51 protein-coding genes and 2 tRNA genes (2 of these 53 only partly in view) are annotated in these 57671 nt (G+C 32.5%); 20 read left to right on the top strand and 33 right to left on the bottom strand.

From position 1 onward, the window contains the following. A protein-coding gene (locus tag AA088_RS02985) for a T9SS type A sorting domain-containing protein (RefSeq protein ID WP_046743457.1) crosses the window boundary here: on the top strand, positions 1-1222 show its 3' portion. The gene continues 716 nt to the left of window position 1, outside the view; 1222 of the gene's 1938 nt are visible here — the last part of the coding sequence; the start codon falls outside the window, past its left edge; its stop codon occupies positions 1220-1222. A gap of 105 nt (positions 1223-1327) precedes the next feature. Then, positions 1328-2839 carry a glutamate--tRNA ligase gene (gene gltX / locus AA088_RS02980; protein WP_046743456.1) on the top strand — a complete coding sequence of 504 codons (1512 nt, stop codon included), beginning with the start codon at positions 1328-1330 and terminating at the stop codon, positions 2837-2839. 70 nt (positions 2840-2909) lie between these two features. On the opposite strand, the gene AA088_RS02975 is transcribed toward gltX, so the two are convergent. Beyond that, a complete protein-coding gene (locus AA088_RS02975; protein WP_046743455.1) occupies positions 2910-3560 on the bottom strand; it encodes an outer membrane beta-barrel protein in 651 nt (216 codons plus the stop codon). A gap of 92 nt (positions 3561-3652) precedes the next feature. Between AA088_RS02975 and AA088_RS02970 the strand changes: the two genes are divergently transcribed. After that, on the top strand, positions 3653-4597 hold the full coding sequence (locus AA088_RS02970) for an SPFH domain-containing protein (protein ID WP_046743454.1): 945 nt from the start codon (positions 3653-3655) through the stop codon (positions 4595-4597). Positions 4598-4664: 67 nt separating this feature from the next. Beyond that, positions 4665-5192 carry a hypothetical protein gene (locus AA088_RS02965; RefSeq protein WP_046743453.1) on the top strand — a complete coding sequence of 176 codons (528 nt, stop codon included), beginning with the start codon at positions 4665-4667 and terminating at the stop codon, positions 5190-5192. Between the two features lie 481 nt (positions 5193-5673). On the opposite strand, the gene AA088_RS02960 is transcribed toward AA088_RS02965, so the two are convergent. Further along, on the bottom strand, positions 5674-9285 hold the full coding sequence (locus AA088_RS02960) for a S8 family serine peptidase (RefSeq protein WP_046743452.1): 3612 nt from the start codon (positions 9283-9285) through the stop codon (positions 5674-5676). A gap of 291 nt (positions 9286-9576) precedes the next feature. Beyond that, on the bottom strand, positions 9577-11607 hold the full coding sequence (locus AA088_RS02955; RefSeq protein ID WP_046743451.1) for a glutamine--tRNA ligase/YqeY domain fusion protein: 2031 nt from the start codon (positions 11605-11607) through the stop codon (positions 9577-9579). 331 nt (positions 11608-11938) lie between these two features. Between AA088_RS02955 and folB the strand changes: the two genes are divergently transcribed. Both folB and AA088_RS02945 read left to right on the top strand, forming a co-directional pair. Further along, a complete protein-coding gene (gene folB / locus AA088_RS02950; protein WP_046743450.1) occupies positions 11939-12298 on the top strand; it encodes a dihydroneopterin aldolase in 360 nt (119 codons plus the stop codon). A 66-nt stretch (positions 12299-12364) separates the two neighbouring features. Then, positions 12365-12435: transfer RNA gene (locus AA088_RS02945), tRNA-Cys, on the top strand. Between the two features lie 49 nt (positions 12436-12484). Here the strand turns inward: AA088_RS02945 and AA088_RS02940 are convergent. Continuing rightward, positions 12485-13156, bottom strand: coding sequence for a LysE family translocator (locus AA088_RS02940; RefSeq protein ID WP_046743449.1), 672 nt, complete (start codon positions 13154-13156; stop codon positions 12485-12487). A 403-nt stretch (positions 13157-13559) separates the two neighbouring features. Beyond that, positions 13560-14231: a head GIN domain-containing protein gene (locus AA088_RS02935; RefSeq protein WP_046743448.1), complete on the bottom strand. Its 672-nt coding sequence runs from the start codon at positions 14229-14231 to the stop codon at positions 13560-13562. 160 nt (positions 14232-14391) lie between these two features. Between AA088_RS02935 and AA088_RS02930 the strand changes: the two genes are divergently transcribed. Next, the gene (locus tag AA088_RS02930) at positions 14392-14580 is read left to right on the top strand and encodes a hypothetical protein (protein WP_046743447.1); all 189 of its coding nucleotides are present in this window, start codon (positions 14392-14394) and stop codon (positions 14578-14580) included. Positions 14581-14636: 56 nt separating this feature from the next. Here the strand turns inward: AA088_RS02930 and AA088_RS02925 are convergent, their stop codons facing one another. Then, on the bottom strand, positions 14637-14954 hold the full coding sequence (locus AA088_RS02925) for a YbjQ family protein (protein WP_241483375.1): 318 nt from the start codon (positions 14952-14954) through the stop codon (positions 14637-14639). 118 nt (positions 14955-15072) lie between these two features. Then, a complete protein-coding gene (rnr, locus tag AA088_RS02920; protein ID WP_046743446.1) occupies positions 15073-17268 on the bottom strand; it encodes a ribonuclease R in 2196 nt (731 codons plus the stop codon). A 261-nt stretch (positions 17269-17529) separates the two neighbouring features. On the opposite strand from rnr, the gene AA088_RS02915 reads away from it, so the two are divergent. The 4 genes from AA088_RS02915 (at position 17530) to rpiB (ending at position 20165) form a co-directional block, all read left to right on the top strand. After that, positions 17530-18444, top strand: coding sequence for a diacylglycerol/lipid kinase family protein (locus tag AA088_RS02915; RefSeq protein WP_052752761.1), 915 nt, complete (start codon positions 17530-17532; stop codon positions 18442-18444). A 177-nt stretch (positions 18445-18621) separates the two neighbouring features. After that, complete coding sequence (locus AA088_RS18150; RefSeq protein ID WP_156168376.1) at positions 18622-18795, top strand: hypothetical protein; 174 nt, start codon at positions 18622-18624, stop codon at positions 18793-18795. Positions 18796-18839: 44 nt separating this feature from the next. Next, positions 18840-19082 (top strand): putative signal transducing protein, encoded by a 243-nt coding sequence (locus tag AA088_RS02910; RefSeq protein WP_046743444.1) that lies wholly within the window; start codon positions 18840-18842, stop codon positions 19080-19082. Positions 19083-19730: 648 nt separating this feature from the next. Continuing rightward, on the top strand, positions 19731-20165 hold the full coding sequence (gene rpiB / locus AA088_RS02905) for a ribose 5-phosphate isomerase B (protein WP_046743443.1): 435 nt from the start codon (positions 19731-19733) through the stop codon (positions 20163-20165). A 57-nt stretch (positions 20166-20222) separates the two neighbouring features. On the opposite strand, the gene AA088_RS02900 is transcribed toward rpiB, so the two are convergent. The 7 genes from AA088_RS02900 to AA088_RS18700 all read right to left on the bottom strand — a co-directional run bounded on the left by AA088_RS02900 (position 20223) and on the right by AA088_RS18700 (position 28220). Further along, positions 20223-20555 (bottom strand): hypothetical protein, encoded by a 333-nt coding sequence (locus tag AA088_RS02900; RefSeq protein WP_046743442.1) that lies wholly within the window; start codon positions 20553-20555, stop codon positions 20223-20225. Positions 20556-20673: 118 nt separating this feature from the next. Next, on the bottom strand, positions 20674-20958 hold the full coding sequence (locus tag AA088_RS02895; protein WP_046743441.1) for a toxin-antitoxin system YwqK family antitoxin: 285 nt from the start codon (positions 20956-20958) through the stop codon (positions 20674-20676). Positions 20959-21045: 87 nt separating this feature from the next. Further along, entirely contained in the window at positions 21046-21276 is a 231-nt protein-coding gene (locus tag AA088_RS02890) for a hypothetical protein (RefSeq protein ID WP_046743440.1), read from the bottom strand. Positions 21277-21361: 85 nt separating this feature from the next. Next, entirely contained in the window at positions 21362-21799 is a 438-nt protein-coding gene (locus AA088_RS02885; protein ID WP_046743439.1) for a hypothetical protein, read from the bottom strand. 4 nt (positions 21800-21803) lie between these two features. Next, positions 21804-22646, bottom strand: coding sequence for a hypothetical protein (locus tag AA088_RS02880; RefSeq protein WP_046743438.1), 843 nt, complete (start codon positions 22644-22646; stop codon positions 21804-21806). A 6-nt stretch (positions 22647-22652) separates the two neighbouring features. Beyond that, entirely contained in the window at positions 22653-24710 is a 2058-nt protein-coding gene (locus tag AA088_RS02875) for a hypothetical protein (RefSeq protein WP_046743437.1), read from the bottom strand. A 117-nt stretch (positions 24711-24827) separates the two neighbouring features. Then, complete coding sequence (locus tag AA088_RS18700) at positions 24828-28220, bottom strand: hypothetical protein (protein WP_241483374.1); 3393 nt, start codon at positions 28218-28220, stop codon at positions 24828-24830. Positions 28221-28511: 291 nt separating this feature from the next. On the opposite strand from AA088_RS18700, the gene AA088_RS02865 reads away from it, so the two are divergent. Next, positions 28512-28958, top strand: a complete 447-nt coding sequence (locus AA088_RS02865; protein ID WP_046743436.1) for a GNAT family N-acetyltransferase — start codon at positions 28512-28514, stop codon at positions 28956-28958. Between the two features lie 24 nt (positions 28959-28982). On the opposite strand, the gene AA088_RS02860 is transcribed toward AA088_RS02865, so the two are convergent. The 9 genes from AA088_RS02860 to AA088_RS02820 form a co-directional block, all read right to left on the bottom strand. Beyond that, positions 28983-30620, bottom strand: coding sequence for a S41 family peptidase (locus AA088_RS02860; RefSeq protein ID WP_046743435.1), 1638 nt, complete (start codon positions 30618-30620; stop codon positions 28983-28985). Positions 30621-30663: 43 nt separating this feature from the next. Then, positions 30664-31056, bottom strand: coding sequence for a ribonuclease P protein component (rnpA, locus tag AA088_RS02855; RefSeq protein WP_046743434.1), 393 nt, complete (start codon positions 31054-31056; stop codon positions 30664-30666). Positions 31057-31100: 44 nt separating this feature from the next. Then, the gene (locus tag AA088_RS02850) at positions 31101-31712 is read right to left on the bottom strand and encodes a hypothetical protein (RefSeq protein WP_046743433.1); all 612 of its coding nucleotides are present in this window, start codon (positions 31710-31712) and stop codon (positions 31101-31103) included. A 72-nt stretch (positions 31713-31784) separates the two neighbouring features. Beyond that, entirely contained in the window at positions 31785-33122 is a 1338-nt protein-coding gene (locus AA088_RS02845) for a hypothetical protein (RefSeq protein WP_046743432.1), read from the bottom strand. 5 nt (positions 33123-33127) lie between these two features. Further along, positions 33128-33553, bottom strand: coding sequence for a phage holin family protein (locus AA088_RS02840; RefSeq protein ID WP_046743431.1), 426 nt, complete (start codon positions 33551-33553; stop codon positions 33128-33130). Beyond that, positions 33540-33974, bottom strand: coding sequence for a TIGR02594 family protein (locus AA088_RS02835; protein ID WP_046743430.1), 435 nt, complete (start codon positions 33972-33974; stop codon positions 33540-33542). The genes AA088_RS02840 and AA088_RS02835 overlap by 14 nt, the downstream gene beginning before the upstream one ends. 431 nt (positions 33975-34405) lie before the next feature. Continuing rightward, a complete protein-coding gene (locus AA088_RS02830; protein ID WP_052752760.1) occupies positions 34406-35077 on the bottom strand; it encodes a phage tail protein in 672 nt (223 codons plus the stop codon). 376 nt (positions 35078-35453) lie between these two features. Then, positions 35454-36131 (bottom strand): phage tail protein, encoded by a 678-nt coding sequence (locus AA088_RS02825; RefSeq protein WP_052752759.1) that lies wholly within the window; start codon positions 36129-36131, stop codon positions 35454-35456. Positions 36132-36233: 102 nt separating this feature from the next. Further along, entirely contained in the window at positions 36234-36389 is a 156-nt protein-coding gene (locus AA088_RS02820) for a hypothetical protein (protein ID WP_156168374.1), read from the bottom strand. A gap of 244 nt (positions 36390-36633) precedes the next feature. Here AA088_RS02820 and AA088_RS02815 point away from each other — a divergent pair, with 244 nt between their 5' ends. Further along, on the top strand, positions 36634-37437 hold the full coding sequence (locus AA088_RS02815) for a S24 family peptidase (RefSeq protein ID WP_046743428.1): 804 nt from the start codon (positions 36634-36636) through the stop codon (positions 37435-37437). A gap of 58 nt (positions 37438-37495) precedes the next feature. On the opposite strand, the gene AA088_RS02810 is transcribed toward AA088_RS02815, so the two are convergent. From AA088_RS02810 to AA088_RS02800, 3 genes are read right to left on the bottom strand one after another with little or no spacing between them, the layout of a single operon-like run. Continuing rightward, on the bottom strand, positions 37496-39334 hold the full coding sequence (locus tag AA088_RS02810; RefSeq protein WP_046743427.1) for a M1 family metallopeptidase: 1839 nt from the start codon (positions 39332-39334) through the stop codon (positions 37496-37498). 35 nt (positions 39335-39369) lie between these two features. Continuing rightward, the gene (locus AA088_RS02805) at positions 39370-40992 is read right to left on the bottom strand and encodes a S8 family peptidase (protein ID WP_046743426.1); all 1623 of its coding nucleotides are present in this window, start codon (positions 40990-40992) and stop codon (positions 39370-39372) included. A 23-nt stretch (positions 40993-41015) separates the two neighbouring features. Beyond that, positions 41016-41873: an MBL fold metallo-hydrolase gene (locus tag AA088_RS02800; protein WP_046743425.1), complete on the bottom strand. Its 858-nt coding sequence runs from the start codon at positions 41871-41873 to the stop codon at positions 41016-41018. Between the two features lie 247 nt (positions 41874-42120). Between AA088_RS02800 and AA088_RS18145 the strand changes: the two genes are divergently transcribed. Together AA088_RS18145 and AA088_RS02795 are read left to right on the top strand one after the other, a co-directional pair. Beyond that, positions 42121-42315 (top strand): hypothetical protein, encoded by a 195-nt coding sequence (locus AA088_RS18145; RefSeq protein ID WP_162199667.1) that lies wholly within the window; start codon positions 42121-42123, stop codon positions 42313-42315. A 181-nt stretch (positions 42316-42496) separates the two neighbouring features. Beyond that, positions 42497-44341: a cation:proton antiporter gene (locus AA088_RS02795; protein WP_046743424.1), complete on the top strand. Its 1845-nt coding sequence runs from the start codon at positions 42497-42499 to the stop codon at positions 44339-44341. 102 nt (positions 44342-44443) lie between these two features. Here the strand turns inward: AA088_RS02795 and lepA are convergent, their stop codons facing one another. Next, positions 44444-46240 carry a translation elongation factor 4 gene (gene lepA, locus AA088_RS02790; RefSeq protein WP_046743423.1) on the bottom strand — a complete coding sequence of 599 codons (1797 nt, stop codon included), beginning with the start codon at positions 46238-46240 and terminating at the stop codon, positions 44444-44446. A 157-nt stretch (positions 46241-46397) separates the two neighbouring features. Here lepA and AA088_RS02785 point away from each other — a divergent pair, with 157 nt between their 5' ends. Next, positions 46398-48806 carry a TonB-dependent receptor domain-containing protein gene (locus tag AA088_RS02785; protein ID WP_046743530.1) on the top strand — a complete coding sequence of 803 codons (2409 nt, stop codon included), beginning with the start codon at positions 46398-46400 and terminating at the stop codon, positions 48804-48806. A 55-nt stretch (positions 48807-48861) separates the two neighbouring features. Continuing rightward, a complete protein-coding gene (gene dusB, locus AA088_RS02780) occupies positions 48862-49854 on the top strand; it encodes a tRNA dihydrouridine synthase DusB (RefSeq protein WP_046743422.1) in 993 nt (330 codons plus the stop codon). A 28-nt stretch (positions 49855-49882) separates the two neighbouring features. Here dusB and AA088_RS02775 read toward each other — a convergent pair whose 3' ends face one another. Together AA088_RS02775 and rbfA are read right to left on the bottom strand one after the other, a co-directional pair. Then, positions 49883-51094 (bottom strand): ABC transporter permease, encoded by a 1212-nt coding sequence (locus AA088_RS02775; protein ID WP_046743421.1) that lies wholly within the window; start codon positions 51092-51094, stop codon positions 49883-49885. Further along, a complete protein-coding gene (rbfA, locus tag AA088_RS02770) occupies positions 51095-51487 on the bottom strand; it encodes a 30S ribosome-binding factor RbfA (protein WP_046743529.1) in 393 nt (130 codons plus the stop codon). A gap of 106 nt (positions 51488-51593) precedes the next feature. Here rbfA and mce point away from each other — a divergent pair, with 106 nt between their 5' ends. Beyond that, positions 51594-51995 (top strand): methylmalonyl-CoA epimerase, encoded by a 402-nt coding sequence (gene mce, locus AA088_RS02765; RefSeq protein WP_046743420.1) that lies wholly within the window; start codon positions 51594-51596, stop codon positions 51993-51995. 57 nt (positions 51996-52052) lie between these two features. Next, a tRNA-Ile gene (locus AA088_RS02760) sits at positions 52053-52126 on the top strand. 56 nt (positions 52127-52182) lie between these two features. Here AA088_RS02760 and AA088_RS02755 read toward each other — a convergent pair. Together AA088_RS02755 and AA088_RS02750 are read right to left on the bottom strand one after the other, a co-directional pair. Beyond that, positions 52183-52773: a hypothetical protein gene (locus AA088_RS02755; RefSeq protein WP_046743419.1), complete on the bottom strand. Its 591-nt coding sequence runs from the start codon at positions 52771-52773 to the stop codon at positions 52183-52185. Positions 52774-52783: 10 nt separating this feature from the next. Then, positions 52784-53338, bottom strand: coding sequence for a YceI family protein (locus tag AA088_RS02750; RefSeq protein WP_052752757.1), 555 nt, complete (start codon positions 53336-53338; stop codon positions 52784-52786). A 129-nt stretch (positions 53339-53467) separates the two neighbouring features. On the opposite strand from AA088_RS02750, the gene AA088_RS02745 reads away from it, so the two are divergent. Next, positions 53468-54337 carry a winged helix-turn-helix domain-containing protein gene (locus AA088_RS02745; protein WP_046743418.1) on the top strand — a complete coding sequence of 290 codons (870 nt, stop codon included), beginning with the start codon at positions 53468-53470 and terminating at the stop codon, positions 54335-54337. A 2-nt stretch (positions 54338-54339) separates the two neighbouring features. Here AA088_RS02745 and AA088_RS02740 read toward each other — a convergent pair whose 3' ends face one another. Together AA088_RS02740 and AA088_RS02735 are read right to left on the bottom strand one after the other, a co-directional pair. Next, positions 54340-55656, bottom strand: coding sequence for a TolC family protein (locus AA088_RS02740; RefSeq protein ID WP_046743417.1), 1317 nt, complete (start codon positions 55654-55656; stop codon positions 54340-54342). Next, positions 55646-57671: the 3' portion of an efflux RND transporter permease subunit gene (locus AA088_RS02735; RefSeq protein ID WP_046743416.1), read on the bottom strand. 1271 nt of this gene lie beyond the right edge of the window; 2026 of the gene's 3297 nt are visible here — the last part of the coding sequence; its start codon lies off the right edge, out of view; the stop codon is at positions 55646-55648. The genes AA088_RS02740 and AA088_RS02735 overlap by 11 nt, the downstream gene beginning before the upstream one ends.

Raw genomic sequence — 57671 nt, 5'->3', positions numbered from 1 at the left:
AGATGCTACTTTGTATCCAGGTGCGTACTTTGTATCTGATGATTCAAGCATATTTGGAACCACTGTAACCGATCATTCTGCATGTGTAGATCCAACACAATACGCAGCCAACAAGGATTTCTTATTAGTAAATGGTCGTACGACACAACCTTCTGGAACTACTTCTGTTATTTGGGAACAAAGTGTTCAAATTGATCCAGAAAAAAACTATAAGTTCTGTGCTAACTTTAAAGACTTACCACAATGTACGTTCAACATTAAACCTGAGATTCGTTTGGAAGTAAACGGTCAAGTATACGATTGGATTACCATTAGTACTAATAGTGATGATCCGTGTGATTGGCAACAAATTTCAGAATGTTTTGATGGTGGAAATGATATATTAGATATTAAAATTCATCTAAAAGAAGATGGTTTAGGTGATGGAAATGATTTAGCAATTGATGATATATCGTTGCAAGCAAAACTAGATCAAGACTTAAGTATTAGTGTACTTCATCAAGGAAGTCCTCAACAATTAACTGGTTCAATCAATAGTATAGATCCGTCTGATGATGTTTTGCTCGTAGAAGATGTATGTGTGGAACAAAATCAAGGGTATCAGTACGCATGGTTTGTATACGAATTGGCAAACTATCCGTTAACACAACCTATAGATTTTATAAATATGGCACCAAATTCTTTTGCTTGGTCAAGTAATATTGGTGGGTTTAACAATCAACTACCAACTTCTACAAATCCTGTTTGGGGATTAACAACTACATTTCCAAACTATGTATTTGAGCCAAATAAATTATATGTAATTGGATTATATGTTGGTTCTTGTTGTGATAGTTGTTATGATGAAGCTTGGTCATATCAAATTACATTAAGTAGTGAAAGCGATGTCCCTCCTACTATGAATGTTTTTACTCAAGAAGTAAAGAATCATATCAAATCATTACTAGTTATGGGCGAAACCAACAATGGAACTTTAGGAAGAAACGACAATGAAATCATCAACTTTAGTATGTATCCAAATCCAACCTCAGGAACTTTACGATTCAATACCGATGAAACAATAATTTCTTATCAAATTACGGATATTACAGGAAAGCTGGTACAAAGTAAAGCTATTGAAGTATCAGAAATTGACGTATCTCAATTGAGTGATAATATGTACTTCTTAACTGTAACTACTGCTTCAGGAGGTAAGCATACAGAGAAATTTATTAAAAAATAGCATTTTTTCTCATACTTGCTGATAATCGAAACCCTCAAAATTAAAACTTTGAGGGTTTCACTTTTACAACTACATTTGCATTCTATAACCATATATTTAAAATCAATGACTAAAAAAGTTCGTGTTCGTTTTGCACCAAGTCCTACAGGACCTTTACATATTGGAGGTGTTAGAACTGCCTTATTCAACTATTTATTTGCTAAAAAGCATGGCGGCGATTTTGTATTGCGTATTGAAGACACCGATCAAAATCGATTTGTGGAAGGTGCAGAACAATATATTACAGAATCATTGAATTGGTGTAGAATTCCTTATGATGAAGGTGTTGAAAAAGATGGAGGGTTTGGTCCTTATAGACAAAGTGAACGTAAACATATATACAAACAATATGCAGATCAATTAATCGAAAAAGGACACGCCTATTATGCATTTGATTCTGCAGAGTCATTAGATACTCACCGTAAAGAACATGAAGCTAAAGGAAAAACCTTTATCTATAACTGGCATAATCGTTTAAAATTAAACAACTCATTGGCACTTACTGCAAAAGAGGTAAAAGCAAAACTAGATGCAGGTGAACCATATGTAGTTCGTTACAAATCACCACAAAACGAAACTTTACATTTAAAAGATATTGTGCGTGGCGATATTGAAATTGACACAAACATTTTAGACGATAAAGTTTTATACAAAAGTGACGGAATGCCAACCTATCACTTGGCAAACATTGTAGATGATCATTTAATGGAAATTACACATGTAATTCGTGGAGAAGAATGGTTGCCTTCGTTAGCATTACATTATTTATTATATCGCTCTTTTGAATGGGAAGCACCTCAGTTTGCACATTTGCCATTAATCTTAAAACCTACAGGAAAAGGAAAATTAAGCAAGCGTGATGGGGCTAAATTTGGTTTTCCAGTATTTCCATTAGAATGGGACGACACAAAATCTGGAGAATTATACAAAGGTTTTCGTGAAGAAGGTTACTTTGAGGATGCTTTAGTAAACTTCTTAGCTTTTTTAGGATGGAATCCTGGTACAGAACAAGAACTGTTTAGTTTGGAAGAATTAGTACATGCATTTGACCTAGAAAGAATCAATAAAGCAGGTGCACGTTTTGATATTGATAAAATGAAGTGGTACAATCAGCAGTATATGCAACACAAATCTGATGATGAATTGGCTACTATTTTTCAAAAACAACAATCTGAACTAGCCGAAATTGATGTCAATTATATTGCTCTTGTTGTGGGCTTAATTAAAGAAAGAGCTTCATTTGTTAGTGATTTTTGGAACTTAAGCCATTATTTCTTTATTGCTCCTGAAAGCTATGATGAAAAAGCATCTAAAAAAGCATTTAAAGAAGATACAGCCGACATTTTAAAACAATTGGTTGAACTTATTAAGCCGATAAATGATTTTACTTCTGCTAACCTCCAAAATGATATCAAAGGATGGATTACCAGCAATGAAATAGGCTTTGGAAAAGTAATGCAACCTTTACGCTTATCATTGGTAGGAGCATTACAAGGTCCTGATGTATTTGAAATTATGTTTATGATTGGAAAGCAAGAAACTATCAAACGTATTCAAAAAGTAATTGAGCAACTATAGAGCTTTTTTACTTTTTTAAATGTGCATACACATAAAAAAAGAGCGCTAATGGCGCTCTTTTTCGTGTTAATTACAAATAGAAAGTGGCTAAAACACTCAACTGTTCTATATTTCCTTTTAATTTATTAGTATCAGCTGTAAGCTTACTTAAAACGTTGGAAAATCCATATTCGTATTGCAACGAAATTTTGAATGTTTGAAATCCTGTCGAAATTCCTATAATTCCCATCAAGTTTAATCGAGATGTTTGACGTGCTTCATTGGCAGTGAAGGTGTTATATCCTTCTAAAACATAGGCATTGAATTTTTCATCAATTTCAAATTTATCTGAAAGCTGAATCGCTGGACCAAATTCTATACTTAGGTGGCGTTCACTAATCTTAAAACTACCCAATACACCTACTTTGGCTGCTAATAAAGTAAATGGAATTTCTTCCGCATTAGACAAAATTGTTTCACGTCCTAATACATTTACTTCATGCTTATTTAAATGTAAAAAGTAAATCATATCAAAATGTCTTGCTACCGTTCCTCGCGTTGACAATCCTCCATGAAAACCTATAGATTTACTAGTTTGAAGATCATTTGTACGAATATCAAACTGATGAATTCCGAAGGAAATTCCAAGTCTGTTGTAATCATTATAACGACTTTGTGAAAAAGATTTTGTAACAAAAAGAGTACATGTAGCTACTAATAACGGAAAAAGGGATTTAAGCATTTATAAATGAACTTTAGATTAAAGTTGCCAAAAATATCCTTTTTTACTTAAAAACAATTATTTTTATATACTAACATTTAATACTACAAATTATGCCTTTCAATCCCATTGTTATTGTGCTTGCAGTCATTGGTTTTTTTATACTGCTATCCTCATTTTTTATTGTAAAACAACAAACAGCCGCAGTCATTGAACGTTTTGGTCGTTTTCAAAGCATTCGTCATTCAGGACTTCAAATGAAAATTCCTTTGGTAGATAGAATTGCCGGAAAATTAAGCTTAAAAATTCAACAGTTAGATGTAATCGTAGAAACGAAAACATTAGACGATGTTTTTGTTCGCTTAAAAGTTTCTGTTCAATATAAAGTAATCAAAGACAAAGTGTATGATGCTTTTTATAAATTAGATTATCCACACGATCAGATTACTTCATATGTATTTGATGTAGTTCGTGCCGAAGTACCAAAAATGAAACTCGATGATGTATTCGTAAAAAAAGATGATATTGCTATTGCGGTAAAAACAGAGCTTAATGATGCAATGATAGAATATGGATATGATATCATTAAAACTTTAGTTACAGATATTGATCCTGACTCGCAAGTAAAATCGGCAATGAACCGAATTAACGCTGCTGAACGTGAAAAAATTGCAGCACAATATGAAGGTGATGCACAACGTATTTTAATTGTTGAAAAAGCAAAAGCAGAAGCAGAAAGTAAACGCTTACAAGGACAAGGTATAGCAGATCAAAGACGTGAAATTGCTCGTGGTTTAGAAGAATCTGTTGAAGTATTAAATAAAGTTGGAATCAACTCGCAAGAAGCTTCTGCATTAATTGTAGTAACACAACATTATGATACCTTGCAATCAATTGGAGAAGAAACCAACAGCAACTTGATTCTTTTACCAAACTCTCCACAAGCGGGAAGTGATATGCTAAACAATATGGTCGCTAGTTTTACCGCAAGTAACCAAATTGGTGAAGCAATGAAAGAAGCAAAACGTAAAAAAGGAACATCCAACAAAGATGAATAATTTCCCAAACCCGAAACATTAAGTTTCGGGTTTTTTATTACTTTCACATTTAAATTTTTTATTAAAAATGAGAAAAAAAGTAACTCTTGTTTTGTTATTGTTTTGGGGAACACTTATGTTTTCACAAGATATGGCAACGCTTAAAAAAGAAGCAATGCGTGATGCACAAGCTGCTTGCAACGCAACATTAAAAGAAGATTTTAAAACGTTATTAACCTTTACCCATCCAAATGTTTTAAATGCAGCAGGTGGTGCCGACGTAATGGAAGAATATTTGAAATCTACCTTTAAAGATATGAGCGAAAGTGGTTTTGTTTTTGAAAAGGCTGAAACCAAATCAGTTTCAGATATTGTAAAAGAACAAGGAGAATATCGATGCTATGTGGAAAATTACAATCAAATGAAGATGAATGATAAACGTATCATTTCTACTAGTTATATGATTGGTTTTTATAATGAAAAAGAGAAAAAATGGACTTTTGTAGAAGCGAAAGAGTTAAAAAATACAGGTTCTGTTATTGCTTATTTCCCCGACTTTAAAACAGCGATGGATATTCCAGAAAATACTTTTAAAATGGAAGTTATTAAAGAATAAACATTCGTCAAAAATTTACTTGCGTTTATTAAGCAAATTCTTATATGTTCGTTTTATGTTATTGTTTTGAAGTAACAAACTACTCATCATAATGAAACGAACATTTTTTAATAGGTATTATTTATTATTTTACTATTCTTTTCGGGTAAACTTTTCTTTTCTCAAGAAAAGGCAGTACATACAATTGATTTTACACAAAACTTTAAACCTATAACATTCAAAGCTTCTATTTTCTGTAAGCAGCATCAATTCTTTATTTAAAGCTGTTTTTAAAAGCTTTTATTTAAAAAACAACAATCTATATAACGTTGTTTTTTTGATTGAATAAAACGCATCTATTGAAGTTATTTTTAATAGTATTTACTAATATATTTCCAAAATAGTATCATCTTTTCTTATACTCCATTTTTGTGACAAAAAAAATCCCAAGAACAAATTGTTCTCAGGATTTTTAGGGTTTGGTTGGATTGGTGTTGCTTGTTTAGTTGACAATCAATTTTTTGGTTACTACTTGATTTCCAACTTTAATTTTTACAAAATATAAACCTGTTCCATATTGAGAAACATCTAGTCCTTGTTGTGCTCGTGCATTAAAACGAGTTTCTTCAATTGTTGTGATTGTTTGTCCAATACTATTTAAAAGCTCAATTTCGTATGTATTTCCAATAGTGGTATTGATAACTACCTCAACTTTATCGTTTGCTGGATTTGGATACATAGCAATCGCTCTTTCTAAAGCATTTTCTCCAACAGATAATGTTTTGGTTAATATAATATTATCAACAAATGTACTATTACTATAATCGTTGACATTAGTAAATTTTACTAAAATACTTTCTCCTACATATGGTGTCAAATCAATAATTTCTGTTCTCCAATTAGCAGCAGAATTCGGTACCCAAGCAGCATTCACATAAGGAACAGTAGCTAAGTCTAATCCGTCTTTAAAATATACTTGAGTATACGTTGCTCCACAATCAATAGATACTTCAACACGTAACCCATCATTGTATGTTGATGACCATTGAGCTTTAGCTAAATCAAACGTTAATTCGGCAGTTCCATTAAATACTAAGTCAAAATACTCTGTAATAAATACATCTTCCTGCCCTCTTGTAGAATAGTTTGCTCCATCTACAAAAGCAGCAATTGTTGGGTTGCCATCTGAACCAATAATATTAGTACGTTCTTGCCAAGTTCTAGCACCATCAGGATTTTCTAGTTGCCATCCATCAGGTAATACACCATTTATTTCAAAATCTTCTGTAAAATCAATCGATGTACCGCTTATTTGCGCATAAAAACTTAAACTTTGCTCATCATTATTTACAAATTCATCTCCTGATAAAGAGGTCCAAACACGTAATGTATTATCTCCATTACTTGTTAAGGTAATTGGTGTAGTAAAATTATAAGTATCTAATGCACCTGAAGCTAATGTTCCTGTATAAGTTTCTTGAACAACAGGCTCTGTTCCAACTTGATAGGATATAATAAAGTTTGATTGCGGATCAGTTCCATCATTTTGAATATCGGCAGAAACTACTATTGGAGCAGTATTACAAATAGTTTGGAAATCTCCAGCCGTGTTGTTAATAGCTGCTACTGATAAGTCTTTACTTAAAGGACAGTTAAATAATCCACTTCCAAGATAATTTATAGCATTGGTACGTAATGTTTCCCATCCATTTCCACCACGAGCACTTACTGCCACCCAAATTGGTTCAAATGGATTAGTAATAGGAATTGTTGCTGAATTAGTATTCGAAGTTCCTGCTATTTCCATGAATTTATCACCTAATAAATACACGTCATACGCTGTAGCTCCAGAAACAGCATTCCAAGTAACTATAATATCAGTAGGACAAACTTGAGTAATATTTACTCCAGCAACACGAGAAGCAATTGAAAAGTTAGCACTCTGATCTGTTAATGTTCCATTAGTAATTCTAATAATACATTCTCCCGAAGTAATCCCATTAGGAACATTCCACGTATAGTTGGTAGTAGCAGGTGGTAAAGTTGCCATGTTATTCCATGTAGCTCCATTATCTGTAGAATATTCTAATTGATGCGTGTTTATAGCATTAATTGCATCCCAGTGAATTACTTCTTGAGTTCCAGCAACAAATTTTTCTCCACCTTGAGGATATGTAAGTGTAATTCCATCCGTAATAATTTCATATACTACATAATATTTTTGTGGTCCCATAGGAACATTGAAGCCTGCTATATTAATATTATAAGTACCTGCTGCTGGATTTGTAATTAATACTTGCTCCATATTGTTTAAACGATCTGTTCCTGTCGTAGCAGGCGTATTTAAAAAGGCAGCATTTGGTGTAGTATCTAAAATCCAAGGTTGGTGTGTAGTACTTCCTGGATCTGTTACGACTAAGTCTAAATCGTTTACTAATGCTGGAGAAGCTCCTGGTGCTGCTGGAGCATCACTCCAATATACCATAAATCTAACTTCTCTAGTGTTAGCCGGTACAGAAATAGAGTGATTATTGCTTCCTCCTTGTGAAATTGTACTATTTAAATAGCGACCATCTTCAATTAATTGTACAGCTCGCAATCCGTTTACCATTCCCCATCCAAAACTAAAGTCAGGACCAGTATTTCCATAATCGTTTGCTGTGTTTAATAATGTAGCTTTAATTAAGGCAGATTCTGGAAAAGCTCCTCCATTTAAACTTGCATACGCTTCATACAATTGAGCAGAAACTCCTGCGATTCCTGGTGCTGCTCCAGAAGTTCCTCCAAAAACTAAGTACGAGTTATTTTCATCTGTAGATTCTTGATTTTGTCCATGTGCTGTAATATCTGGCTTGATACGTCCATCTGCAGCAGGTCCACGACTACTTGACCCAGCTAATGAGCCATTAAAAAATGTATTTGCCGTTGCTATTACATTCTTCCCTTGTTTATGTCCACCAGTTATATTTCCCCAACCAGATCCAGCACCATAACCACAGTTACTTGTACCTGAATTACCTGCAGAAAATACGTGTAATAAAGAAGGATTATTGTTAGTTTGTGTATCTACCGTTCTTGAAATAGTGGTATATCCATCATTACAGCCATCACCATAAGATGAATTGGTAATCTGAACAGAGCCATTATTAATTAAATCTGTAGTAGCAGTATCTAAGAAAGAAGATGCATATTGTACAACAAATACGTCTGCTCCTGCTGCCATTCCTCGCTTTGTAGGGTCTAAATTTCCAGCACCTGCCAAAATTCCAGCAACACCATCACCATGCGTTTGTCCAACAGTTGACGAAGCCGAGTTATCTATTCTTCCTTGAAAATCAATATGCGGACCTACTACTCCGTCATCTCGTACCATGACACCAACACCAGCTCCTGTATAGTTTCTACCTGTTGGTGTTTGTGTATCTAAGTTGGAAGCTCTATGTAAACTTCTTCCTCTCGTATCTTCTTTTACTGCTGGAGCAGGAATCAATTCTACCCACTTTACATATGGTTTTTCTACAACTTCATCAATTTGAGCATAAGGAACTGCTATTTCGATGATTGTACTTCCTTTGTATTGAGCTTTGATAGCCAAATTAGGAATTGTTAATAACTGATTTTTTACATATTCGGTTGTAATGAAATCATAATGCTCTAATGTTAGTAATACATTATTTCCTTGAATTGCATGCTCATCAATATTATTAAGCTTTATTTGAGCAGATTTTTTGAAGTTGTTTTCAATAGGAATGATAGAAATTACTCCTGATTGTTGTAAATAAGAAATTGATGTGTTTTCTGGAAAATAGAACAAGTATGTTTTATCTGGAAAATACTCAATCAATTTAAGACCTTGCTCTGCGAATTGATCTTGAATGTTTTGTGTTGGTGTTTGACTAAAACGTAACCAACCAAAATAACCTTCACTAAATTTTGAAGATTCTGGCATTGTATTCCAGTTGAAGGATGCAATATTGGTAGGCATCGTAATAATTTCATCTTGGAAATACACTGTGTTTTGCGCTGTTGCTACTGAGCAGTTCAAAAAAATAGCAGCAATTAGCAAAGGAACTAAAGAGGTTAGCAAACTCTTTACTCGCGTAATTTTTTTCATGACAATTTAATTTTTGTTTTATTAGGGTTTTCACACCTTTTTAACAATTACTTTTAGGTTGACTTAGTGGGTAAGTAATTGTCAAAAAAGTATTTAGCACGCTAATATAGTAATTAGTTTATAAAAAAATGTTAAGTTTTTTGTGGATACAAATGCTTTTTGTGATGATTTTTTAAAATATGAGAATATTATTGAATCATAGGAAAGAAGCTTAATTGTGCAGATTTGTACTAAAAAATAAAGCCATGCTGTTGCATGGCTTTATTTTTTTTAAGTAATGAGACTACTTTTTTATAAGTTTTTCACTTCATTTACTAGCAAATCATTTTTGTCTTCCTTAGCTTTTTCAATAAAATCTTGAATAGCTTCTGTACGTTCTTGTCCATTTTTTAATAAAACAGCTAGTGATATCGCTGTAGCTATTCGCGTCCCTGTTTTTTTAGTAGCAGTTGCAAATAAAGGTTCAAGATCTGCATAAGAAATTTTTTCTGCTAACTCTAAAATTTTCTTCTTTGCAGCTTCCTGTTTTGCTTCAGGAAGATTGGTATATTTTTTACCTAATTGTTTAATTTCTTCAATTGGTGGACGTTGATGCTGATTATTTGATTGTTTCGGTTGATTTTGTGTAGGCTTAGGTTTTTGCTTTGCCCATGTATCTCTCAAACCAACAGTTTTGTTAAAAATCAGTTTTTCATCAGTAGAATCTTCATCTACACAAAAATATCCTAAACGTTGAAATTGAAAACGATCACCAACTACTGCTTCTTTTAAATAGGGTTCAATAAAAGCATGTACAATAGTAAGCGAATTAGGATTGATGAATTCCATGAAATCTTTGTCTTTGTGACTATCTGGTGCTTCATCAGAAAATAAACGATCATACACGCGCACCTCAGCTTTCTCTGCATGCGCCACCGAAACCCAATGCAAAGTTCCTTTAACTTTACGTAAACTAGCTTCTGTTCCACTTCCACTTAAGCTATCCATGTCATAACTACAGTGAATTTCTGTGATGTTTCCTTGTTGATCTTTTACAACACTTTCACCTTTTATGATGTATGCATTTTTAAGACGTACTTCTCTTCCTAAACTCAGCCTGAAATATTTACTATTTGCTTCTTCTTTAAAATCTTCTCTTTCTATGTATAACTCTCTTGAAAAAGGAACTTTATGACTTCCAGCTGTTGCATTTTCAGGATTATTTTCAGCTTCAAGCCATTCAACTTTGTCTTCTGGATAATTCGTAATAATCAATTTAACAGGATCTAATACTGCCATCACACGATTTGCAGTTTTATTTAAATCTTCACGAATACAAAATTCAAGTAATGATACATCAATTACATTTTCACGTTTGGCTACACCAACGGTTTCTACAAACTTTCGAATAGCTGCAGGTGTATATCCACGTCTACGTAAACCAGAAATGGTAGGCATTCGAGGATCATCCCAGCCAGAAACTACTTTTTCTTCAACAAGTTGCAACAACTTACGTTTACTCATAATAGTATAACTTAAGTTTAAACGGGCAAATTCTCGTTGTTTTGGTTGTAATGGATACGCATTTTTACTGTATTGATATACATTATCTTTAAACCAATCATATAACTTTCTATGTGGTTTAAATTCTAATGAACACAGCGAGTGTGAAATTTGTTCTATGTAGTCACTTTCTCCATGTGTCCAATCATACATCGGATAGATACACCAATCATTTCCAGTTCTATGATGATGCGCATACATGATTCGATACATGATAGGATCGCGCATTAACATATTAGGATCTTCCATATCAATTTTGGCACGTAACACATGAGTTCCTGCTTCAAATTCGCCATTTTTCATCCGTTGAAATAAATCTAAGTTTTCCTCTACACTGCGATTTCTATACGGACTATTGGTTCCAACTGAAGTGGGAGTTCCTTTTTGAGTTGCCATTGCTTCAGATGATTGTGAATCAACATAGGCTTTTCCATCTTTAATCATTTGTACTGCCCAATCATACAGCTGTTGAAAATAATCTGATGAATAACATTCATTTGCCCATTTGTACCCTAACCAAGCTATATCTCGTTTAATAGCATCTACATATTCTTGTTCTTCTTTCGCAGGATTCGTATCATCAAATCGAAGATTTACTGGTGCTCCATATTTTTCACCCAAACCAAAACTAATACCAATAGCTTTGGTATGACCTATGTGCAAATATCCATTAGGCTCTGGTGGAAAACGAAAACGCAATTGTTCTTTTGGCATTCCATTGGTTAAATCTTCTTCAATAATATGCTCAATAAAATTGAGTGATTTTGTTTCTTCCGTCATGGGATAATTGTTTCAACTTTAAGAATGTAAAATTAACGAATAAAAGTGAATTTTAAGGTGTTTCTTTTTTTACTTCCATGATTCCATTATGTTTCAAATAGCTAGTAGCTACTTATAAGAAAAAAACTATACTACAGTACTTATTACTTAGTATGCACAATCTAAATATTAATCCTAAAAATAGGGAAGAAGTATGCTATAAATACTAGTTGTTATTTGATGTTAGAAGTATTGGAATGAAAGTAAATATTTTAAGTCTAATTGACCAACCTCTATACATTGATATATTGCAAAGAATACTGTAATTTAGCCTTATAAAGGAGATAAAATTATGGGAATTATCCGAGTTACCAATATCAGAGTGTATGCTTTTCACGGTTGCTTAGTAGAAGAAAGTAAAATAGGTAGTGATTATCGTGTAGATGTTGCTGTAAAAGCCAATTTACAAACATCTGCAATAAGTGATCAATTAAAAGATACTGTAGATTATGTGCACATCAATCGAATTGTGAAAGAAGAAATGAACATTCGATCAAAATTGTTAGAGCATGTAGCTAAACGTATCTTGAATCGTATCTTTGATGAAATAGCTATTGCTAATGAAGCTACCGTTGAAGTTTCAAAAATTAATCCGCCTATAGGTGGTAATGTTCAGATGGTTACTATCGAAATGACTTCACAACGTTCGTAAGAATTCTATTTAAAGTTTTTTTTTGTTGCATAGAATGTAAAATTGGTTAAATTTGCAATGCATTATGGCGTCGTGGCCGAGTGGCTAGGCAGAGGTCTGCAAAACCTTGTACAGCGGTTCGAATCCGCTCGACGCCTCTAAAAAAATAAAACCTTCTGATTGTCAGAAGGTTTTATTTTTTATATACTATAAGTAACTTTCTATTTTTTCTTTAATCTTATCTTTTCCTTTTGGGAAAACACCTTGTAAAATCATAATGGAGCCAAAAATAATGATAAGAATACTTACCCATTTTTTGGTTTTAAAGATAAATCGCGGTGTCATCTTATTTTTGAGTTTTTTAGCTAATAGAATTTTTGCAATATCTGTAACAAACATACTAACCAATACAGTTGTCAAAAATAAAATAACTCCTTGTGAAGATGATGTCAAAGCATTTGCCATAATAATGACACCTATCCAACCTGCCAATACTCCAAAATTGATAAAATTTAGCAAGAAACCTTTAATGAATAAGCCAAGAAGATTCTTCTTTGTGTCAACATTGTAATGTTCTCTTACTATTTTTCGAAACGATCGAGAAGTTCGTACATAAGAAATAACACCAAAAGCTACTAAGATCAATCCTCCAAAGATGATTAAATTCGGATCATCTTTAATTTTATCTAAAATTTGACTTGTACTATAGTATGCAAAAATAATGAAAAGAATATCTGCAAAAATAGCTCCTAAATCAAACGCAATGGCACTTCTAAAGCCTTTGGTAATACTGGTTTCTATAATTATAAAGAATACAGGGCCAATGGCAAAAGCTAAGATAAAACCGTAAAGTGCAGCGTAAGCTATTCCGTCAAACATAGTACAAAAGTAGTAAAAGTAATAGTTTTTACTCTTTAATGTATTCCATATCAGGCGTAATTTTTTTGGTTTTTTCTTTTTTCATCTTTTTCTCAATCTTTTTCAACCATTTTTGAATATTTTTTTCAATTGCTTTTCATTGGAATAATCAACAGGAAATAGTTTTCACCATCAAAATATTTAAAGTTTATAACAGATGCTACCTGATTGGTTCTAATAAAATACACAACTGCTTTTCCTTCAGAAAGTTGGTATGATTTGTTCTTGAGAAAATACAAATTGTATTAAAAGTATTGCTAATACTATGATTGTAATTTTTTTATATAATTTTTTATGTACATAAAAAACGCCTAAATGGCAGTTTAGGCGTTTAAATTATTGATTGATGAATGGTGTAATGAATTTATTTTACATTTATTTTTCCTCCAAAGATTTTATCTTTTTTAATGGTTTCAGGGTTTCCATGAATTTCAATATAACCACCTGCTCTTACTCTAGCATCCGCTAATACAGAAGCTGAAATATACGCTTCGCCACCAGCACTAACTTTTACTTTTGTTTGTTCTGTGATTAATTTTTTTCCTTCATAAATTCCGCCAGTGTTTAATACAACTTCTTGATGTTTTACTTTTCCAGAAATTTCAATAATTCCTCCTGTCACTGCTCTAGAGTCTAACTTGTCTACTTCTAAATTCGTAATAATTCTTCCTCCTTCTTGTGCTTTAAGCTCCAAATACGGTTGTTTTATGGTCTCATTTGTTACAATTACAGCGCCTTCGTTGGCGTCAATAGTAGTAAGATTGGTGTAATATACTTCTACAAAGGTTTGTGTACCATCAAAAATTCGATCGAATTTCATACGTATTTTTAGCTTTCCTTTTTTATTTATTACTTCTACATCTTCAATATCAGCACCAGTGATAACTACTTTATTCTCTGTAGATTTAATCAAATTGATTTCAATAAGGTCAAATACTTTTACTTCATCAAAATCTCCTACATTTTTTTCTAAAGGTTTTTGAGCAAAAGTAGTATAGGTAATTAAACAGCAAATCAGTGTGAATATGTATTTCATGATCTTGGTTTTAGTGTTCTTTTAGCTTAAAGAGTACTAACAAAACGTTTTGTTACAGTTTTTATTGAATTTTAATGTAGATTACTGTAAATTATGGCTTTACCTTAATTTAAATATGAGTTTATTCCCTAATTTACCTTGAAAACTTAAACTTTATATTATGAAAAAAAGAAATTTAAAATCATTGAAAATCAACAAAAAGACTATTTCTCAATTAAGTATTGATAAAGCTACTGGTGGAACGGGAAGTTATCTTTCCATTCACCCAGGATTGTATTGTGGTGCTGGAAACACTACTAGCTTTGGACAAATGGCTTGTGAAGTAGATTGTATTTGTGAAGACTATTAATCGTATTCTTATAAAATGTAGAAAGCTCGATTTAAAAAAATCGAGCTTTTGTATGTTTATTTTAGTTTTACTGCAGTTCCTGTAATACTAATCATTACTGCACCACCAGCACTAATTTCCATATCAACATTAATACCAACTACTGCATCTGCATATAACTTTTGAGCATTATCTTGAAGTTTTTGAAACGTTTTTTCTTTTACTTCTTCTATTGCTGCTTCTACATGTTCATAATATTTTTTCATACTGAACATATCTTTGAACGACATGCCTTTGTAACTATAATTAATACTATAAGTCATCCCTGAAACTAAGCCAAGATATTCTACTATTTCTCTATTTTGTAATTGGTCTGTTGTTGAAAATATCATCATTAAAAAGGTATTTTAAATTTATGCAAAATTAGTAGGTGTTTTTAAATAAATGTTACATGATTAAGACATATAATTCTTCTGTAATGCTCAGCTATTAAAAAGAACAGTCTCCTGTTTATTATGCTTCTACTTCGCTCCATTTTCCAATCAAATTAAAGTCTAAGTGACGTTTCACAAGATCAGTATTTTTAACTTTCACCACAACTTCATCTCCGAGTTGATACATATTTTTGGTAACTTCTCCTACCAAAGCATATTGCTTTTCATCAAATGTGTAATAATCATCTTTAATCTCACGAATTCGTACCATTCCTTCGCATTTATTAGCAATGATTTCTACATAAATTCCCCATTCAGTCACTCCAGAAATCACGCCTACAAATTCTTCATCTTTGTGATCTTGCATAAACTTAATCTGCATGTACTTGATAGAATCACGTTCAGCATTGGCCGCTAAGTTTTCCATATTGGAAGAATGCTCACATTTTACCTCATATTCCTCTTGGTTTGCAGATTTTCCACCATCAAGATAATGTTGTAATAATCGATGTACCATAACATCTGGATATCGACGAATTGGTGATGTAAAGTGCGAATAATATTCAAAAGCTAACCCATAATGTCCAATATTATTGGTTGTATATTTTGCTTTACTCATACTCCGAATTGCTAAGGTATCAACCATGTTTTGTTCACCTTTTCCCTTTACATCTTCTAAAAGTTTGTTCAGTGAACTGGTCGTACTTTTTCTTGATTTGAGGTTTAATGAATATCCAAATCGAGAAATGATAGTTTGTAAATTTGCTAATTTTTCAACATCTGGTTCATCATGTACACGATATACAAATGTTTTTGAAGGTTCTTGTTTTCCAATAAAAGCAGCTACTCTTTTATTAGCTAGTAACATGAATTCTTCAATTAGTTTATTAGCATCTTTTTGAGTTTTAAAATATACACCTTCAGGATTGTTATTTTCGTCTAAATTAAAGCGAACTTCAACTTTATCAAAGGAAATAGCTCCTTGATTCATACGCTTGCTTCGCATAATTTTTGCTAGTTCGTCTAATTTTAAAATAGCATCAACAATTGGTTGTTCTACTTCATAACTTGTGCCTGTTAATGAAATATCTGCTGGAATTTTATTGTCTTTAGTTTCAATAATTACTTGTGCTTCTTCATAAGCAAATCGTTTGTCAGAATATGTTACTGTGCGACCAAACCATTGATGTAATACTTCGGCTTTATTATTGATTTCAAATACTGCCGAAAATGTATATTTTTCTTCATTTGGACGCAATGAGCAAGCTCCATTGGAGAGAATTTCAGGTAACATTGGTACTACACGATCTACTAAATATACAGAAGTAGCGCGTTCATACGCTTCTTCATCGAGAATTGTTCCTGTTTTTACGTAATGTGAAACATCAGCAATGTGAATTCCGATTTCGTAATTACCATTTTCTAATTCTTGAAATGATAATGCATCATCAAAATCTTTGGCATCTTTTGGATCAATCGTAAACGTAAGAACCTCACGCATGTCTCTACGTTTTTTAATCTCTGTTTCTTGAATAGAGGTATCTAACTTGTTTGCAAAATGTTCAACTTCTGCTGGAAATTCATATGGCAAACCATATTCTGCCAAAATCGAGTGAATTTCTGTATTGTGTTCTCCAGGCTTTCCTAATACTTTGGTAATAATTCCAAAAGGCGAATCTGCGCGAGCTGGCCAATCGTCAATTTTGACCAATACTTTATCACCATTTTGAGCGCCATTTAGGTTGTCTTTAGACACAAAGATATCTGTGTACATTTTTTGATTAGAAACCACAACAAATCCAAAGTTTTTTTGCATTTCCAATACACCAACAAACTCTGTTTTAGCACGTTTAACGATAGTAGTTATTTCTCCTTCAGGGCGATTGTTTTTTCTACGTTTATACACATAAATTTCAACTTCGTCACCATCAAGGGCTTTATTAAGCTTGTTATTTGGTACAAAAATATCTTCTTCAAATTCGTCACAAATCACATATCCTTGTCCACGCGAAGTTATATCTAAAATTCCTGTATAATACTCAGTTGAGCCAATTACACGGTATTTTCCACGATCAACTTCTTCGATTTTTTGTTTGGCTTTAAGCTTTTTTAAGGTTTTTATAATTTGGTTTCTTCCGCTAGTATCATTGATATTTAATTTGGCAGCTATTTGTTTGTAGTTGTAAATTTTATTGGAAGATTTTTTAAATATTTGAAAAATCGCATCTGTTAAGTTAGGTATTTTGTGCGATTTCTTTTTTTTCTTTCTTGTCATTATATCATACTAATTTGATACGTTTTTAAACGCATCATCTGTTATTTATTTTTTTAAGTTTTCCATTGAAAAAAGTGGATTAATTTCACTTTTCACATTGTTGAAAAATACGAATTAATTATGTCAGGAATGCTGTGTTTTTGTTGAAATTAACAATTTCGTTAGAACACAACGAATAGGAGAGAAGCTGTAAAAATTCTGATGCAAAGATATAAATATTTTACAATTTGTATTTTGCAACATATTAAATTCATGTTATATATGTGTAAAGACGAGTGGTTTTTAATTGTAAACCCTACTTCAGGAAGCTTTTCTGGAAAGCGAAAATGGAAACAAATTGCAGCTGCTTTTAGTGCTAAAAATATTCCATTTACACATCAATTTACCAACAAACCTCAACATGAATACGAATTGGTTCAATATGCATTACAAAAAGGATATCGAAAGTTTGTTAGTATTGGTGGTGATGGTACTTTACATCACATTGTAAATAGTTTAATGCAACAAACAGAAGTTTCTTTAGAGAATATAAAATTAGGGGTAATTCCATTAGGTACAGGAAATGATTGGGTAAAAACATATCAAATTCCAACCCAAATTGATCAGGCAGTTCAAATCATCAAAGATGCACATGTTATTTTTCAAGATATTGGAAAGATGATTTTGACAACGACAAACACAACTATTTTTTTTACTAACGTAGCAGGTTTAGGGTTTGACGGATATGTAGTGAAACAAAACGAACGTTTAAAATTTTTAGGAGCCGCTTCATTTTTGATTTCTGCAGTTATAGGACTTATTCGTTATAAACCTACTCAATTTACAATTGAAAGTTCTACTAAAAAACTGACTTCCAAATCTTTACTTACTGTAGTTGGTATTTGCAAGTTTTCTGGTGGCGGCATGCAATTGACTAAAAATGTAGACTCAATTGACGGTTTGTTTGATATCTCAGTTGCTAAAAATTTTACATTTTGGCAGCTTGTTAAGAATCTTCCTAAATTATTTACAGGATCAATTGTAGCGCATTCGCAAGTAGAAACATTTAAAACATCTTATATTACTGTTTCAGCTCCAAAATCAACTTATATTCAAACAGATGGTGAATTGGTAGGTATTGGCGGATTTTCCGCAGAAATAGTACCAAAAAAAATGCCTTTTGTAGTACCTTCTTAACTGGTTTTTAATTTTAGTTTTTTTAACAAAACTTGAATGAGTTAATTTCTAAATTGTTTAGAGTTAATAGCTAACGGTTTTATACCTATTTTTGAAAAAGTTAAAAAAAACTTAAAAAAAGTGTAACAAAACAGAAATTATTACGTCTATATAGAAAGTGCTAATTTTTTTAAAATTATGAAACGAGTGTATAAAGTCATCTTATTATTTGTATCAATCTTTTTGATTGGTATATTCTCGTTTGGTAGTTATATCAATTCTTCCCTAAAAAAGGAAAACGATTATAGAGCTGTAGAGGTTAAAAACGATTCTATAAAAAATGCAGCTATTGACACATATTATTTAAACTAGTTTTCTTATTTTTAATACGTTACATCAGTAAATTTTAATGGTATATGATTAATTTCGTTACGGTTGCTACATTTACGTATCCATTTGAATATGCAATTTTGCGTATCATTTTGGATCAGAATGGTATCAATTATATTTTTGAGAATGAAATGATGTTAAGCGTTTTCCCATTCTATTCAAACGCACTTGGAGGTATTTCCTTAAAAGTTCACAAAAACGACGTAGCGCGTACACAACAAATTCTAGAGGATTTTGACACTAAACAATCTCATCTACGAATTGTTTAAATTCTTTTTTATTTTATCACACTACAAATTGTATTTCTATTTTCTAAAATTAGATACTATCAAAACTATTCGACAAATCTTACTGTAAAGTATCAATTCATAATTCCTCTAAAATTCATTTCATACAATTGTTATCAACACTTATTATATATAGTTTTCTTTTCTTTTTAAAATTTAAAAAAATAATGATGATTATAATAGCTTGTGAATAGCTAATAAAACTTTTATTGATTTTTGTTGTATATATCTTTTATTGAATTTGATTAACAGTTTATGAAAAATATAACTAATTAGAAATAAGGAATATTAGTTAGGTTATCAACAGTTATTAACAATGTTTATACACAGCTTTTTTTTAATAAAATAATAGTTGATATGTGTTAATAACCAAGAGAAAGACTTTTGAAAACTTTCAAAAAAAGAAGCTGTAAAAAAGTTGGTAAGCATAAAAATTTATCCATATTGTAAAATATTCTGAAGCTACCAAATTTTGTTCTTACAAAATAGCTTATAAATATCAACAATTCATGTTAGCTTATAATAGACTCAATATGAAGGAATTGTAAATTTAAATTAACATTCACTTTTTTCGGTTGTTCAAAAGTGTATTCATACCTTTGTTTTCAACAAACACAACACATTTTACTTATGAGACATATAGCGATTGGAAACGATCATGCCGGAACCAATTATAAGAACGCCATTGTGGCGCATTTGGAAGCAAAAGGTTATACAGTACAAAATTATGGAACCAACTCAGATGACAGCGTAGATTATCCAGATTTTGTACATCCTGTAGCAAATGATGTAGAAACTGGGAAAGCTCCATTTGGAATTATTATTTGTGGAAGCGGAAATGGTGCTGCGATGACGGCGAATAAGCATCAAAAAGTGCGTGCTGCTTTGTGTTGGACCAAAGAGATTGTGGCGTTGGCAAGAGAACACAACGATGCGAATATTTTGAGCATTCCTGCACGTTTTACGTCGATACCACAAGCTATTGCGATGGTGGATACTTTTTTAGAAACTGAATTTGAAGGTGGCAGACATCAACGTAGAGTAGACAAGATTGCGTGTAGCTAGATTTTTAGAATATTAGATAACCCAAACTTGTTAAGAGTTTGGGTTTATATTTGGTCTTCAAAAATTACAGGAACAGCTGTCTTTTTTAAGTATTTTTGAATTTCTTTTATAATATTCATTCCAATTAAATTCGAAGCTTATATTTTCAATAGCTTCCTTAAAAATACTATCAAAATTAGGTTCTATATTTTTATTGGTTTCATACCATTCTTTAGAAAATTCTGAATACTCATCTCCTAAAGCTTCTCCTTGACTTCGCATTTCTTGATGAATAGTTGTTAACCAATAATTTACTTTCTTTTGATAACTCATTTTTTGGTATTCTTCTTTCCAAAAGTAGTTTTCTTCTTCTTTGTATTTTAATCTATTTTCTTTGGCTTTTTTAACCATTTCCTTTTCTTCTCTTGATAAATAACTCAGAATTTTTTTATTTTACAAGTGAATTAAAATTATATCATAAATACCATTTTTATATGATACATATTATTTTGAAGTGTACATGAATTTCTCATATAGGATTTCCTTGTTCATCCCAGGCACCTCCCAAGTCAGGATCCATGATGTTGTTGTGCATGAAATATTCTTCTTCTAGTTGTCCATTTTCGTAGTATAATCGTACCCAACCTTCTTGGTATCCATTTTGGAATTCTTCTTCTAAAGACAACCATCCTGCGTCTTCATAAGTTAAACAAATTCCTGTGAATGGTTTTCCTTTATAATGTAATATTTCAGTTCCACCTCCGTCAAAACCAGCGTGTTCTAAATTTTCGTATTTTATTCTTACTGTTTTCATGATTATCTATTGTTTTTCAATAGAAAGAATTTGAAATCTTTGAGAAAGGAAATAAACTTATCAAAACTCCAAGTAATATCTGGAGTTTTACTTTCTCTTTTCCACAAGGATATAAAAATCACTACCTTCAACTTGATAGTCAAATTTTTCGTTTATTTTTAATTTCATAGAATTATGTATGATTTCTTGAACTTCTTTGGAAATCCATCCTTGCCAAGAAATATCATCTAAAGCTCTTTCTTCTTCAAGTAAAGATTCATAATTAACGCCGAAATGACCTTCCCAACCGTAACATTTATTTGTAAATTTATATTTCATTCTTATTTGTAAATCAACCTATCTTTTTCAGAAAGATAAGAAAGAGAAAAACCCACAAACATTAAAAGTTGCGGGTTTTTTACAGTTATTTATTTTTATCTTTTAGGTATTTTTCTGCCCAAGAATAATCTTTCCCAGTAATAAAATCCATGTGATAATATTGTAAGTTTTTCATGTCATTTCGCACAGAAGTGATGATATCAAGTTCTGGATCTGTATATGTGTTGTACTCTAAATCTAAATGTTCTGTTGGATTATAATCATCCAAATATTTTATAATATTTCCATATTTAGCATCTAACTCTTTTCCATTATTATAAGATCGAAAAATCAAATTTATTCCATTATCAGGAATTTCCTCTAATTCTATTTCACAGCTTTCAAACTTTATCAAAACTGCTTGAAAATCTTCTATTAGATCTATTAATTCATAGGAGACAGGCCATTCAAATTCAGCCATTACATCACGAACTATTTGAACAGTTAAATAACTTTTTGGGATATAAAATTTTTCTTCTTTCATAATTTTAATTTATTTTTCTAGCTATATGACCAATGATTTCATAGCCGTTATTTTTTAAATACTCAACTTCTTTACTAAAAATAGTAGGAACTTTTTTACCAAACTCATCTGTAGCAAATTTACTTAATTTGTCATCAAATACATATTTAGAGGTTTCTAAACTTGGATCAGAAATGAATCTAACATCATCACCTCTTGCTATAATATCATCTAACCAAGGTCTATTTACTTGATCCCAAAAATCTTGTGTTATTTTTTTCCAATATAATTTGTTATTTGTACTTTCTAAAGCTTTATATTTCAATTTAAGTTTTCCCCAAATAGGAGAAGATAACATATCTAGTCCTCCAGGATTACTACCTTGTTTCAACAAATTTTCTAAACCTAAACCTTTAATTACTTTTACATCATCTAAGATTCCTGTTATAGCGACTGTTTTCTCAGGATGTAACACAATAATACCGCCTCCATATAACTTTTTGAATCTTGGTCCAATCAATTCTAATTTAATTCCTTTTACAAATTTAGCTATTATATTTTGGCTTTTTCCTTTTCTGATTGCTGTTGCCAATTCTTCAAAATATTCATCTAGTGTTTTTCCTGCTTCTTTCGCTTTATTTTTGTATTTCTGCATTAAAGAGTCAATCTTATTCCTCTTAATATTCTCTTCTAATAAAATACCTGTTTTTTCTGCATATAAATTAAACTTATACCTCTTGGATCCAAAAACAGTAGTAAAGCAGTTCAATATAATTGAAGTGTCTCTTATTTTTACCAATAAAAAATCAACTTTTTTTATTTTTTTTAATTCCCATTTTCTTCTGAGAATTTTTAATAATGTTCTCATAGTATCTTATTTTATTGGGCAAAAGGTTATAGTATCTCCAGCAGCATTAACTTTAGTTGGCTCAAATCCAGCTTTGGTAATTTTATCTCTTGTGCTTTTGTTTGGAAATAAGTCTTCGAAAGCTTTTTGTGCCAATTTTTTTGTAGTAGAAGCAAGCTTTTGAATCCATTCTAATAACGTATCTAAAGCTTTTTTGAGATCAAACTTTTTGATTTGATCAAACATCGCAACCAATGCTTTGATAAAATCTTTTGTATTGTTTATGCTAAACTTCAGAACTCTTTTTGGCGCAGTAAGTAATTTTTTCATAGAATCTGCTGTGACTCGAAATGCCTGAAGTATGTTTCCAGTACCTAGCGTAAATAGTGCATATAAAACTTCTTCGATGATGAATCCAATAATATAACCTACTACGTAGCCAATATTATCCATGTGGGTTTTTACAAAAGAAGCTCCTTTTTGAAGTTGAGTAACCACAGTTTCTGGCTTCGAAAAAGTTGATTTTGAGAGATCGGCTGCTTTGATTGCAAAATTAACGACCGCTCCCAAATTCTCTAAAGAGAAAAGTTTTACAAATCCTTCGATTCCATTTTCTAAAAGTTCAAAAACTAAACTTACATAGGACCCTCTTTTTTCATCAGTGGCAGCTTGGTGTAAATAGTAGGGTAAGCTTAAAATCATTCCTACTAGAGAAAAAATTCCACCAATAGCATCTAGTAAACTGTTGATAACTCCAATAAATAAAGCATTCAAGTAGATAAGTGTCGAAGCTATTCCTTCCTTTATGAAATTGACGAACTTAGTGTACAACTCGGAAAGCTTGATCAGCATTTTTGGAATGAATGATAACTTTTTCTTTAAGTAATCTCGAAGTCTTTTATGCGGAATGTAATCCATGAAGTTGTTGTAACCTTCTAGTATTTTTTCCTTTGTTTCTTTGAAAGAAGCTTCTTGTTGCTCTGCTTCCTCTTTAGATATTTGTAAAGAATCAATTAGTGATTTTAAACCTGGAAAAATGGGATTGAATTTTGGATTAGGATTTCCTTCTTTATCATAATATTTCCAGCGATGATCTCCAAATTTCAAACTTGTGATACCTTCTCCAATAGCTATCAAACCATCACCAAAACTTGCTTTTATTAGCCAAGTTCCAACACTGACCACAGCATCTACTGCTTTTCCTAAAAAGTATAGAATTCCACGTTCTTTACTTTCTTCCTTTTTTTTAATATGCTCGATGGCTATGTCTTCAATTTGAGTTTCATCAGTATCAACGTTAAGCAATCTCGCCATTTTTGCAATAGCTTTTGTTGGGAATGCTCCAGCAGCTTTTATATTAGCTCCAGAAAGTACTCTGGCTACTGTTCCAAAAATATTATAGCTATCATTTTTTTCGAGAAAAAATACGATTTCATTATCTCTAATGTTGTCAATTGTAATATGTGTATTGTCGATTTTAGCCCCATCATTCGAAAAAAAGAAAATAACAGAGACTTCAGGATTATCTTTAAGCTCTCTCAGAAACACATCTGAAAGTGCAAAAATCTTTCTTTTCAATTTATTTTTTCTTGAAGGTTTTGTAACAATTGTTACTTGTTCCAGATTAGATTGCTTGTATAATTTCATAGCATTTACAGCAGTATATCCTGGATAAGCGAATTGTAAGAATTCTAAGGTAACAATTTTAGCAAAGTATCTGTTTTTATATTCATATACTTGAAAACCATTATCATTGTAATCTTGTATCGTATTATTATTGCCTAAATCTTTTAAATATCCGTTTGGAATCATATACTCTTCGGCAATACTAATATCAAGACCTATTTTTCCATCTAACAGTTTAAAATTACCTTCATATCTTTTTTCAACTTCGAAGTAGGCATATTCACTAAATGAAGGCTCATGATTTGGATTTCCTAAGATCTTTGTTTCGTCAATAATTTGCTCTTCTGGATTTTTTTCTGAATCATCTTCAATGATAATTTCATCATTAAAAATGACAAGGTTTGGTAGAGGTTGATACTTCTTATTGTAATTCTTCAACCCATAGTCGTATGCGTACATAATTATTTTTTTAAAAAGTTACACAAGAGATCTTCGTCAACTATTGACATAAGAAAAGCAGTCCCGAACCGAATTCGGGACGACTTTTTCTAGTAAGATCTAATGATTAATTGGTTTTTATTGTACAGTAGTTTCACCTACAACGTCGCTTCCAACACCTGAAGTGTCGCCGCCAATAAGCTCGTCGCTTTGTACAATTGGGTTGGTAGAAACTTGATCTCCATTTTCATCCAACACAGGATTTCCGTCGGTGTCAAATTGCAACCAGTCGTCACATTCGTCATTACATGGCAATCCTTCTACATTGAGACCAATTGCGCCTGCTTGAATTACTGTCAGCGAAGTTGGTACACGCGTTTCCCACGTTTCTTCTACTACGCTTTCTGGGTTACGTAATTCTTCTACGATTGATACAAATTCTTCATCGTCTAGAGTAGGAACTTGTCCACCATTCCAAATTTGACCAGTTGCTAAGTACCAGTTTACCATTTCTTCAAATCCAGGACGTACGGTAATAATTACACGTGCCATTCCACTTTGTAAGAATGCTTTAAATAATGGGTCGTTGTTTTGGATTTGATATAATTCTCCCCATTTTTCTTTTTTCGCCCAATAGAATGGATAGAAATTGTAGCTCATAATATCCCATTCAAATGCTTGCTCAAAGAATTTCACTTGCGCGGCATAATTGTCTAGTGCCGCATTTGAATATTTAGGAACAATTTCAGTAAGAGATAATCTATTATTGATCATATCTTTTCCTAAGTTCTCATGACCAATCAAGTAAGAGATACAGTTTTTACGTAATACGGTACGCTCAATTTCTCTGAAGAATCCAGGGTTGATAGTGATTGTTTCGTTTTGTTTTTCTTTTTGAGCGGCTAATTTTTCTTCATATTCAGTCATACGATCTTCATACGCCGTAATGATTGAATTGAACGTTTCCAACTGCCATGCTTCATAGGTTTCAGGTAATAGTTTTACTTTAATACTCACATTCAAACTACCTGAAAGATTTCCTAATGACGAGTACGATACTGGAACAGAACCTACGTGTTTAGGAATCATATATTCTGAATTTTTACTAGTCATTTTTTTGCTACCAACAATAACTTTTGTGATATATGTTGGATTGTTATCCTCATCACTTTCTTCCCAGTAAGCTTTCGCATGAGAGGTATAATATCCTTCAGGAATAGTAACTTCATCACTTTCAGCATATCGCTCGTAACGGCTATCAACAATTTCAGCTGCTTTAAATGAAAAAGCCTTACCTATATACATTGTTTCTACTGGTGGTTCTGAAACTTCGGCATTGTAGATTGCTGCCCAATATTTATATGTATTGACATTGACAGCTTTGTGATTTTTCATGCTTTCTACAGATGATTTTCTTGGATCCACAGGTTCTACCAATACATCAGTTTCTTCAGTAAGTTGAATAGCTAAGTCATGGAAGGATGCAGGTTCAGGAATCATAAATTCGTACATTAAACGCTTTCCATAATTCAATAATCTGTTTTCGTATACTTTATCAACCCAACGGTATACACCAGAAACATGTTTATCTCCTTTTCGGTTATCAAATCCGTGAGATGTATTTTCTTCAAATTCTTCGACTACCTTTAAAACACGCTCTTCACGAACTTTTTGAACAACTTTGTCTAAAGCTCTTTCTGTAAGCTCTTTGGCGTGTGTAATAGCTTGGTTGTTTGATTCTTCTGAAGAAGTATTATTTGCAAAAGATGCGCTAGCATTTCCTCCAAATTTGTTATTTCCCCAATGAATACCAGCACTAGCATTTGTTGCTTGATCTTGCGCTGAGATGGAAGCCATTTCTTGGTTCATCTCAAAGCGATCTGTAGAGGTAGTTTCTGTAAGATTTTCTCTTTCAGATTCGTTGCTTGATGTTAGCGTATCTTCAGAAGTACGTAATCTACGGGTAGATTTTTCTTTGTACTCACGCGCCATGATGTTTTCAATATGGGATACTTCACCTGGCACATAACAGCATACTTCTTGCTCTACTTTGCGATAATCGGCAATTCCTAAACGCTGAAATCCGAAAATTACCGGTGCTTCACTTGGAGTAGAAGTTACAGTAGGAGTTAATTGACCTGTGTAACATTTTAAGGTCAGACCTGTAATGCTTGTTTCGTATGTTTCTCCATTTGAGAATTCTACTGATATATCAACATCAACAGGTTGCGATAAATCTGCACCTTCGCTAGCTAGCACTAAAGATATTTTTGAACCTAAATTAAATTCCGTAAAATCGGTAAAAGTACTTGTTCCAATATCACTTATAACGTTTACCACATCATACGAACTATTTGGTATATTGATGGTTAGTAATAGATTGTATAATGAAGTTCCAATTTTTTTTCTTGGACACAAACTGTATGAAAAAGGCATAATGTTAGCAGTGTCTGAAACAGGCACAGTAACACCACCTGGAATGGCTACTTGTGGAAGTTCAAAATGTGAATTTGCAAATACCTCATCTGTATTGGTTTGAATTTCGTTTGCTAATGCGTCTTGAATTTCTTGTAATGTAGTTGCGTTATTTTGTCCTTCCAAATCTGTAACTACTTGTAAAGCTGGAAGACTAAGACGTGTGCCTAAAGTAGCTTTATCCAATTCATCAGCTGGTGTAAAATTATAGTCTGGAAGTACCAAGTTAGTATATTCTTTAACTACAGAGGTTTCTCCTGTATTAGGATCTGTAACTACTCTTTCTGTTATGGTAGCAGCGTCATACGCATCACTTACCAAACCTTCGTAAGTTAATTGGTAAGCTGCTTTTGCTTTTGCATTATCAGCGTCATAGATATTTTTTGCTTTTGCGATTTCTTCTGCAATAGCTACCAATTCTTCTTTATTTTGCTTTGCCTTTACCAAATCCATTTCTCTTTTGAAATGTTTCTCCGCTACTTTTGGTGTTCTTGGCTCAGTAGTAGCCACTTCATAATCGAATAATAGCTTGTTAATAACTACTCTAGCCTGTGCGAGTTTTTGATAGTTTTCTCTAGTGGCTTCTACAGTTCCATATTTTGACAAGAAAAAATCAGCAACAATGCATGAAAGTAACATATCTCTAATATATGAATCACCTTTGGTTAAGATATTGTAATGCAAATCATCCCAAACTTTAACCATATCTGGATAGGTACTTTGACTAGCATTAAAAGCATTGATTCTATCTGTAACTTCTTGTAACGTGAATTTTGATCTTTCAGCAGTCAAGAAAATTGCAAAAAAATAGAAATGTATATTTTCATTTTCTAAATCTTTTTTTGTAGCAAAGTGAGGCGTATAGTTTGAAATTGCCGTTTCAATTGCTGTTTTTCTTGCTTCTGGAGTTGTAGCTTGAGAAGCAGGAGTTATAAAAGCACTTGTTTCATTTTCAGGAAAATAGGCAAATCCTAACGCTTTTTCTAAACCTCTAATGAGTTGTGGAGCGCGCATTGTAACGAACCTATACAATGTGTTTTTGATGTTTTGTTTCATCTTTTTAATTTTTAATCATTTTTGTTTTGAATAAACTGTTTGGCTTTTCTAATGACAGTATTCGTTTGTACGATCAAAAATTAATTTTCATTTTCCGTAGTATTCAATCAAATGTTGGAATACTATAAAATGAAACATAAAAAATTCATTTTAAAAGCTATTATTACTTTATTTTGTAGCTTTATGAATAAACATAAGACAAATATATAACATATTACAATATAAAACAAAACATTTTACAAATTAACTTGTAAAATGTTTGATTGTTTTTATTATTAAGAAATCGGATTTATGATAACAAGAGTAAAAACCTTTAATGAATTAACAATACATGAGTTGTATGATATTTTACAACTTCGAAGTGAGGTTTTTGTTGTAGAGCAAGATTGTGTGTATCAAGATATTGATGGGAAAGATAAAAAAGCATTACATGTAATTGGATATGATGATGATACAATTGTAGCGTATACGCGATTATTTGACGCTGGCGATTATTTTGAGAATCCTAGTATTGGTAGAGTAGTAGTAAATAAGGAAGCGCGTGCATTTGGATATGGACATCATATAATGAAAGCCTCAATTGCTGCTATAAAAACGTATTATCAATCTTCCACAATTAAAATTTCAGCGCAAACCTATTTGAAAAAATTTTATGAATCTCACGGATTTTTAAAAGTTGGTAATGAATATTTAGAAGATGGAATACCTCATATCGCCATGATTAGAACAGCAAAATAAAACATAATTATAAGTAGTTTTATTTTAGTTCAAAATTGCTTCATACTTTACTTTATTGGCCAATAATTTTGTAGCTGTTTTGATTGCTTCATCATTGGTTAATTGATACTCATATAAGCCTTCACGATAAAAATAACGTTTTATTATTTCGTTTTTTAATTGTTTTTGAATTTGTTCTTTATAAGTGTTTAATGCTTCAATTTTACTCTGTTTTATGGAAGCTAATAAGTCTTTGTATTCTTTAGAGACAGAATTTCCAAAATCTTCAGCTTCTTTTGTGGTCATTATTTTTTTCAGTTCTTTTTCAGTATTTGTTTCATAATAATCAAAACCAGAAGCAGACACATTTTGTTTAAATGCATTGTAATTGGCTTCATTAAAAGAAAAATCGTTCAATGACGCTAGCGTATTTTTTGTATAAAACTCAGTAGCATAATCAAAAATCACTAAGTTATCTATCAATGATTTGGTAAAGTCACTTGTTTTTTGAGAAGCAATTTCGATATCAGGATTTATACCACCACCATCATAAACGGTTCGTCCTTTTTTAGTTTTAAAAGCATTATAATCACTTTCGTTGACACGAATAGCGTTACCATTTTCGTCTCTATTCCAATAGTCTAATGCTTGAATACAACGTCCTGAAGGCGTATAATATCTTGAAATGGTTACTTTTAATTGTGTTCCATAAGTTAATTTTTTAGGTTGTTGTACCAACCCTTTTCCAAAGCTACGTGCACCAATGATGACTGCTCTATCAAGATCTTGTAACGCTCCAGATACAATTTCACTTGCGGAAGCACTTCTACCATTTACTAATACAACCAAAGGAATTTCGGTATCAATAGGTTGTTTTCTGGTTTTATAAACTCTGTTATATTTTTTTACTTTTGACTTGGTTGTAACAATCACTTCTCCTTTTGGTACAAACAAGTTTACAATATCAATCGATTCACGTAAAAGTCCACCAGGATTTCCTCGTAAATCCAGTACAATACGTTCAGCTCCTTCTTCTTTTAATTTTTCTAATGCTTCTTTAGTTTGCGCACTGGCTTTTTTGTTGAATTTTGCTAACACAATGTATCCAGTTTTATCATCAATCATTTTGTAAAAAGGAACAGCATCCACTTCAATTTTACTACGAGTTAATTCAGTAGTATATTCTTTTCCTTGACGTTTATATACGATAGTTACCTTGCTGTTGGCAGCACCTTTCAATAATTCTCCGGTATCTTCTTTAAAGTCAGCAATAACTATATCTCCTATTTTAATGATTTCATCACCTGCTTTTAAACCAGCTTTATCTGCCGGATACTCTTTATAAGGTTCAATAATAATAATTTTGTTATTATTTCGACGAACAGCAGCACCAATTCCTGAATATTCTCCTGAGTTTCTAATTTTTGCATCTTCCACATCTTGTTCGTTATAAAACTTTGTATATGGATCTAAATCGCTCAACATTTCTTTAATAGCACCATCCATCAACTCAGCTGGATTTGTTTCATCTACATAGTTCATGTTTAATTGCTTAAACATTGTTGTAAATATTTCTATTTGTTTTGCTATTTCAAAAAAATCACTTTTGAAACTTACAGCTCCAAATAATAATACAAGCGCTAAAGCGGGAATAATTACTCTTTTTTTGAATATTTTTTTCATTTTCTTATTTCATTTAAAGTTGCAAGTAAAACTTATAAATAGTTTATGCATTAGATATGGTATCGTTTTGAACTTTTACAATAAATTTTTGAAGTAATTTGACCATAGAAGCCTCAATTTCTTCAAAAGTAGGTTCTTGCTTTCCAATATACAAAAACATACAAGCATAGGATGTTGATATTGTGTTAAAAACATCATTTTTATGCAATCGATATGCTTCGCGCATTAATCTTTTTATACGATTGCGTGTAACGGCTTTTTTAAAGCGTCTTTTTGTTACAGAAACGCCTACCTGCATAGGTACTTTTTCAGGAAGTTCAACTTGTACATAAATCAGTTTCAAAGGGAATTTCGAAACTGAATTTCCTTCCTTAAAGAGTTGTTCTATACATTTTCTACTTTTTAGTTTTTCTTCTTTTGGAAAACGATAATTCATGAATTGTAATTGAATCTGGGTAAAAATAGAAAATAAGATCGTATTTACCACAATCGAAAGCCAACACCAAGATTATGAGTTATGGCTTGAACATTATTTACATTTACACGATAAGAAGTAAACCATTTTCCTTGATGTTGGTAATGTAAACCAATACTTAGGTTATTGAATGTGGAAGTATTTCCGCCAATTTCTCCAAAAACGAAAAATCCGCTTTTATAAGTTTTTGGATGCTCGATAGTCTTTGTAATTGTAACTTGTTTAGGAACTTTTAGTTTGTATGAAAGCTTGCTATCTAGTAAAATTCCATCTACTAAATTATATGTAAAAATATCAACATCTTCAGTATGTAAAGTGTCTTTATATAGCTTTCCTTTTGTAAACATAGTAGCTTCTGTTTGAGTAATTTCTTTTTTAAAACTTGTTCGATCACGATTTGCAGTAATTGATGGAATATATACGGTTTCAAACTTTGTAGTTTCAATTCGTAATGTATCAATTTTAGTTTGCCAAATAGTGTCTTTGACAATGGTAACTATTGGTTGAGGTTGAATTTCAACCTCTGTATCGCATGCTTTTAGTAGGGTGCTATACCAAACTAAAAAAATGACAATTATTAATAATATTCGGTCTGTAGAAATCTGTATGGTTTTCATAGAGAGTATTGTTTAAAAAAGAGCCTTTGATAACACAAAGGCTCTAGATAGATTAGGAATTTGGTATAAAGTTTAATACGTATTTGAAGTACCAATATGTATGATGGCAGTTGTATTTGTATTTCCTACAATTGTTGTATTGAGTACTCCATTTGTAACTAAAGAATTTTGAAACTCAACTTTATAACTTACATTAGTAGGCAATGCTGTACTAAATTTTGTTACTAAATCAGATCCTGGAGTTCCAGTTTGTAAAATGGAATTGTGACCAGAAAAAATAATACAATCGCCAGAAAAATTAGTGTTTGTTTCAATAAAAGCTAAATTTTGAGGAAGTTCTATATGGCAATTCTTTATATAAAATCTAGCATTTGCATGTATCAATGAGCATAAATGAGAAGTAGATTTTATTGAAAGATTGTTAATGAATAACTTGTTTTGTATTCGTAATAAAGGAGCATTGACAGTAACTTCGTTTCCTGTTAAATGTACTTCTCCAGCTCCGAAAGTTCCATAAACTTCTGCATTATCTTTAAAATTGACTATCATTTTTCCTGCGCTAGCTATTGAAGCTATTGTACCAGAAACACTAGGAATATGTTTTCCAAAATGGATGTGTGCAAAGTTGCCTAGAGCAGATTTTAAAAGGGCTACTTCATGTGAACCTGTTATTAAATCAAAATCAAAGTAGTTTACTCCACTTCCTTCATTATTTAGCACCAATTTGGCGTTTACACCTTCAATATTCCCTTTGAAAGTATTTATAGAGTTTGAATTTAAGGAACTGAATATAATTCCATTTCCTTTTACCAACTTATAACATACGTTAATTTGATATGCAGCAATAAAACCTTTACCAAAAAGACTATATGCTTCTCCATAACTTTCAATAGTATCAAACTCTCCTTCAAAGAAAAGGTTGCTTCCCTGTATTTTGTTTGAAGTATTATTATAGAGTGTTCCTTTTGGAAGTGAAAACTTATAAATATAATGCACATTGGTGTCTTGTACATTCAAAAATTCATTTGTGTTATTTGAAAAATCAATAGTACAGATTTCCTTCGATTCAAACAGAATGTTTCGTTGAGGTAACTGAGTATTAATTTCGTATGTACCTGGAGCTATCAAAATAACTTGTAAAAACGAATGTTCAAGATCTGTTGAATTTTCAGGTCTTGGATATTCAGTATTATAAGCAGCAATTGCGGCGTCAATAGTTTGATAACTATACACGCTACTTCCTAAAATTGCGGAAGCATCATTACCTTTTTGAGCATCAATAAATACAGTATATGGTTTTATAAATTCATCTTTGTGTAAAAGACTATCAAAAACATCGTTATATTGTGATTGAGTAGGAATATCACCTGTCTCGAAATAAGATTTTAATAAGTTTAATGATCTTTTCATTTTTTTTAAGTTTTTTGTTCGTGCTCTTTGCTAAGAATATCAATAGTATCTTCCAATTCGCTCAGAGACTTTTTTTTAATTAATTTGATTAGAGCTTTAAATGGATTTATGCCATATATGTCATTGAAGTTCTCCATAATAGATTTAACTTCTGCAATGGCTATAAACCCAGCAATAATTCGCTGAAAGGGTATTTCTTTTACAATATATTTTTCTAATAAAAAGGCAGATAAGACGACCAAATTATAGATGAAAAATTTGGAAATAGTATTGGCTATGCGTTCGCTAGTAATTGGCTCATTTTTTTTGATTGATGCATACGATCCCACGATAAAATCAACAATAATCAAAAATACAACAGTCAACATCACAGAAGTGATTGGTGCAACGAGCGTCAATATCCAAAAGAAGTATGGTTTAATTTTTTCCATTTTTAGAGAGTTTTCTATAATCCAAAATTCTATTTTTAGGATAGGCACGAATACAAACTTTGTTGTTTTGGTTACCACCTAAAATGTAGACGTAGCGTTTGGTTTGTTTGATAAAAAAACCTACGTGCCCTTTCCAACTACTAGGAGATTCACGCCACAAAACGACAATATCGCCTTGTGTAGGCAATGCTGTTGATTCTCCTATATTTAACCAACTTCTAGCGTTCAACTTTCCGCTATATATGTAATTTTCCGTTTTTGCAACCCAGTTAACAAATGCACTACACCAAGCAGTTTCATCGTGTAGTTTATTGCCATCAAATCCTAAGACTTCAAAATATTTGAGAATTTGAGGATTATCTGTTTTTCCACTGATTTCTTGTACGCCATATTGTGATAATGCTTTTTCTAGTAAGCTCATTTTTTATTTTTTTTAGATTGTGACAAATAGTTTTTACTAAAAAATAGGAGTTATCCGTGTTAGGACTACTATATTTTTTAGCAGGTTTATATCATGTTCATGAAAATGTTTGATTTTAATTTGAGAACAAAAAACTTGTAATAGATGCAACTTTATGTTTTTAGTATCGTAACCAGTATAAGGCTTTGCATGCGTTTTCAAGATTCTTCTCAACAGTATTTTTACATAGCAACCGTACAAACGTATGTATGTTCATTAGAAAAGCGGCTTCAAAAATAAAACATATTACATAAATACAATAACAAAACACAATACATATTCTGTCTTTTCTGTATTTTGTTTGTATAATTAAAAAATGCAATTCTCTTAAGTAGAGGAACAAAAAAATCCCTCGCATGGAGGGATTTTTTGAATACGTATTGCTAAAAGAATTAGCTGGCAAGTGGATCTATTCCTTCTAAGGCAATGATTGTATTCACTACAAGATAAGGTTGCATATTGTTAATAGGTGTTGCAGTTCCTGTATTGGCGGTGGTTCCAGAGAGAGTAATATTTCCATCAATTTGGACGTTATCCGCTCTCATCAAAGTTAAATTTGTAGTTGAGGATGTATCACTATAACTATTGGCAATTCCAGAACAAAAATGATTGTTCTCTGCTTCATCAGAGAAACCTTGATCAGCAAATGCTTTTACAGTTCCTGTTAAATTATGTGAAGCGCTTAATACTCCTACATCATGGTTATGCGATGGTAATTGGCTTTCTGAAAGTATGTTTTCTGAATTTCCCCCAATTTCTCCAAGTATATATGAAGTATCGTTATGTACTATGGTTTTTCCACGCAAATCAGGCAATGCAAAAGTGGTTGTTCCGTCTCCTCCATAAGTAGTTCCTATTAAACTGTATAGTACTTCATATTCAGTAATATTTAATAATTGTCCATTACATGCTGCCCAACCACTAGGAACGGTTGCAAAACTTACGATTTTCATCTCGCCAATCATAGGCATGGCTAAACTATCTAACAAATTTTCATATTGTGATTGTGTTGGGATATCGCCTGTTTCAAAGTACGATTTTAGAGTTTCTAAAGATTTTTTCATTTTTTCATTTTTTTATTAAAAGCATTTCATGAAGATTTTTTTCATCTTAGACAGTGCTTTTTTCAGTAGAATTATTTGATATTTTTTAAAACTAATTTGAGAATGAAAAGACTAGTGCTGTTGCAACAGTATTTTTATTTATATCCTAACCAGATAGGCTTTGCAAGGTTTTTAGTTCTTTCTCAACAGTATTAAGTACATTGATTGTACAAAAGAGACAACATTCATTAGAAAAGCAACACAAAAATAAAACATATTACATAATTTTATGAGACAACTGCTAAATGCTCCTATCTTTACAGTGTTTTATAAAATATCAATTAGATAAAAAATCCCTCACATGGAGGGATTTTTTGAATACGTATTGCTGAAAGAATTAGCTGGCAAGTGGATTAATTCCCTCTAAGGCAATGATTGTATTCACTACAAGATACGGTTGCATATTGTTAATAGGTGTTGCAGTTCCTGTGTTAGCAGTGGTTCCAGAGAGGGTAACATTACCATCAATTTGAACGTTGTCGGCTGCCATGAGTTTGTCATTTAGACTAGAATTATAAGCAAACACATCTGTTGAGCCCATAACAGCAAGTCCAAAACTTCTAGTCTGGGCATCATTTGTATCTCCATCTTCTTCATTCACTTTTACAGTTCCTGTTAGATTGTGTGAGGCTGCCAACGTTCCAACACCATGGTTATGTGATGGTAATTGACTTTCTGTAAGTGTGACTTCTTCAGTTCCTCCAGCTTGCCCAACAGCATGGGTTTGATTACCATGAATCATTGTTCTGCCTTGTAAGTTTGGAAGTGCAAACGTAGTAGTTCCATCACCACCATATGTAGTTCCCAATAAATTGAATAAGATTTCATATTCGGCAATATTTAATAACTGTCCATTACATGCTGCCCAACCTGAAGGCACAGTGGTAAAACCGACGGTTTTAATTTCACCGATCATTGGCATTGCCAAACTATCTAGCAAGTCAATATATTGAGCTTCCGTAGGTTTGTCGCCCGTTTCAAAGTAGGTTTTTAAGGTTTCTAATGTTTGTTTCATATTTTATATTTTTAATAATTTTAAGAGAAAGAACTCCTTCTTCCCCCGAAAAGGAGTTCTTCTGTGATATATATTTGAATTCAGTAGGAGTGACTAGCTGTATTACTGCTTCAAAATGTTATATATCGTTTTTTCTGAAATGAACAATCGGTTTACCAATTCGTTAATGATAACTTTCATTTGTTTGGTAGAGTTGTCTTCTACATAGTTGTGAATAAATTCTTTTCTTTTGTCTAATAGCTCTTTACTTCGTTTCATGATTTTTATTTTAAAAGGTATTATTATGTCTATTTCTCCATTCATTTTGTCACTAAGAGTCTATATTTTTTGTGATTTTACATATTTATGAAGAATAAAATCGATAATTATCTTCACAAATGTTTGATTTTCAACAAAAATTTGTATATTAGCAACAAATTACAGGACAAATATAAACAAATTACAGAATAATTAAAACAAAAAGCAGAATTTTTTTGTAAAATGTTTAAATACTATACTATTTATGGAAGGAATTCATGAAAAAATAAAGGAGATTATAGATCATTTTCGTCTTAATAATAATTCTTTTTCTAAGCGAATTGGTGTCACAAGTACGACAATTGATAGTATTACGAATGGTCGTCCGCAGCCTGATGGTTCTAGGAAAAGAACAAAACCAGGTTACGATCTATTAACAAGCATTATACAAGAATTTGATATCAATCCAGATTATTTATTTGGAGTGAGTTCGCAAATGTTTAAATCTGATAAAAAAGAATTTCAAACATATGCTGGAATTCCACAAGTAGTTTCAGTAAATCAAGAAGGCGAAGAAAATGTGGTATATGTTCCTGTCAAGGCAAGAGCAGGTTATTTAGATGGTTATGGAGATGCAGATTATATAGAAACATTGCCTTCTTTTAATATGCCGCACTTAACAAATGGAACCTATCGATGCTTTGAAGTGCAAGGAAATTCGATGGTTCGCACTTTTTTTGATGGTGATCTTGTATTTGGAAAGTATGTTGAAGATTTAAAAGATGTAAAAGATGGACGCGTATATGTAATTGTAAGCCGTAATGATGGAATTGTACTGAAACGTGTTATTAATCGAATTGAAGAGCGAGGAAAGTTAATTTTAAAGTCAGACAATAAAGACGGAAACTATCCAACGTATACAATCAATGCAGAAGAAATTATGGAAATTTGGTATGTGACGATGTTTGCGTCCAAACAAATGCCAGAACCTGTAGATGTGTATGATCGATTACACGATTTGGAAAGCAAAATTGTGCTATTGGAAAATGCACTGCGTCAGAAAAATTAAAAAATAAAAAAAGCGAGATAATTAAAAAATTATCTCGCTTTTACTTTACATCTAAAAGTTATTGTCTAGCAACATTGTTGTCCCTATTGATATCTGCCATAAGCTGAGAAGGATCAATTTCTACACTTTTTACCGCTTTATTTGTTTTTAGCTCATAATATGGATATGCCCACGCCCAATCTGCTTTTTTGGTCGCTTTTGTTGGCTTTTCTCCACGCATCATACGTAATGGGATGTAAAAATCTTCACTAGAACCGTCCGTATAATTGACTTTAATATCAATTGGCATTGGCATAAGTCCAATGCGCTCTAATAATATCGTTTTTCCATTAATTTCTTTGACACCATAATCAATTGTATTGGTTGTTTGTGCCCAATCTGTTAAATACCAATCTAAATGAATTCCTGATACTTTTTCAGCTGTTCGTTTAATGTCATTGGGCGTAGGATGCTTGAATTTGAAATCTTGAAAATACTTTTTTAAGGTTTTTTCAACGTTTTCTTTTCCAATTATGTACTCTAACTGTGCTAAGAAAATTTGCCCTTTGCTATATGCAGCAGTACTATACGCTCTGTTGTATTCATAGCGGTCGGCATGTGTTGTTAAAGGTTGTTCTTTTCCAGATTGTACCAATCTGAAATAAGATCCGTATGCTCCTGTATGCGGATTTTCTTTTTTAGAACCCATATATTCATTCATGAAAAGAGTAGAAATATAGGAAGTAAACCCTTCATCCATCCATTCATGTTTTGATTCATTAGTAGCTAACAAGAATTGAAACCATGTGTGCGCTAATTCGTGAGCAGTAACACCTACTAGACTTCCAAAACTTCTGTTTCCAGTAATGAGAGTACACATAGCATACTCCATTCCGCCATCTCCACCTTGAATTACAGAGTATTGCTTGTAAGGATATGTGCCAATATTTTTATTAAAAAAGGATAACATTTCAGCTGTTTTTGGCTGTAATTTTTTCCAATTTTCTTTAATAGAAGGATCGTTTTTGTATAAAAAATGCAATGTTACATTGTTTTCTCCTTTATATGTATCATGTACAAAATCTGGATCGGCTGCCCAAGTAAAATCATGAACATTAGGAGCTTTAAAGTGCCATGTAAGTGTATTTCCAGAAGGTCTTTCAACAGTTCCTGTTTCATACCCATAACCAATTTGGTTTGGGTTTTGTAAATATCCCGTTCCGCCTAATACATACTTTTTATCAATTGTAATTTTGACATCAAAATCACCCCAAACACCATGAAATTCACGCCCAATATAAGGAGGCGTATGCCAACCTTCAAAATCATATTCAGCCATTTTAGGATACCACTGTGTCATAGATAAAGCAACACCTTCACTATTGTTTCTACCCGAACGACGAATTTGTACAGGAACTTGTCCTTCAAAACTCATATCAAATGTTGTTGAAGTTCCAGGTTGAATAGGAGTATTAAGAGTTACTTCTAAAATGGTTCCTTCAGTTGTGTAGGAAATATTTTTTCCATTTTGGGTTAGTGATTTTACTCTTAAATATCCAATTTCTGTATCTGAAAGCTTGCTGATACGATCCCGTACACGCCTATCAGGATCGGAAATTGTTCTAGAACGAACATCCATTTCGCTACCCGGTTGAAAAGCATTAAAATACAAATGATAATATACCTTATCAAGTACATCAGGAGAATTGTTTGTGTAAACTAATTTTTGAGTCCCTGTGTATTGATAATTATTGACATCCATAGACACATCCATTTTATAATTTACCTGCTGTTGCCAATAGGTAGATGTTGCAGAGGAGGATGTCATTTTTTGTTGACTACTCATGGCTTCTTGTTGTGGTTTGCACGACATAAAAACCAACATAAGTAGTATATTAATTTTACTGAATACTTTCATATTAAATTATTTAAAGGTCTAATATAAATTTAGACTTATAATTTTACTTGCCCTCTACTTACTTTATCTGCAAGAATTAAGGCATTATAAGCATTAACAATTTTTCCTGTTTTAGAAGCTTTTGAAAAAGGCATTGCATCGCTTTTTTGATCAACAACAACCTCTCTGTTAATGGCAAGCCCCGATTGCATAATGATCTTTTTTACTTGAGCTGCTGTTAGTTTTGGATATTGTGACCAAACCAATGCTGCAACTCCTGCAACTCCTGGAGCTGCCATTGATGTTCCTCCTATAGATTTGTATTCATTTTCAGGAAATGTTGAATAGATATCTGACCCTGGAGCAAATACATCTACGTTTGTTTGTCCGTAGTTAGAATAGCCAGCTATAATTTGTGAACCGTATTTATTTTTGATAGCTCCAACAGTTAAAAAAGTATCTGAAATTTCAGCACCTGTTATTACTTGATCATTTGGATATACAGGTTTGATGTCTAAATTGGTATTTTCATTTCCAGCAGCATTCACAATTAACACATCATTTTTTGCAGCATAGGCAATAGCATCACGAACCCAATCTGAATTTGAAGAAAAGTACTTTCCAAAGCTTGTATTGATAATTTTAGCACCATTATCAACCGCATAACGAATGGCTAAAGCAACATCTTTGTCGTACTCATCACCGTTTGGTACCATACGTACTGCCATAATTTCTACATTATTCGCAACACCATTCACTCCTTTACCATTATTACGTTCTGCAGCAATAATTCCGGCAACATGCGTTCCATGTGATTCACTTTTAACAGTATGTTTTACGTTATTATTTCCGTAGCTAGTATCTGTTATGTCATACGGATCATCACCAACAACTGTACGACCATTAAAGTTTACATTTAAGTGGTAGTTTAAACGTTCATATACAGTGTCTATATTATCTTTGATTTCTGCTACAACTTCGTTTAGGTTTGCAAATCGACCACTTCCTAGAATATTTTTTGCCAATAGTACATGTCCCATCAATTCTTGGTTGGATGTTTTAATGGTGTTTACATTTTCCATAGTAACCACATCTTGTTTTAGATGAGCTTTTAAGGCTTCATTACTTTGTTTTACACGAGAATAGATTTGATCCATTTGTGATTTTAATCCAGTAAATTCTTCTAGATCAGCTTCTAATTCTGCTTTTGCAGTTGCATAATCTGGGTGATTTGGTCCTTTTTGAACGATGCGTGTTATTTCTAGTGTTTCATTATAAGAATTCCCTAAAAAATTCCATCCATGTATATCATCTATATATCCATTTTTATCATCATCTTTTCCATTGTTTGGAATTTCATCTGAATTTGTCCAAATTACACCATCTAAATCTTCATGATCAATATCAATTCCAGAATCTAATACAGCAACAAGTATTTTCTTTCCTTTTTTTCCTTTGATTATTTCAGCATACGCTTTATCTACGCTCATTCCAGGAATTGTATCCGTAATTAAATCCTTATGCCCCCATGTTTTTAACTCTTCTTTGGTAAGAGAGCGTTCTTTGATAGGAGTGGAGTCAATATTTTCAATTGGAGTTGATAAGATAGGAGCTGTACTTCCACAACCAGCTAATAACATGAGGGAAGTTGCAAAAAGGGAGGTTTTTATAATCTTCATTAATTAGTGTATATAAAGTGTTATTAAAATATATCGTTGCAAGTAAAAACTTCGTTGAGTCGCACGCCTTTTTCTGTATGTTTTACAGAGATAATTTCATGATGTGCGTCATGCTCTAAAAAGAGATAAAAATTTTGATCAGCGGCCATGTTTAAGAATTTTTCCTTTTCATCTAAGGTCAACAAAGGTCTGGTATCGTAACCCATAACAAATGGTAATGGTAAATGACCTACAGTTGGAAGTAAATCTGCCATAAAACAGATTGTTTTCCCGTTGTATTGAATCATTGGAATCATTTGTTTGTCTGTATGACCATCAGCAAAAAACACATCAAAACCAAGTGCAGATTGTTTTAAAATATCTAATTCTGGTTGCGCAATAAAGTTGAGGTGACCACTTTCTTCCATCGGAATGATATTTTCCTTTAAAAAAGAAGCTTTCTCACGTCGATTTGGTTCGGTTGCCCATTTCCAGTGCTTTTCATTGCTCCAAAAACGTGCGTTTTGAAATGCAGGTTCATAACCAGTACGATCTTTATTCCACTGTATACTACCGCCACAATGATCAAAATGCAAATGTGTCATAAATACATCAGTAATATCATCTTTGTGAAAACCGTACTGCTTAAGAGATTTTTCAATAGAATCATCGCCCCACAAATGGTAATATCCGTAAAATTTATCATTTTGCTTATTTCCCATACCTGTATCAATCAAGATTAGCCGATTGCCATCTTCAATCAATAAGCAACGAGCAGCAATGTCAATCATGTTGTTAGAATCTGCAGGATTTGTACGCTGCCAGAGCGATTTTGGAACAACGCCAAACATGGCACCACCATCGAGTTTAAAGTTCCCCGCAGCAATAGGGTAAAGCTTCATAAAAGTATATTTGTTTTTTAGGATTTGCAAATTAACAAAACCACAACAAAAAAGCGTAGTTGTTAAGTTTTTATTAAGAAAAGAAGTAACTTTTCATTAGCAAAGTTTATTTTTAATAAAATGTTAACAGAACAAGAAATGCTCGCCGTGGCTGAAAAATACATGGTATTTAGAAGTAGAGATAATATGACCTTAGTAGTGATTGACCAGTTCACCGAAAGAAAACCATATGGTAATATTTATACATATGACAGCAAAAAAGTTTATGGAAACTTTGAACCCTAAATATCAATTACTAACAGGTCCTTTTATGGTAGAAAAAGCAACAGGACGAGTAGTCAGTTTGGGAACGGCGCGGTCTTTGGAGTTTTATCTCGAACAATATGAGAACGGAACTTTGGAACGTAGTTCAGATCTTTATTGGTATCCCGATACTGAATAATTTGATAGCAGGTAATACGATTAAAATTTCGTACAAATTGAGAAGTGAATTAGATAGCAATTACAGAACAATGATATCTACTTTTTGAGAAGTAACAATTATAAGATATAGATTTTTCAATGTAACGACAAAATAATATTATAATTGTTAAATTTACCATTCATTTTCAAAAAAAGGATACATGCTCGAATTAGCAGGAATTATAATTTTAGGAATATTAGCGCAATGGTTTGCTTGGAAATTTAAGATTCCAGCAATTTTACCGTTGATATTGATTGGGTTGTTGGTCGGACCAATCGCTGCCGAATTTTTATCAGAAGATGGTACGAAATGGATTGAACCAATCTGGAATGGTGAAAAAGGGCTGTTTCCTGGAGAAAGCCTGTTTAATTTTGTCTCACTTGCCATTAGTATTATTCTTTTTGAAGGCGGACTTACATTAAAACGCTCAGAAGTTAGAAATGTTGGACCAGTGATTACTAAATTGATTACGCTTGGTTCAACAATTACTTTTTTTGGTGCTGGAATTGTAGCGCATTTAATTTTTGACCTGAGTTGGGATTTATCGTTTCTATTTGCAGGATTAATTATTGTTACTGGGCCAACGGTAATTACACCGATTCTTAGGAATATTCCATTAAAAAAAGATATATCTGCCGTGCTCAAGTGGGAAGGAATTCTCATTGACCCAATTGGAGCATTGGTTGCCGTTTTGGTATTTGAATTTATCAGTGTAGAAGGCGATAGTGGTTTTACCAAAACAGCTTTGATTGAATTTGGTAAAATTATTCTCTTCGGAACTACATTTGGATTTACATTTGCGCATGCACTTGCATTTGCTATCAACAAAAAATTCATTCCGCATTACTTATTAAATGTAGTATCATTGTCAGCCGTATTATTGGTATTTGTAGAATCTGAAATATTTGCCCACGAATCAGGATTACTGGCAGTTGTGGTAATGGGAATGGTACTCGGAAATGGAAAACTTCAAAATATAAAAGAGCTTTTATACTTTAAAGAATCATTAAGTGTTTTGCTAATCTCTATTCTCTTTATTTTGCTTGCTGCAAATATCAATTTTGAAGATTTATTATTACTCTACAATTGGAAAACCGCAGCGTTATTTGCAGTTGTTGTATTTATTATCCGACCATTAGGCGTTTTTCTCAGTACGATGAATTCAAAATTAAAGGTCAACGAAAAACTATTTATTAGTTGGGTTGGGCCGCGAGGAATTGTAGCGGCAGGGATTGCGTCGCTTTTTGGAAGCAAGCTCATGAAACAAGGCGTAGAAGGTGCAGAATACATCACTCCGTTGGTATTTATGATTGTACTTGGAACAGTTTTATTGAATGCAACTACAGCTCGTTTATTTGCCAAATTAGTAGGTGTATTTTTAAGCAAATCTGATGGAATTTTGATTGTGGGAGCTTCTAAAGTTTCACGTTTACTCGGGCATTATCTAGAAACCAACGGGCGACATGTTGTGCTCATTGATAGCAATCAAAACAATATTGAAAAAGCAAAAGAACTTGGCTTAGAAGCAATCAATACCGACATTTATTCTACTACATTAACGGATAATATTGAGTTGAATGATGTTGGATATTTGATGGCGATGACTGGAAACCCATCCATCAATAAATACGCAATTAATAAGTTTAGTGAACAATTTGGAGAAAATGGATCTTTTCGCTTGGTAACTCCTGAAGAAATAGCAAGTGATGATAAAAACCCGAAAGAAGGACTCTTTTCACATACAGATGATTATGTACGACTTACTGAAGTAACACGCAAATATCCTTCTATTCAAGAAATTGATATTAATGATGAAGAGCATTATAAAGGGTTAATTGAAATTGCGAACAATGATAAATATATCAGCCCGTTGTTTATCAAAAAAGAAGATGGACAATTACATATCATTTCTTCAAATAATAAAGAAATTGAGCAAATCGGAAAAAATTGGAAATTAGTGTATTTAGGAAAACCATTTGATGTTGAAGATACTGAAACAAATTAAAAGGAATTGAGTTAATGTTCCATATTTCTAGAAGAGGTTTAGATACTATAAAAAAAGCGATTATAATTACATATAATCGCTTTTTTTACTATAAAGTCTTTATTAATCATTCAGCTTTAACACCGCCATAAATGCTTGTTGTGGAATTTCCACATTTCCTACTTGGCGCATACGTTTTTTTCCTTTTTTCTGCTTTTCTAAAAGTTTACGCTTACGCGAGATATCACCTCCGTAACATTTAGCTGTTACGTCTTTACGAAGCGCTTTAATCGTTTCTCTGGAAATAATTTTTGCTCCAATTGCTGCTTGAATTGGAATGTCAAATTGTTGTCTAGGAATCAACTCTTTTAGCTTTTCACACATTTTTTTACCAATTGTATAGGCATTATCAAAATGGATTAAAGCAGAGAGTGCATCGACTGTTTGTCCGTTTAATAAAATATCTACACGAACCAATTTAGAGCTACGCATTCCGATTGGAGAATAGTCAAAGGAGGCATATCCTTTGGAAACAGTTTTTAGTCGATCGTAAAAATCAAAAACGATTTCAGCTAGAGGCATGTCAAATGATAATTCAACACGTTCTGGTGTTAAATATGTTTGATTTGTAATTAAACCACGTTTCTCTATACAAAGCGACATTACGTTTCCTACAAAATCAGCTTTGGTAATAATAGTTGCTTTAATATAGGGTTCTTCCACGCGATCCAAACCAGAAGGATCAGGTAAATCGGAAGGATTATTTACGATGATAATATCTTCAGGATTTTTCTTTGTGTATGCATGATACGATACGTTAGGAACTGTAGTAATTACAGTCATATTGAATTCTCGTTCCAAACGCTCTTGAATAATTTCCATGTGTAACATCCCTAAGAAACCACATCGAAAACCAAAACCTAATGCAGCAGAACTTTCCGGAGTAAATACCAATGAAGCATCGTTTAATTGTAGCTTTTCCATAGAGGCTCGAAGCTCTTCATAATCTTCAGTATCAACAGGATAAATACCCGCAAATACCATAGGTTTTACATCTTCAAATCCTTCAATAGCATTTTTTGTTGGGTTTTTAGCATCTGTAATTGTATCCCCTACTTTAACTTCGCGCGCGTCTTTAATTCCTGTAATTAGATAGCCTACGTCTCCTGTTTTAATTTCTTGTTTTACAACTTGTTTCAGTTTTAGCGTGCCAATTTCGTCTGCGAAGTATTCTTTATTTGTAGCTACAAATTTAATTCGTTGTCCTTTTTTAATAGAACCATTAATCACTCTGAAATAAGTTTCTACTCCTCGAAATGGGTTGTAAACAGAATCAAAAATGAGCGCTTGTAATGGCTCTTCGTAACTGCCTTTAGGTGGCGGAATTCGCTCAATAACAGCGGCCAATACATTATCAACTCCAAAACCTGTTTTTCCACTTGCGTGAATTACTTCTTCAGGATCGCAACCAAGTAAATCTACAATATCATCTGTTACTTCTTCAGGGTTTGCACTTGGTAAATCAACTTTATTTAAAACAGGAATAATTTCCAAATCATTCTCTAATGCTAAGTATAAGTTGGAAATAGTTTGTGCTTGAATACTTTGTGCAGCATCTACAATAAGCAAAGCACCTTCACATGCAGCAATAGAACGAGATACTTCATAGGAAAAATCTACGTGACCTGGCGTGTCAATCAAATTTAAAATGTATTCTTCGCCTTTGTAGGTGTATTCCATTTGAATTGCATGAGATTTGATGGTAATTCCGCGCTCGCGCTCCAAATCCATATTATCCAATAATTGATCTTGCTTTTCTCGTTCAGTTACTGAACCTGTAAAGTCTAACAATCGGTCAGCTAACGTGCTCTTTCCGTGATCAATATGTGCAATAATGCAAAAGTTTCGTATATGCTTCATCTAATTCTATAGCTAATAATTTGCAAATATAGCTTTTTTACAAGCTAAATACATGTGTTTTGTTAATGGATGCCAAGATTTTTTAATTAAAAGTGTAGCTTTTTTTCTACGTTAAATAAAAATGAATATATTTGTTCTCATTAACCAAACCAAAACCATGAACCTAAAAATCACAAGATTAGTTGTGTTTTTTGCTTTTTTTGCGGCGTCTGCTCAAGAAACGTATCAAGTTTCTGGTATTTTGGTTGACGCAGATTCGGATACTTCAATTTCGTATGCAAATGCTGTTTTGCTTCAAGATGGAAATGTTGTTACAGGAAGTTCTTCAGAAGTTTCAGGAATATTTACAATATCACATATTCATACAGGAAAATATACACTTAAAATTAGCTTTGTAGGTTATGAAACCTACTTGCAAGAATTAGATATTGCTAAGGATATTAATCTGGGAACAATTCAGATGAAAAAAGATGCTGAATCACTTGAAAATGTGGTAATATCTGCAAAAAAGCCAATTATAAAAAGAGAAACAGATCGATTGGTATTTAATATTAAAGGAACGGCACTTACTGAAGATACTACTTGGGAAGTATTAAGACGAACGCCAGGAATTATTATTATTAACAATTCACTATCGGTGAAGAATACAACTCCTATTGTTTACATTAATGATCGAAGAGTCCAATTATCAGCTGCCGAAATTTATCAATTACTAGAAGGAACTCCGGCAACCACAGTTCGTGCTGTTGAGGTCATTACCAATCCTCCAGCAAAATATGATGCGCAAGGAGGTACGATTGTCAACATTGTGATGGATAAAAATTTGATTTTAGGATATCATGGAAGCGTGTATGGCAATATTACTCAAGGTGTTTTTCCTAGGTACAATGCTGGAATTAATCAATTTTATAAGCACAATAAGTTAAATGTTTTTATAAATTATAATTATTCGCATTCAAAGCTCAATCGATACAATGAAGAACAAGTTAATTACTTAGATAATTCAACAACGACGACTTCTATTTGGAATTCAAACATTAAACGAAATACTTGGTCTAACCAACATACCATCAATACTAATATTGATTATGATTTTGATGCTAGTAATACACTAAGTTTTTCAGGAAACCTTCTGTATTTACCTTATTGGAAACGTAAAACACTTACAGATTTACTTGTGAATGATGTAACATCTGCAAATGAAGATTTTGCGCTTACTACATTAAATTTCTCTAATGAAGATAAACACAACTTAGGTTTGAATCTAGATTATGTACACCGTTTTAAAAGAGAAGGAGAGAAACTAACTACCAATGTTCATTATACAAACTATAATAAAGCAAATGGTCAAACAGTTTCTACAGATTATATGGTTGTGTCTAATCCTGATTTTTCAACTGCTTTTACAACAAATTCTAATCAAAAAACCACCATTTTTAGCGGGCAAATTGATTATGAACTTCCTTTAAGTGAAACGGCCTCTTTAGAAACAGGAATCAAAACAGCAGTTATTCAAACAGATAGTGATCTTACTCAATTTGATATACAAAATGGAGTAGCCATACTAGATGATAACAACTCTGATATTTTTCAATATGATGAATCTATTTATGCAGCATACATAACTTATGCTAAGAGTTGGGATAAATGGAACTTAAAATTAGGCATGCGCGGAGAGCAAACTGAAATTGAAGGAAATTCATTGAGTACTAGTCAATCAAATAGACAGAATTACTTCGAATTTTTTCCAAGCGCTTCTGTAAGTCATCAAGTATCAGAAAAAGTGAATGTGTATGCAGAATTTAGTCGAAGAATTCAACGCCCAAGTTTTGATGACCTGAATCCGTTTCGTTATAATTTTACAGATTTCTCATTTGTAACAGGGAATCCGCAGTTGCAACCAGCAATTACAAATAGTTATAAGCTAGGAGTAGACATTAATCAAACATTTTTTATTGAAGCGTATTATAAGTACAATAAAGCACCAATTTTTGAGCTTACTTTACAAGATAACGATAACAATGAACTTAAATATGTAGCTAGTAATATTGAAAAAAGTGTAGACTATGGTCTAGATTTTATTACATATTTCTCCATGACTGATACTTGGGATGTTTCGTTTGTTTCTTCTGTATTTAATGTGAGTAATACATTTACACTCGCTAATGATATAGAAACGACGCAAAGCAAATGGTCGTTATATACAACATTGGATAATAATTTTACTTTTTTGAAAGATCAGAGTTTAACAGCCAATCTTTCCCTTTTATATATTAGTTCTAGCATTGAAGGCCTCTCAGATATATCTGAAAGAAATATAGTAAGCTTGTCTTTACGAAAAACTTTATGGAATAAAAGAGCAACGTTGTCACTTTCTGCCAACGATATTTTTAACGGTCAGAAGTTTACAAGTATAACGCAATTTGTCAATCAAAATAGTCGTTATTTCTCTAACTATGATACTCGAACCATTCGTATAGGCTTTCGATACAATTTTGGGAATACAAAATTGCAAACTAATCAGCGCACTAAATCTTCAGCAGAACAAGAGCGTTTAAAAGAGTAGTCATATCATTTTAAATTTTCATGTATCTTTGCCCAATCTTTATAGAATACGTATTGTGGTAAAAATTGGAGATATAGAGCTGCCAGACTTTCCTTTATTACTGGCGCCAATGGAAGATGTGAGTGATCCGCCTTTTCGTGCATTATGCAAAGAACAAGGTGCAGATGTTGTATATACAGAATTTATTTCTTCTGAAGGATTGATTCGCGATGCTGCGAAAAGTACTATGAAGCTGGACATTTATGAAAAAGAACGCCCTGTAGGAATTCAAATATTTGGAGCGAATTTAGATTCAATGCTTCGATCGGTAGAAATTGTTGAAAAATCAAATCCAGATATTATTGATATCAACTTTGGTTGTCCTGTAAAAAAAGTAGTAAGTAAAGGTGCTGGCGCAGGTATTTTAAAAGATGTTGATTTGATGGTTTCTTTAACGGAAGCTATGGTAAAGCATACCAAATTACCGATTACGGTCAAAACTCGTTTGGGTTGGGATTATGATTCAATTAAAATTGTTGAAGTTGCTGAGCGTTTGCAAGATGTTGGAATTAAATCTATTGCAATTCATGGACGTACGCGTGCACAAATGTATAAAGGAGAAGCTAACTGGTACCCAATTGCTGAGGTTAAAAACAACCCACGAATGCACATTCCTGTATTTGGAAATGGAGACGTAGACTCTCCAGAAAAAGCAATGCTAATGCGCGATAAGTTTGGGCTTGATGGAGCTATGATAGGTCGTGCAAGTATTGGATATCCGTGGTTCTTTAGAGAAGTTAAGCATTATTTCCAAACAGGAACTCATATGGCTAAGCCCACAATGGAAGAACGTGTTTCTGCAGCACGCCGTCACTTGCAAATGTCTATCGATTGGAAAGGTGAACATTTAGGTGTTTTTGAAACTCGCCGTCATTATGCTAATTATTTTAGAGGAATTCCGCATTTTAAAGAATACCGACAACGTTTGGTTACAATAGATGATTCAGAAGGTGTTTTTAAAGTGTTGGATGAAGTTTATGAAAAATTTGGAGATTATCAATTCGTCTAACACCCATTTTTTTAGCGAGAGGACAATTTTATGAATTTGCAATAAAGACTTTACTGATTCGTCTACTGGCCAAATACGAAGCAAATATCCCTAAAATAGTGATTGTCAAAAATACTGTAATACAATTCATGAATTGTAATTCTACAGGATAAGGCAAACTTGGTGTAATATAGAAAAGCTTAAATTGTAGTTGCATATATACCACAATAACGCCCAATACAATTCCCAACAATCCACCAACAACGGTTATTATGACTCCTTGGTAAAAGAAAATTCGTTTGATTTGTTTTATGGTAGTTCCCATACTAAACAGTGTTTTCAAATTTCCTCGCTTATCTAAAATCATCATTACAATAGCACCTACAACATTAAATAATGCAAGAATCAATACTAAGGTAAAAATCAAGTAAATAGCAATATTTTCGGTATTCAGCATCTTATACAAAGCATCATTGAGCTCAATTCGATTCTTACTAAGAACTTTAGTATCAAAAATAGCTGAAATTTGTTCTCTTACCAGTGCTTCATCGGCTTCAGGAGTGAGCTTAAACTCAATATTAGTAATTTCATTTACTTCATACTCTAATAGTTCTTGTGCCAATGCTAAATTTGTAAATACATATTTATCGTCTAAATCTTCATTAATTCGATAAATTCCTGTAGTTGTAACTTTTATTTGTTCATAAGGATTTTTAGAACTACTAGTAATACTTTTTGTTCCTGGTTTAGGCACAATAATTTCTAAAAGATTACTGTAATCATACGCAATTACACCTAAAAGGTTCGAAATACCAATACCAACAACTGCTTCTTGGTATGCATCTGGATGCACCCAATTTCCAACATATAAAATGCTATCAACCAGATTTACTTTTTTAAAGTACTGGTCTATTCCTTTTATATTTGCAATATGATGTTTGTTGTTCAAACTTAATACTACGCGTTCTTCCACTACTTGTGAAAAAGCTTCCACTTGCGAAATTTCCCGTAGTTTTTGAAGTTGTGCTGCACTTACGTGAAAAGACTTCCCGCTGGCTGCTTCAATCTTGATATCGGGATCAAAATCATTACTAAAAGATAAACTAAATGTTTTTAATCCTGCAAATCCAGAAAGAACAATAAACAAAGCCAACGCACCAATTACTACCACGACACTTGTCACAATATTGATAATATTGATGGCATTTTGCGAACTTTTTGAGAGTAAATATCGCTTGGCTATGTAAAAAGGGAAATTCAATTAAGATTTCTTTCGTTTGTCTAACAAATTAGGATCTTGAATCGGATTATTTTCACCCTTAAGTGATTTTTCAATGTTTTCAATATATTCTAATGAATCGTCAATGAAAAATGATAAATCAGGCACTTTACGCAGTTGATATTTTACACGTTGTGCCAATTCATGCTTGATTAAAGGTGCGTTAGATTTAATGCCTTCTATCAATTCTTTTGACTTGTTATGTGGAAAAATACTTAAATATACCTTTGCGATAGAAAGATCTACCGTTACATTCACTTTTGTCACCGAAATGATTACATTGGTCAATCCGCCACTTCGAGCAGCTCCTTGTAAGATGTCTACCAAATCTTTTTGTAAAACACCTGCTATTTTTTTCTGTCTATTACTTTCTATATCACTCATAATACTGCAAAAATAAAATATTAAGACTACAAAACGTTGACATTGCTATAGAATTGCAATAACTTTACCTAATAATTGATCTGTAAAATAATAAAAAGTGAATAAAATAGAGCATATTGGTATAGCCGTGAAAGATATTGAAGCTTCCAACACATTATTTGCAAAGTTGTTTCATAAAGAACACTACAAGATGGAAGAAGTAGAAAGCGAAGGTGTAAAAACTTCTTTTTTTCAACTAGGAGAAAGTAAAATAGAACTGTTAGAAGCTACTCGTGATGACAGTCCTATTGCAAAATTTATTGCTAAAAAAGGAGAAGGAGTACACCATATTGCGTTTGATGTAACAGACATTCACGCAGAGGTTAAACGTTTGAAAGAAGAGGGATTTACAGTGTTAAATGAGACACCAAAAAAAGGAGCAGATAACAAGTTGGTGGTGTTTTTACATCCAAAATCTACCAATGGAACTTTAATTGAGTTGTGCCAAGAAATAATTTAATGTGGTTTAAATTTTTTGAAAAGTAAAAAAAGTAGTAATATTGCATCCCGTTTTTGAGGTCCCATAGCTCAGTTGGTTAGAGCATCTGACTCATAATCAGAGGGTCACTGGTTCGAGCCCAGTTGGGACCACTTTATAAAAACGCAAAAGCTTCTCGTATAACTGAGAAGCTTTTTTTGTTTTCTACTTAATTACATTTGCTTTCAATTAGCCTAATTTCATTAAGTTTGTTCCAAATAGAATGATCTAGACTTTGGGGAGAAAAACGAAATAAAACTAGTGATTTTTGCCGCTCTTCACAGAAATATTGCTGTACAGTACAATTTAGCTGCATAACAGCATGTGTATGAAAAGCATTGTATATTTGAAGCTTACCTACAAATTCATGTGTGTTTTTAACATGTTCTTTTTTGATGAATAACGCTATAGTTTTTGGTAAGACGGTATCTTTTTTCTTGTTTACAACTTCCATTAAACCGTCAAAATAATATTGTAAGTATACTTCTAATTGTTTTGTTGTCAATACTTTATTTAAGTTAATATCCCAAACAAAAACATATGACCAATATTCCTCGGAATCTTGTTTTGACCAATTTGGTGCGAAACGAATTTCTTCAACGCCTTTGTATGGAATTTTTGGCGCAAAATGTATAGGCATCTTTATGATTTCTTTTCCCCAAGAATCATCTGAAAGTAATAACTCTTGCGGTTCGTTTTCTTGTGAAAAACTAATAAAAAATGATAAGGTTGCTATAATGGTAAGTATCTTGTATTTCATATATACGTTTTTACAAACTTATTAAAACTTCAAAACCAATAGCATCAGAAATAGCACTATCTTTTACTTTGCTGTTATAATTAATCCCCCAACGAGTTCTATCAATCTTGAAGCGAGTTTTCATGGTTTTAGCATCAAAATCAAGATCAGCGTCAAATTTTATCGTTTCAGTAATTCCTTTTATAGTTAAATCAGCTCGAACACGAATTTTTTTAGATTCTAAATACGAAACTTCTTGGATTACAATAGTTGCTGTGGGATATACTTTTACATCAAAAAAATCAGGATCTTTTAAATGTGCTGTTAGGTTTTTATTACCTTCTTCTCCCATGTCAGTTGCTTGTATTGAATGAAGATCAATGGTAAAATTTCCACCCACAATTTTTCCTTCATCTTTCAAGAAATATCCTTCTTTAAAATTGACAAATCCAAAATGGCCACTAAAATAAAAACTATAATCGCATGACCACTTGATTTCACTTTTGGATGTATTGATTGGTAATGTTTCTTGTGCATACGCATGAAGCGAACAAAGAATTGCCATAAATACTACTAATTTTTTCATCTGTTTAATTTTTAATATTTGTTTGGTTTCAAAACTAGCGGCAACGCAGCCTAAAAAGTGTCAAAAAAGTGTAAAAGAAGTGTCAATGGTTGTAAAAATTCCAGAAATTGTAAGTTCTTTACAGCGATTATGAATAGAAAAAGAATTATTATATACAGTTTTTTAATAGTTGGAATATTATGTACTTGGTGGTATTCCGTTTCAACCAATTCGCAAACTGAGTTTTCTGAAAAGGTAAAAGTAGTATTACGCGAAGTGGGAAATCAGTTGCTACTATCTCAAAAAGATAGCACTTCATTAATTCTTCCAATTAAAAAACTAGAAACTTTCAAATATGAACTTTCTTTTGAAAAAGAATTACGCTTTGAGCCTAATAAAATGGTATCAATCATTGAAACGAATTTTGAAAAGGCGCAACTTTCTAAGCAATATCGAGTAGAAGTTTTACAATGTACGGATAGTGAGGTTGCGTATAGTTATGAAATGAGCGAACAAGTTGAAAACACAATTATTCCATGTTCAGGGCGCTACGTGCCTAATAGTTGCTATGTGATTCAGGTACGATTTACTGGGAAAGAAGCATCTTTTTGGAGCCTTTCAGAAATTAGTTATTTATGTATTCTTTTAATTTTTATTGCATTGGAAGTTTTTTTCTTTAAAAAGAAAGCATCTGAAAAACCTACGGATGCCATTACAGAAGAGTATGCTACTATTGGAAGTTTTCAGTTTTATCCTTCTCAAAATAAATTAATCAAGCAAGCCACAGAAATCAATTTATCCAAAAAAGAATGTGAATTATTGCAAATTTTTTCTGAAAATTTAAATCAGATCGTAACGCGTGATGAATTGACTAAAAAAGTTTGGGAAGATAATGGCGTAATTGTGGGAAGAAGTTTGGATACTTATATTTCTAAACTTCGTAAGAAATTGAAAGACGACGAACGTATTCAAATTACAAATGTGCATGGAGTTGGCTATAAATTGGAACTTGAGAGTTAATGTTAAAACTTTACATTCAACAAATCGCCGCTTAATTGTAATACAACCAACTCTGCTAGTTTCGCATTGTACTTAGCTTGATTTCTGCTCAACTCTGCATTGAGTAAATTTAGTTGTGCTTGTCTAAACTCAATAGAATTTACTTGCCCAATTTTGAACTTTTCTTTGGTTCGATCAAAGTTATTTTCGGCAGTTTTGATGTTTTTTTCTTGTAATTTGTAGATTACTACTTTGTTTTGATAATCATCCCAAGCATTGTTAAATTGACGTTCTAAGTCAATCAAAATTTGTTCTTTTTGTAACTGCTGATTTTCTAAGGCTATTTTTGCGTTTTTAACTCGCGTAATAGTGCTTCCACCATCAAACAAGTTCCAAGTTAAATTCAAACCAGCAGAAAGTCCTGTGTTGGTAGAAACTGCGACAAATGCTGCTGCATTGTTATTATTTCTGTTCCAGCCATAACTTCCATTTAAACCGATAGTAGGCAAATATTGTGAACGATTCGATTTGATGTCTAATGAACTAATATGGATGTTTTTTTCAATTTGTAGTAATGATACATTATTTGCCTTTGTTTTAGTCCATAAATCTTCCTTTTTTAAATCAAAAAGAAAAGAAATGTTTGTGTCTACATTAAAATCTTGCGTGAGTTTATTACCTAAAATTACATTGAGATCACGTTTAGCGTTAATGAGTTGCTGTTCGGTATTTACAATATTAATGCTATCATTATTAATATCTACTTGTGCATTTAACACATCCAGTTTTGTATTTTGACCGTATTCAAATTGGTATTCAGAACGAACCAAACGATCTTTTGAAATGGCAAATGTTTCTTTAATTGCTTGAGTATTTTCAGAAAGTTGTGCTACAGAATAATACACAGAAAATAGTTGCAACAATGTGTTTTCAATGGTTTCACGTGCTTCCAATTCTGAAAGTTGGTATTGTTCTTTCAATCGTTTGTAATTGTATACTCTTCCCAACCCATCAAAAAGTGTATAGTTTAGATTGATTGATGCATTGTAGCGCGAACTTTCAGCACCATTCAAAACAGTCGTGTTTCCATTGGAAAATTCGGCTTCTGTATTATCCAAATTGTAAGTAGCGCCAGCATTTCCAGTTAATGTGGGTAAATATCCAGAATTTAATATGCTGGTATTATTTTCTGCAACTTTTACAGTGTTTTCTGCAATTTTAATTCCGTAGTTGTGCGAAAGTGTTAATTGAATTGCTTCGTCAGGCGAAAGCAATTCTTGTGCATTGGCACATATTCCGAAGAAAACAACGATATATGTTAGATAAAATTTACTGTTCATCTGTTGAGTTTTCCTTTTGTTCGTTATGATACATTGTTTGTGGAGCTTCAGTTAATTCTACTTTAGTATCAACGTCTTCATTATGATCTAAGAGTTTTTCTCCTTCTGTTTGTTCTTTAATGGCACGTTCTACTTCTTCTTTGGCTAGATTAGCACCAAAAATTAACCATATACTACTTCTTTTAATGCTGTTGCTAAATGATAACAATAATGGCAGAACGAGTAAGGTTAAAATAGTTGCGTACGCAATCCCAAAAGAAATCGAAATAGCCATCGGTTTTAAAAATTGCGCTTGACGGCTTTTTTCTAATAATAACGGTGCCAATCCTGCAATGGTAGTTAATGAAGTTAAGAAAATTGCTCTAAAGCGTGATTTTCCAGCTTCGCTTAAAGCTACATCAAACTTCATCCCTTCTTTAAGGTTGGAGTTGAACTTACCAATTAAAACCAGTCCATCATTTACCATAATTCCAATCAAAGCAATGATTCCTAAAAGAGATAATACATTTACTGGGAAGTCGAGCAGCCAATGTCCCCAAGCTACTGCTGTTAAACTAAAAGGAACTAACAGTAATAATAATAATGGCTGGCTGTAACTTCTAAAGGTAAATGCGATTGTGATGTAAATGAGGAATAAGATTGGAATTCCTGCTTTTGCCAAGGAATTATTTAGTTTGGTAAATTCTCGGTTTTGTCCTTCAAAAGAAGCAGAAATGGTTGGGTATTTAGATTTTAACTCAGGAATTATATTTGTTCGAATGTCTTCTAAGATATCTGTAGCGCTTTCGCTTGGATCTTTAAGATCGGCAGAAATACGGATTTCACGTTGCCCTTCCAAGTGATTAATAGCGACATCTCCACGTTCAATGCTATAAGTAGCGATGTCTTTTAGCGTTACTCTTTCTCCTGTTGGTGTTACAATACGCATATCATCTAAATCGTTAATCGACGCTCGATTGCTTCGGTCGTAACGCACCCAAACTCTAATTTCGTCTTGTCCTCGTTGAAAACGCTGTGCTTGTGCACCAAAAAAACCCGATCGTACTTGTGACATTACAGTTCTTAAATCGAGTCCAAGCAAATAAGCACTTTCTTTAAGTTGCAAACGGATTTCTTTGATACCCGCAGGATCATTATCTTCCACATCTTTCAATAGAGGATTATCTTCTAATATTTGTTTTAATTCTTTTTTAGCGGCTTTGAGTTCATCAATAGTATTGCCAAGCAGTGCAACAGATACAGGACTTCCGCCAAAATTTCCTCCAGATCCATAAATCAATCGCTCTGTTCCAATTACAGGCCCTACAACTTCTCGTAATCTGTTGGCAACCAATGATGAGTTAATAGCATCTGGTCGTTCTTCACCAGGGAGCATGTTTATTACTAATTCGGCACTAGAACTACTTTTCATATTCAAAATAGTGTTTTCGAAAAGTTCTTTTCCAGTTCCTTTTAGATATTTTTCTGTGAATTCTTTATTGACAATAAAGGATTTTTCTTCTATCATAGAAATAATAGAATCGGTAATGTGCTCGTTGGTTCCATTTGGCATATCTAATTCGATAGAAACTCGATCACTCGCAATTCTAGGGAAAAGAGTTACACCAATAATTCCGCCACCAATTGATCCAAATGTTAATACTAATAACGCGATAAAAAGGCCTAAGGAAAAAAGTTTGGCCTTTAGCACGAAATTCAACACAGGAGTGTATAATTTATCACGTAGAAAACTCATAAAATCATCTCCAAATTTGTTGATGATTCGCATTTTAGTAAAGAAACGTTTGAGCTGTGAAGGATTTTCCTCTTCTACTTGTTTTTGTAATGCCTTAGAATGTGCTAAGTGTGCAGGCAAAATGATCAACGCTTCTACCAATGATACTAAAAGTGTGAGTATTACTATAACAGAAACTTCACTGAAAAATTCACCAATTCTACTATCTAAAAATAAAAAGAGAGAAAAGGCAAGTAGCGTTGTTACAATTGCCGAAACCACAGGAGGAATTACTTCCATA

The sequence above is a fragment of the Kordia zhangzhouensis genome (assembly GCF_001005305.1).
In the GTDB taxonomy this organism is placed as follows: Bacteria; Bacteroidota; Bacteroidia; order Flavobacteriales; family Flavobacteriaceae; genus Kordia; species Kordia zhangzhouensis.
This window is presented reverse-complemented; position numbering and strand designations above follow the sequence as displayed.

Coding starts and splice junctions, on each gene's coding strand:
- gltX (WP_046743456.1), top strand. CDS start 1,328: ATGACTAAAAAAGTTCGTGTTCGTTTTGCACCAAGTCCTACAGGACCT.
- AA088_RS02975 (WP_046743455.1), bottom strand. CDS start 3,560: ATGCTTAAATCCCTTTTTCCGTTATTAGTAGCTACATGTACTCTTTTT.
- AA088_RS02970 (WP_046743454.1), top strand. CDS start 3,653: ATGCCTTTCAATCCCATTGTTATTGTGCTTGCAGTCATTGGTTTTTTT.
- AA088_RS02965 (WP_046743453.1), top strand. CDS start 4,665: ATGAGAAAAAAAGTAACTCTTGTTTTGTTATTGTTTTGGGGAACACTT.
- AA088_RS02960 (WP_046743452.1), bottom strand. CDS start 9,285: ATGAAAAAAATTACGCGAGTAAAGAGTTTGCTAACCTCTTTAGTTCCT.
- AA088_RS02955 (WP_046743451.1), bottom strand. CDS start 11,607: ATGACGGAAGAAACAAAATCACTCAATTTTATTGAGCATATTATTGAA.
- folB (WP_046743450.1), top strand. CDS start 11,939: ATGGGAATTATCCGAGTTACCAATATCAGAGTGTATGCTTTTCACGGT.
- AA088_RS02940 (WP_046743449.1), bottom strand. CDS start 13,156: ATGTTTGACGGAATAGCTTACGCTGCACTTTACGGTTTTATCTTAGCT.
- AA088_RS02935 (WP_046743448.1), bottom strand. CDS start 14,231: ATGAAATACATATTCACACTGATTTGCTGTTTAATTACCTATACTACT.
- AA088_RS02930 (WP_046743447.1), top strand. CDS start 14,392: ATGAAAAAAAGAAATTTAAAATCATTGAAAATCAACAAAAAGACTATT.
- AA088_RS02925 (WP_241483375.1), bottom strand. CDS start 14,954: ATGATGATATTTTCAACAACAGACCAATTACAAAATAGAGAAATAGTA.
- rnr (WP_046743446.1), bottom strand. CDS start 17,268: ATGACAAGAAAGAAAAAAAAGAAATCGCACAAAATACCTAACTTAACA.
- AA088_RS02915 (WP_052752761.1), top strand. CDS start 17,530: ATGTGTAAAGACGAGTGGTTTTTAATTGTAAACCCTACTTCAGGAAGC.
- AA088_RS18150 (WP_156168376.1), top strand. CDS start 18,622: ATGAAACGAGTGTATAAAGTCATCTTATTATTTGTATCAATCTTTTTG.
- AA088_RS02910 (WP_046743444.1), top strand. CDS start 18,840: ATGATTAATTTCGTTACGGTTGCTACATTTACGTATCCATTTGAATAT.
- rpiB (WP_046743443.1), top strand. CDS start 19,731: ATGAGACATATAGCGATTGGAAACGATCATGCCGGAACCAATTATAAG.
- AA088_RS02900 (WP_046743442.1), bottom strand. CDS start 20,555: ATGGTTAAAAAAGCCAAAGAAAATAGATTAAAATACAAAGAAGAAGAA.
- AA088_RS02895 (WP_046743441.1), bottom strand. CDS start 20,958: ATGAAAACAGTAAGAATAAAATACGAAAATTTAGAACACGCTGGTTTT.
- AA088_RS02890 (WP_046743440.1), bottom strand. CDS start 21,276: ATGAAATATAAATTTACAAATAAATGTTACGGTTGGGAAGGTCATTTC.
- AA088_RS02885 (WP_046743439.1), bottom strand. CDS start 21,799: ATGAAAGAAGAAAAATTTTATATCCCAAAAAGTTATTTAACTGTTCAA.
- AA088_RS02880 (WP_046743438.1), bottom strand. CDS start 22,646: ATGAGAACATTATTAAAAATTCTCAGAAGAAAATGGGAATTAAAAAAA.
- AA088_RS02875 (WP_046743437.1), bottom strand. CDS start 24,710: ATGTACGCATACGACTATGGGTTGAAGAATTACAATAAGAAGTATCAA.
- AA088_RS18700 (WP_241483374.1), bottom strand. CDS start 28,220: ATGAAACAAAACATCAAAAACACATTGTATAGGTTCGTTACAATGCGC.
- AA088_RS02865 (WP_046743436.1), top strand. CDS start 28,512: ATGATAACAAGAGTAAAAACCTTTAATGAATTAACAATACATGAGTTG.
- AA088_RS02860 (WP_046743435.1), bottom strand. CDS start 30,620: ATGAAAAAAATATTCAAAAAAAGAGTAATTATTCCCGCTTTAGCGCTT.
- rnpA (WP_046743434.1), bottom strand. CDS start 31,056: ATGAATTATCGTTTTCCAAAAGAAGAAAAACTAAAAAGTAGAAAATGT.
- AA088_RS02850 (WP_046743433.1), bottom strand. CDS start 31,712: ATGAAAACCATACAGATTTCTACAGACCGAATATTATTAATAATTGTC.
- AA088_RS02845 (WP_046743432.1), bottom strand. CDS start 33,122: ATGAAAAGATCATTAAACTTATTAAAATCTTATTTCGAGACAGGTGAT.
- AA088_RS02840 (WP_046743431.1), bottom strand. CDS start 33,553: ATGGAAAAAATTAAACCATACTTCTTTTGGATATTGACGCTCGTTGCA.
- AA088_RS02835 (WP_046743430.1), bottom strand. CDS start 33,974: ATGAGCTTACTAGAAAAAGCATTATCACAATATGGCGTACAAGAAATC.
- AA088_RS02830 (WP_052752760.1), bottom strand. CDS start 35,077: ATGAAAAAATCTTTAGAAACTCTAAAATCGTACTTTGAAACAGGCGAT.
- AA088_RS02825 (WP_052752759.1), bottom strand. CDS start 36,131: ATGAAACAAACATTAGAAACCTTAAAAACCTACTTTGAAACGGGCGAC.
- AA088_RS02820 (WP_156168374.1), bottom strand. CDS start 36,389: ATGAAACGAAGTAAAGAGCTATTAGACAAAAGAAAAGAATTTATTCAC.
- AA088_RS02815 (WP_046743428.1), top strand. CDS start 36,634: ATGGAAGGAATTCATGAAAAAATAAAGGAGATTATAGATCATTTTCGT.
- AA088_RS02810 (WP_046743427.1), bottom strand. CDS start 39,334: ATGAAAGTATTCAGTAAAATTAATATACTACTTATGTTGGTTTTTATG.
- AA088_RS02805 (WP_046743426.1), bottom strand. CDS start 40,992: ATGAAGATTATAAAAACCTCCCTTTTTGCAACTTCCCTCATGTTATTA.
- AA088_RS02800 (WP_046743425.1), bottom strand. CDS start 41,873: ATGAAGCTTTACCCTATTGCTGCGGGGAACTTTAAACTCGATGGTGGT.
- AA088_RS18145 (WP_162199667.1), top strand. CDS start 42,121: ATGACAGCAAAAAAGTTTATGGAAACTTTGAACCCTAAATATCAATTA.
- AA088_RS02795 (WP_046743424.1), top strand. CDS start 42,497: ATGCTCGAATTAGCAGGAATTATAATTTTAGGAATATTAGCGCAATGG.
- lepA (WP_046743423.1), bottom strand. CDS start 46,240: ATGAAGCATATACGAAACTTTTGCATTATTGCACATATTGATCACGGA.
- AA088_RS02785 (WP_046743530.1), top strand. CDS start 46,398: ATGAACCTAAAAATCACAAGATTAGTTGTGTTTTTTGCTTTTTTTGCG.
- AA088_RS02755 (WP_046743419.1), bottom strand. CDS start 52,773: ATGAAATACAAGATACTTACCATTATAGCAACCTTATCATTTTTTATT.
- AA088_RS02750 (WP_052752757.1), bottom strand. CDS start 53,338: ATGAAAAAATTAGTAGTATTTATGGCAATTCTTTGTTCGCTTCATGCG.
- AA088_RS02745 (WP_046743418.1), top strand. CDS start 53,468: ATGAATAGAAAAAGAATTATTATATACAGTTTTTTAATAGTTGGAATA.
- AA088_RS02740 (WP_046743417.1), bottom strand. CDS start 55,656: ATGAACAGTAAATTTTATCTAACATATATCGTTGTTTTCTTCGGAATA.